The sequence below is a fragment of the Nocardiopsis xinjiangensis YIM 90004 genome (genome assembly GCF_000341145.1).
GTDB lineage: Bacteria > Actinomycetota > Actinomycetes > Streptosporangiales > Streptosporangiaceae > Nocardiopsis > Nocardiopsis xinjiangensis.
Genome location: NZ_ANBE01000024.1, coordinates 1 through 57671, shown reverse-complemented (window position 1 = coordinate 57671; position 57671 = coordinate 1). Strand labels below are relative to the sequence as shown.

The following is a 57671-nucleotide window of genomic DNA, read 5'->3' as shown; positions in this document are numbered from 1 at the left end:
TGCTCGCGCCCGACCTCGCGCGCGGGTTCATGCTGTTGCTCATCGCCATGGCCTACGCCGGGGTGTACGTCGGTGCCGGGTTCGGCACCGACGTCTCGGGGGAGGGCTTCCTCGACCGGTCCGCCTCCGTGGTGACCCATCTGCTGCTCGACAACCGCGCCTTCCCGATGTTCGCGATCCTTTTCGGGTACGGGATGGCGTGGATGGTGATCCGCCGGACCGAACGCGGTACCGACGACCGTGAGATCCGCCGCTTGCTGCGCCGCCGCGGATGGTTCCTGCTGCTCTTCGGCTTCGTGCACGCCCTGTTCGTCTTCCCCGGGGAGATCCTCACCTCCTACGGTCTGGCCGCTCTGGTCATCGGGTGGCTGCTGTTGCGCTCGAACCGGGCGATCGTGCGCGCCGCCGTGGTCTTCACGGTCTTCTACGCGGTCACCGTGCCCCTCGGCATGATCGGGACGCAGGCCGCGATGCAGGTGGAGAGCGCTGAGGCCTCTTTCGCCGTCCCCGGTTACCTCACCGCGCAGGACTGGGTGGAGCGGCTCTTCGGCCTGCCCATCGGTCCGGTGTTCCTGGCCGTGACCTACCCGCTGTTCCTCCTGGTCGTGATCGGGTTCCGGGCCGGTCGTGCCCGCATCCTCGACGATCCGCGGGCGCACCGCCCGCTGTTGGTCCGTGTCGCCGTCGCGGGCACCGCGGTGTCGGTGGCGGGGGCGCTGCCCTCCGCCCTCATGGCGCTCGGCGTCCTGGAACCCGGCGTGGTCGAGGGCGGCCTGCTGCTCGGCCTGCAAGTGCTGACCGGGGTGTTCGGCGGTGCCGGGTACGCGGCCGCGTTCACCCTGCTCGCGATCTTCCTGGAGAGCCGTAAGGGTCCTCTCACCCGGGCGATCGCCGCGATGGGGCAGCGTTCGTTGACGTTCTACATCCTGAATTCGGTGTTGGTCGCTGTGGTCCTGCAGCCCGACCTCGTGGGGCTCGGGGCCACTCTGGGCGGGTTCGGGGCCCTGGTGACGGCGGTTCTGGTCTGGGGCGTGTCCCTGGCTCTGGCCACCTGGCTGGACCGGTCCGGGCGTCCCGGGCCGTTGGATGCCCTCATGCGCAGGTGTGTGTACGCGGGCCGCACGCGCGCGGGCGGGTGAGGCCGGTGCGAACCGGTCGGGTGCCGTGCCCGCGGGCGGCACGGCACCCGGTTCCGGCGAGGGGACGTTCGTCCCCGGTTCCCGGACCCGGGGCGCGCGGAAGCCGTCTCCGGGGCACAATGGAGCATATGGCTACCCCCATGTCGTCCCCTGCAAGGACCTCCGCCAGATTCTCCCCCCGATCCGCCCTGATCGCCGTGGCCACCGCTGGTGTCCTCGCGGTCGGTACGGCCCTGGTGCCCGCACCCGCCACCGCCGCACCGCCGGCCCCGGCCGAGACCGTCATCACCGAGGACCTGCGTTCCGGTGACAGCGGTGCCCAGGTCACCGCGCTCCAGGAGCGCCTGTTCGAACTGGGTTACTGGGTCGGCGGTGTCGACGGTGAATTCGGTCTGCACACCGAGCACGCCGTGACCGCTCTCCAGAAGGCCGCCGGTATCGCCCGCGACGGCATCGTCGGCCCCGACACCCGCGAGGCGCTCGACGACGGAGCGGTGCCCTCGGCGACCACGTCCGAGGGCTCGGTCGTGGAGATCGACCTCGACAACCAGCTGCTCCTGGTCGTCTCCGACGGCGAGGTGCAGTCGACCATCCACACCTCCACCGGTTCCGGTGAGCCCTACGAGGGCGATGACGGCAGCGAGCGCATCGCCACCACGCCCACCGGCACCTACCAGGTCTTCCGTGAGGTCGACTCCTGGGACCCGGGCCCCTACGGCGCGCTGTACAAGCCCAAGTACTTCAACGGCGGCATCGCGGTGCACGGTTACCCGAGCGTGCCCGCCCAACCCGCCTCCAAGGGCTGTGCCCGGGTGAGTCTGGGCGCGATGGACTGGCTCTGGGACAGCGGACACCTGGACGTCCACACCACCGTCGTCGTGCACTGACCCGCACCGACACACAGACGCAGGACCGGCCGGGGCCGGGGGTGAGTACGCCCCCGGCCCCGGCCGTGTACGGGGGTCGGGCAGGATGGGCCCGTCGGGCGGAGCGGCCGCCCGGGGAAGAGGAGTGCCGTTGCCGTTCCGTATCGCGACCCGGCCCGGGCGGGCCGACCGGGACAACGAGGACTTCGCGGCCGCCACCGACCGCACCGCCGTCGTGCTCGACGGCGTGAGCGCGCAGCCCGGAAACGGGTGTGTGCACGGTGTGGCCTGGTACACCCGCCGGCTCGGAGGGTTGCTGCTGGCCGGGGCCGACTCCGGCGCCCCGCTGCGCACCGCCCTGGCCGAGGCGATCGGTGCGGCCTCCTCCCTGCACGCCGCCACCTGCGACCTCGCTCTGCAGGAGACCCCTTCGGCCACCGTGGTCGTGGCCCGGGTATCGGGCGCGCACCTGGAGTACTTGGTGCTCTCGGACTCGGTGCTGGTCGTGCCCGGTCGGGCGGGTGCCCGCTTGTTCGCCGAGACCCGCCTGGAGGAACTGCGCGCCGAACTGGCCCGGGTCCCTCACGAGAGCGTTCCGGACACCCCGGAACGTGATGAGGAGGAGCGCCGTCGCCGTGATGCCCTGCGCGCCCGACGCAACGTCGACGGCGGGTTCTGGACGGCCGGTGCCGACCCCCGCGCGGCAGATGCAGCCCTGGTCGGGGCGATACCGCTGGAGGGGGTGCGCGGGTGGGTGGCGATGACCGACGGGGCCTCACGCGCTGTCGACGTGTTCGGCGTCCACGACTGGTCGTCCGCGGCGGAACTGGTGCTGGATCGCGGACCGCTCGCCCTGATCGAGCAGGTCAGGGGGTCGGAGGAGGCCGATGCGGACGGGCATGTTTTCCCGCGGGGCAAGAGCAGCGACGACGCGACCGTTCTGACCTGGACCCCGGATTTTGGTCAAGACTGAAACTCGTGTTCCGGTCGGGCATTTATCGCTCTCTGACAACCTGATCCACAGGAGGCCCGTCCTAGGCAGACAGCAGGGAGGGATCACAGTCCCTCGGGCGTTTCTCCCGGTGACCGCGTCCTCGCAACGAGGTCGGGGCCGACATCGAACGTGAATTCCTCACGTTCTCCTTCCCCTTACGGGGCCGGGTTCCCGCACACCGAGGATCGTAAGCTTTCGCGGGTCGGTATCGTCCGGTAGATTTCCCACAAGGCGAACAGTCGGGGATCTTCTTCACCCCGCTCGGTCCACCCCGCTCCAGGCGATCCTCTCGCCCCAGCGCCCCCGCCCGAACACGGTCGGAGGTGCCACCGAAACCCGAAGTAGTTTCGTGAAGGGAGCTTTTCCTTTGTCCGTCACGGGCGTCCTCGAACCGACAGGACCGAACCGTTCCCTGGCCGGCGGGGCCCGCGCCGATCCCCTGCACGCACGCACCCCCGCCGAGTTCACGCGGAGCATGCGGCGCTGCCTCATCCGGATCGGCGGCCTCTCCTACCAGGAACTCGAGTACCGCAGCGGGGGCACGGTGAACGCCCGCGCCTTCCGTGAGGCGCTCGAGAGCGACCACCTGCCCCGCTACGTCATGCTGCTCGCCTTCGTCACCGCCTGTGTCGGCGAGAACGAGACCGAGTGCCAGCGCTGGATCGCCGCCTGGCGCGCCCTGCGCCACGAGACCGACGACCAGTTCTTCGCGGGCTGACCGACCGAAGGCACGAGCGGACTCAGCCCGATACGGCACGGCCCGCGTAGTCGGGGACCTCTTCCACCTCGGCGGCGAGCGAGGCGGCCACGTCCTCGGGGAACACGACCGCGCGCCCCTGCTGCCGGTCCACGTGGAGCGCCATGATCTCCTCGGTGGCCACCAGCGCACCGCCCACCCGCATCTCGTGGCACAGCCGCAGTTTCTTGCTCCCCGCTCCCACGACCCGGGTCAGGACCCGCAGATCGGCGTCCTCACGCACCTCGTCGAGGTAGCGCACGTGAGCCTCCACCGTGTACAGCGAGCGCCCGGAGGTCCTGCGGTACTCGGCGCCCATCCCCACGTGGTCCATGAGTGCGTCCGTGGCGTAACCGAAAACGAACACGTAGCCGCCCTCGGTGAGGTGGCCGTTGTAGTCGATCCACTCCGGGCGCACCCGTTCGGTCAGTGACGTACCCATACCGGCTTCTCCTCGTGCTCGGCGGCTTCTTCACGCTCGACCTCCTCCAGCGCCCGCATGATCGCGATCATGCGACGGTCGCGCTGGGCGATGAGCTCTGCTGTGGATCGGCCGTCCACGACCTCGTCGGTGCCCGCGACCATCCGGTCCCGCAGTTCCGCGGTGAGCTCGGGCGCCTCCAGACGGGTCCACGGTGCCTTGAGGGAGGGGCCGAAATGGTCGAGCATGTGCGCCATGCCTCCCTCGCCGCCGGCCAGGTGGAAGGTGGTGCACGGACCGTGGAAGGCCCAGCGCAACCCCGGACCGTCGGTCATGGCCTGGTCGATCTGGGCCACGGTCGCCTCGCCCTCGGCGACCATGTGCAGGGCCTCGCGCCAGGCGGCCTCCTGGATCCGGTTGCCGATGAACCCGGGCAGTTCCCGGTCCATGGTGATCACGGACTTGCCGGCCAGGCGGTAGAACTCCGAGGCCCAGTCCACGGCCCACCGCCGGCTCTTCTCACCGCCCACGACCTCGACCAGTGGCACGAGGTAGGGCGGATTGAAGGGGTGCCCGACCACCAGACGGCCCGGGTCGGCCGCCTTGGCCTGCATTTCGGACATGCTGTACCCGGACGTGGAGGAGCCCACCACGACACCTTCGGGAAGGGCCGCGTCGATCTCCGCCAGCAGGTCGGACTTGAGGTCCAGGCGCTCGGGCGCGCTCTCCTGGACGAAGTCGGCGTCGGCGACCGCCTCGGCCAACGTCGGGGCCACGCGCAGGTGGTCCATGGAGGCACCCTCGGCCAGGCCGAGCCTCTGCAACGCCGGCCAGGCGGAGGCCACCAGTGAGCGCAGTTTCTCCTCGGCGTCGGGGGCGGGATCCCAAGCCACCACCTGGTAACCGCGGCCCAGGAAGTGGGCGACCCAGCCCCCACCGATCACCCCGGCGCCGATACAGGCGACCGTGCGTACGGACTCGGGTGGGGTCTTGGCGTGTGTCATGTCGGGCCTCTCGTGTGCTTCGGTCGGCTCAGGCGTTCAGGCTGCGCAGGTTCAGCTGCTTGCGCGCCTCGTCCGGGGTGGCCACACGCGCGCCGAGCTGCTCGATGAGGTTCACGGCCTTCTCCGTGAGTTGGCCGTTCGTGGCCTTCACGCCCTTGCGCAGGTAGAGGTTGTCCTCCAGGCCCACACGGGCGTGGCCGCCCATGAGCACCGACTGCGCCACCCACGGCATCTGCTTGCGGCCGATGGAGAAGCTGGCCCACTGGGCGCCCTCCGGGAGCATGTTCACCATCGACTGCAGCACCGCCGGGTCGGACGGGGCGCCGTAGGGGATACCGGTGCACAGCTGGAACAGCGAGGGGTCGTCGATGAGGCCCTCGGCGTGCATCTGCTTGGCGAACCGGAGCTGGCCGGTGTCGAAGATCTCCAGCTCGGGGCGCACACCCAGCTCCTGGATCCGCTTCGCGCCGGCACGGAGCATGTCGGGGGTGGAGATGTAGACGCTGCTGCCGTCGCCGAAGTTGATGCTGCCGCAGTCGAGGGTGCAGATGTCGGGCAGGATCTGCTCGACGTGCGGGAGGCGGTCGAGCCCGTTGACCAGGTCGGTGCCCTCCTCGAACTTCAGCGGGTCCTCCTGGCCGATGACCAGGTCGCCGCCCATGCCCGCGGTCAGGTTGACGACCACGTCGACGCCGGTCTGGCGGATGCGGTCGACGACCTCGCAGTAGAGGGCGTTCTCGCGCGAGGGCGCGCCCGTCTCGGGGTCGCGCACGTGGATGTGCACCACGCTCGCCCCGGCCTCGGCCGCCTCGACCGCCGAAGCGGCGATCTGCGCGGGGGTCACCGGCACGTGTTCGCTGCGGCCCACGGTGTCACCGGCCCCGGTCAGGGCCGTGGTGAGGATGACGTTGTTGTTCATGGTGTCGCTCACGACGGGTCTCGCCTTTCTCTGCGGCGTTGGGGATCGCGCCCGGGCGGGGTCGCCGCCGGGGCTCGGTACTGAAGGGGTGCTACACGTGCTTCAGGACGTCGCGTTCGATGAGCTCGTGGAGGGTGCGTCGCATGTGGTCGACGGAACGGCCGGGCATACCGGTCATGACCTGGATGCCCATGCCGTCGATGAGCGCGGTCAGCCTCTTGGTCATCTCCTCGACGTCGAAGTCGGCGAAGACCCCGCTCCCGCGTCCCTCGGCGAGGGTGCGCGCGATGGTCTCGTGCCAACGCCGGTAGGAGTCCGCGTGGATCTCGCGCATGTTCGGATCGAGCGCCGCTGAGGTCCACACCTGCATCCAGATCGACCACTCCAGCCGCAGCCGCTCGGAGTCCGGGAGCTGGAGCTCGATCAGGTTGAGCAGGCGTTCGTGGATGTCCTCGATCTCGTGCAGCCCGGCGACCTGGCGGTCGAAGGCCTGCTTGACCGAGTAGCGCAACGCGTCCTCGAGCAGGTGGTTCAGGGTGGGGAAGTGGTAGTGGACGGCCGCGTTGGAGGTCCCGCACGCCCGCGCCACGTGGGCCACCCGTACCGAGTGGAACCCGTGCTCGGCGATGAGGGTCCACGCGGCGTCGATGATCTGCAGCCTTCGGTTGTGTTCCTTTGCTGCCAGCGGGCGGTCGGCCGGGATCGCCGGCGGGGGAGCCACCGCGGAGTCCCGTGGGGCCGCTGCCACCGTGACGGCGTCGTCGTCGCCGTTGAGAAGCCAGTTGACGGTCACACCGGCCTCGGTCGCAATGCCCGCCAGTTCCTCCGGGGCGAATCGCCGCCTGCCCGTCAGGGACTTGGACAGTTTGGTGGGGTCGATGCCGAGCCGGTCCGCGAACCCCCGTTGGGAGAACCCCGACCGGTGGATCGCCTCACGGGCCCTGTCGCGCACATCGTCGGTTGCTTCGCCGTTCACGGCAGAGAACGTAGCAGCACCGTAGCGATTATCGCAATGCGAAGATGTATGTCGCTTCGTTATCAAGCGGAGTGTTGCAGGGGGTTCTGCCGTGGCCCAACCCCTGTGGTTAGGGGGTTTCCTTCGCTCGCCGCGTCTTGTTCGATCGTTCATGATCGCAATGATGCGCTTTCTGACTGGTTGATTAGTCAGCCGCAAGCGAGTAGCACTGGTGAAGTTGTGACCCCGGCGTCGGAGGTGACGTGAATCATCCGTTGGAACATTGATCCCAAAGTCTTCTGGCCATCGCTGATCCTCGTGATCGGCTTCACCACACCGTTCGTGGTCGCCCCTGAAACGGGTGAACGTCTGCTCGGGAGCGTGCTGTCACGGCTCGAGTCGGACTTCGGTTGGGTCTACATCTGGTTCGTCCTGGGCCTGGCCGGCTTGCTGCTCTGGCTCGCCTTCAGCCGCTTCGGCAACATCAAGATGGGCAAGCCGGAGGACCGCCCCGAGTTCTCCACACCCACGTGGTTGGCCATGCTCTTCACCGCCGCCATCGGCGGTGGCCTCATGTACTGGGGCATCGTCGAATGGGCGCACTACTACACCGAGCCGCCCTACGGGATCGAGCCCCGCAGCACCGAGGCCGCGGAGTGGTCCTCGACCTACCCCCTCTTCCACTGGGGCCTGACCGCGTGGGCGGTCTTCTGCGTCCCCTCACTGGCGCTCGCCTACGCCTACCACGTGCGCAAGGTACGCCGGCTGCGGCTCAGCGAGGCCTGCCGCGGCGTGCTCGGCGACCGTGTCGACGGCTGGCTGGGCCGCCTCATCGACGTCCTCTTCGTCCTCGGCATGATCGGCGCCGCCGGTACCTCACTCGGACTGGCCGTGCCCGCCGTCTCCGAGGGCGCATCCCGCATACTCGGCATCGAGGCGAACATCGGCCTGAACACGGTGGTCATCGGACTGTGGACCGTGCTGTTCGGTGTCAGTGTCTTCTTCGGACTGCACCGCGGCCTCAAGCGGCTGGCCAACCTCAACCTGTACCTGGCCGCCACGCTGGGGCTGCTCATCCTGGTCCTGGGGCCCGCGGTGTTCATCCTGGACACCTTCACCAACAGTGTCGGCATGCTCGCGCAGAACATCGTGCGCATGAGCACCTACATGGATCCGGCCGGCGGTTCCGGCTTCGAGGAGGCCTGGACGGTCTTCTACTGGGGTTGGTGGATCTCCTACGGCCCGTTCGTCGGGATGTTCTGCGCGAAGATCTCCAGGGGACGCACCGTCCGCCAGATCATCATCGGCATGTGCGGGTTCGGCAGCCTCGGCTGCTGGCTGGCCTTCTCACTGCTCGGGAACTCCGGCATGGCCTTCGAGCTGCAGGGCAGCGCACCCATCGCCGACACCCTCGAGTCGGGGGGTGCCGTGCAGGCGATCTTCGCGACGCTCGAGGCGTTCCCGCTCAGCGGCATCATCACGGTGCTGTTCCTGGTGCTGCTGATGATCTTCCTGGCCACGACCCTGGACTCGGCGTCCTACATCATGGGTTCGGCCACGTCCAAGGACCTGCCCAACGACGTCGAGCCGTCCCGCGCCAACCGTGTGCTGTGGGCGCTGGTCCTGGCCACGGTGTCGGTGTCGGTGATGTCGGCCGGCGGCACGGACGCGTTGCAGACCCTGTCGGTCGTGACGGCGTTCCCGCTGATCGCCGTCCTGGCCGTGGTCGCGGTCTCCCTCGTGCGCTGGCTGCGCGACCACGAGCGCTACACCGCCGTGGTCGCCCCGGGTACCACGGAGGCGCGCGGCCCCACCGAGGCGGACGACCCCGGGGCCGAGAGCCCGGGGGCCACCGCCTCGGAGGACGGCGCCCCGGAGACCGTCGACCTCGAGGACGCCTCGGTACGGGACGACGACGGCCGAGGCCGGCCCCCGGCCGAACCGGTCACCTGACCCACCTCCCCCGCCGCCGGGCGGACCTCCGGAACCGGAGGGCGTCGGACGCGGTCCGGCGCCCTCCGTCGTATGTGGAAGAAGGACATCCCCACACCGCTATACATAGCAAGTATACGTCCTGTGTATAGTCAGGGCCATGTCTTCACTGGGACCCGCCTTCCTGGGGCTGCTCGAGAACCGCCCCCAGCACGGCTACGACCTCAAGCACGTCTACGACGAGCACTTCGCCACCCAACGCCCGCTCGCCTACGGGCAGGTGTACGCGACGCTGTCCCGGCTCCTCAAGAACGGCCTCGTCGAGGTCACCGCCACCGAAACCGGCGGCGGCCCCGAACGCAAGCGCTACGCCGTCACCGACGCCGGGGTCACCGACGTCGAACAGTGGCTGGGCCGCCCCGAGAGTCCCGCGCCCTATCTTCAGAGCGCCCTCTACACCAAGGTCGTGCTCGCCCTGCTCACCGGCCGTCCCGCCGAGGGGATCCTCGACGTGCAACGGGCCGAACACCTGCAGCAGATGCGCGAACTCACCCGCCGCAAGGCCGACGGCGACCTCGGCGACCAGCTGATCTGCGACCACGCGCTCTTCCACCTCGAGGCGGATCTGCGCTGGCTCGAACTGACCGCCGCACGCCTGGACGAGCTCTCCGGGGAGGTCCGCGGCCGATGACACGACCCACGCCACGTGACCGTCCCCGCCCGGAGGACACAGACGGCCCCCTGCTCACCGCCTACGGCCTCAACAAGGCCTTCGGCCTCACACAGGCCCTGAGTACGGCCTCCCTGAGCCTCGGCCGAGGGGAGATCGTCGCGCTCATGGGGCCCTCCGGTTCCGGGAAGTCGACCTTCCTGCACTGCCTCGCCGGTGTGGTCCGTCCCGATGCCGGCCGGATCGACTACGGCGGCGTCGACCTCACTCATGCGCCCGACCCCCGGCTCAGCGCCCTGCGCCGCACCGAGTTCGGGTTCCTCTTCCAGTTCGGACAGCTCGTGCCCGAACTCCCCTGCGTGGAGAACGTCGCGCTCCCGCTGCGGTTGAACGGACAGCGGAGGCGCCCAGCCGAACGCGAGGCCACACGCATGCTCGAACGGTTGGACGTGGGCGACGTGGCCCGCAAACGCCCCGGGGCATGCTCCGGGGGCCAGGGGCAGAGGGTCGCCGTCGCCAGGGCGCTGATCACCCGGCCCCGCGTGGTCTTCGCCGACGAACCCACCGGTGCCCTGGACTCGCTCAATGGTGAGAAGGTCCTGCGCCTGCTCACCGACACGGCGCGTGAGAGCGGCGCCTCCGTGGTGCTGGTGACGCACGAACCACGCGTGGCCGCCTACGCCGACCGCGAGGTCATCGTCCGTGACGGACGCACGCTCGATATCGGGGGTGGACGGTGAAGAGCTTCCGGGACACCCCGTCGCGGGAAGGGAATGCGCGCTCCCGGCCATCGTGGTGGAACGAGTTGATGATCGGGGTCCGCCTGTCCCTGACCGGGGGCAGGGAGAGCGCCGTACGTACCTGTTTGACCGCCGTCGGGGTGGGGGTGGCCACCGCGATGCTCCTTCTGGCCGCCTCGCTGCCGACGATCCTGGACGAGGTGGGGGAGCGTTCCAGCGGCCTCTCCTTCCGCCAAAGCGCGGAGTACCCACAACCTCCGCCCGCTGAGGACACCGTGCTGCTCGGCTCCGCTCTGGCCAACGCCGACCACCGGGGCACGCCCGTCACGGGGTGGGTGATCGAGCCCGAGGGGGACCAGGCACCCCTGCCTCCCGGGATCGCGGACTTCCCCGAACCCGGGGAGATGGTGGTCTCTCCGGCCCTGGCCGAACGCCTCGCCGACCCCGACAACGACCTCCTCCAACGCAGGCTCGACCATCCGGTGGTGGGCCAGATCGAGGAAGAAGGTTTGAGCGGGCCCCACGAGCTCGTCTATTACCTCGGTCAAGAGGGTATGGAGGCCGACGGCGCCGGCACCGTTCGGATGGATGCATTCGGGGGCGGCGAACCCTACCGCCCCGACACCCCCGTCATTCTGCTCCTGGGCCTGGTCGGCACCGTCGTGATGCTCATCCCCGTGGTGGTTTTCCTGAGCGCCGCCGTACGTTTCGGGGGACAGGCACGAGACCGGAGGCTGGCCGCCGTACGCCTCATGGGCGCCGACCGCGCAGCCACACGGAGGATCGCCGCCGGGGAGACCGTGGCCGGTGTTCTGCTCGGGATGCTGATCGGCGCGGGATTCTTCGTCGCGGGGCGCCCGATCGTCGAGACGCTGCCGATCGACGACGGCGTGTTCGCCTCCGACGTGGTGCCCTCACCCGTCCTGGCCGCCGGGGTGGCGGTGCTCGTCCCCCTGCTCGCCCTGTGGGTGGCCCTGCTCGCTGTGCGGGGTGTGGCCGTGGAACCGCTGGGTGTGGTGCGCCGTGCCGAGCGGCGCCGACCCCGCCTGTGGTGGCGGCTCCTCCTGCCGGTGTTCGGGGGCGCCCTGCTCTACGCGGGGCTCGGATCGTTCCTGACCGGCACCGTGGCGGTCAATTGGGCGGTCCTGGTCTCGGTCGGCCTCCTCGCCGTACTCCTCGGCACGACGGCCGTGCTCCCATGGCTGGTCGACCGGGCCGTGCGGACCCTGCCCTCGAGTCCTCTCTCCCTTCAGCTGGCGCGGAGGCGGTTGGCGTCCGGCGGCGATCGGGCCGTGAGCGGGATCGTCGTGACCGTCGCCGGGGCGATCGCGCTCCTGACCCTGTTGAACGGCGCCGAGTCCACCGACCGGGAAGGGGTGCCCGAGACCGGGGACCCGTCCGTCGGGGCGAGCGCGGGGGAGGGCCCCTATCAGCGGGTGGACCTGAGTAAGGAGCCCCGGGTGGAGGACCCCGTGGCCCTCTTCGAGGGCGAACCGGCGATCGAGGAGGCCGTCGCCGTCCGTCGCACGTACGCGATGGTCGGCGACAACGGCGGTGTGCTGGTGCGGGTCGCCGACTGCGCGTCGCTGCAGCAGCTCACGGACCTGCCCGACTGTGAACCCGGCGACGTGTTCGCCACCCCGGGGGCCGAGGTGGAACCGGGGGACGTGGCCGAGATGACGGGTACCGAACCGCCGATGCACTGGACAGTTCCCCAGTACACCGAACTGTCGTCCGGCGTGGCCGGGGCGCGCTACGGCGAGGAAACCCTCCTGGCCACACCCGAGGCCATGGCCTCAGCAGATCCGGAGGTGGTCGAAGAGATGACCGGGGCCGTCCTCCTCCGCGTGGACGAGAGTGCCCCCGAGGCCCGCGAGCAAATGCTGGCGGCCGCCGCCGAGGTGGACCCCACGGCCGGTATGGAACCCTTGGTCGCCCACGTCGGATCGCCTCTCGACACCATGAAACTCATGCTGCTCGCGGGCGCGATCGCCTGCCTGGTCATGGTCGTGGCGGGGGTGACGGTCGGGACGGTCGAACAGATCCAGGAACGCCGCAGGGTCCATGCCGTCCTCACGGCCTTCGGGGCACGGCGGAGAACCCTCGTCGGATCGGTGCTGTGGCAGACCGCGGTACCTGTCGCGCTCGGTGTCGCGACCGCGTGTGTGTTCGGTCTCGCGCTGGGCGCACTCCTGCTTGGTGCGACCGGGTTGCCGATGGCCTTCGATGTCGCCGAGATCGTGACCATCGCGGCTGCGGGCGCTGGGGCGATCGTCCTGGCGACCCTGCTCACGCTGCCCGCACTCCTGCGGACGATGCGGGCGGACGGTCTGCGCTCGGAGTGAAGCTCAGGTCTTGGGCTTCGTGAGCAGGCCGCCGCCCGGGTCGAAGGACAGGGCCGCGGTCAGGACGACCCGTGTGCCCTCGAGGGTGCAAACCTCCATGTCCACCGTGTTCCACGGGATCCGGCGCGGTCCCTTAGAGGTTGAGACGGCTGCCGAGGCCCAGGTCCTTCGCCCGGGCCAGAACCTGGTCGGCCACAGCTACGTCGAGGATCGACATGCCGAAAGGGTTGCTGACCACGACGTCGGTGTCGTTGCGCCGGCCGGGGTGGTGCCCGGTCACGATGTCGCCAAGCGAGGCGTCGACCTTCCGGGCGCGCGGCTGGGCGCTCACCCCGAGTCGCGGTTCGGCGTCCGGCCCGAGCAGGGTGCCCGCGCGGTGCATCCGGCCGAGCAGCCGACGAGGGTCGTCGCGCACCAGGTTCCAGTCGTCCACCACGACGAGGTCGGCCCCCAGCACGGCCTCCTCCGTGAGGTCGTCGAGGGAGACGTGGGCGACCAAGGCGCCGGGCGCGAGCCAGGCGGGCTCGATGTAGCCCTCGGTGACCGTGGTGACGGGGACGACGAGATCGGCCCCGGCCACGCACTCCCGGGGGCTGCCTGCGGCCTCGGTGGCGACCCGGTCGCCGCCGGGGAGCTCGGCCACGAACTCCAACATGTTCCGGGCCCGTTCCGGCACGAGGTCGTAGGCGACGACCCGGTCGAGAGTGGGCACGCTGTCGAGCAGCAGAGTCGCGTGAGCCTGCGCGAGGGTGCCGCAGCCGAGCAGAGCGAGGGTGCGCGGGGTTTCCACGGCCAGGTGCCGCGCCGCCAGCGCGGTGACCGCGGCGGTGCGCATCGCGCTGATGTAGGCGGCCTCCATGAGGGCGAGGGGGCGGGCCGTGACCGGGTCGAGGAGTAGCGTGAACCCCTGGGAACGGGGGATCCCGCGATCGGGATTGGCGAGACTCGCGTTGATCGTCTTGAGTCCGACCGTCGTCCTGCCGCTCCCGGTAAGTGCCCCCGGCATCGCCAGGCACCGGGCGTCCGCGCCCTCGGGCGTGGTCCAGCCGAGGTAGGCCTCCTCCGGCAGGATCGTCCCGCCCTCACCGTGCAGGAGCAAGGCCTCGGACACCGCACCGACGATGTCCACGCCGCNAGCGCTCGAAATCCATGGAACGGGAGTCCTCCTCGGGATTGACAGGGGAACGAGGGGTGAGAGGGAAGGACGGTCAGACCGTCACGTACCTGGCCACCTCCTGGATGCGTTCGATCAGTTCGGCCTGTCGCAGGGTGCCGTCGTTGTGAGGGGGAGCCAGATCCTCCTTGACAGTGGCCGTGACGAAGGAGTCCACTACGTTCGCGAACTGGCGGTCGGCGGCGAGGGTGATCTGCTCTCGGCGGTCCTGCCACTCCAAGCTCAGGGTCGGGCGGTGGGTGTCCGGCGGGGTGAAGACCCGATCCAGGCTCATCCTGCCCAGGCTGCCCGAGAGGCTGTAGGTGTTGCGGTAGGAGTGCTCCATGCCGAACGTGAGCTGGGCACCGACCCCCTGCGACGTGCTCAGCAGGATCTGGCCCGACGTCACGATGCCCAGGCCGACGCTGCGCCGGAACACCGCGCCCACGACGTCGAGGTCGTCCGACAGGAAGTGCAGGGCAGCCCGCACCGGGTACCCGCCGAAATCGAGGAAGGCTCCGCCGCCCACACCCTGCTGGTAGCGGATGTCGCCCTCGGGCTTGGGCGGGATCGTGAACACGCTGGAGAACCCGCGCAGCTCACCGATCGTCCCGTCGGTGAGGAGTTTGCGGACTTCACCGTGCTGGGAGTGATAGAGGAACATGTAGTTCTCCATCAGGATGAGACCGCGTTCCTTGGCCAGGTCGAGCAGGCGGGCGGTCTCGGAGAGGCTGTGCGTCATCGGCTTCTCGACCAGCACGTGCTTGCCGTTGTCCAAACACCGTTCGATCCACTCCGCGTGCAACTGCAGGGGGAGCGGGATGTAGACCGCGTCCACCTCATCGGAGTCGGTGAGGTGCTCGTAGCCCTCGACCGGACGGCCGCCGAACTTGTCGGTGAACTCTGTGGCGCGCTGCAGGTTGCGGCTGGCGATCATCGTGACGTCGATGGTCGAATGGGACGTCATTGCCGGAAGGGTACGGCGCCACGCGATGTCCGCGCACCCTACGACTCCCATGCGCAACCGCTTGGCCGTGCTGGTGGACAACATCTTCGGGACTCCGATCGGCGGAATGGAGGAGAACAACGGTTCTGGGGTGCGGGGCCTCGGCGTTCACGCAGCCCTGCTCGCGGACCTGAGTGCTGCGTAGTGTTCCAGGCACTCTTCGTAGGTTGGCAACATGCCTTTCTCTGCGGCTTCGGCCAGGGACGGCGCCGCCGCGTCCTTGTCGGACATGATCGGGGGGCCGGTCAGATGCCAGGGGATACCGATGCCGGGGTCCAGCGCGTTGATCTCGGTCATAGTCCCGGGGACGTAGGTCTCGGAGCAGAGATAGTTCATGCACGCGTCGTCGGTGAGGGCGAGGAACGCGTGCCCGAGGCCGTCGGCCAAGTACACGGCGATACCGGATTCCCCGCTCTGCCGGGTGGTATCGAACTGCCCGTAGGTGGGGGAGCCGATCCGCAGGTCGACGACGACGTCCAGGACCTCTCCCCGAACACAGGTGACCAGCTTGGCCTGGCCCGGGGGGATCATGGTGCTGTGGATGCCGCGCACAGTGTTCTTCTGGCTGACCGAGTAATTGGCCTGCCCGACGAGGAACTCGTAACCGATGACCTCGGAGAGGTCGCCGGATCGGAACGCCTCGTGGAAGGTACCTCTCCGATCGGGATATCGATCGGGGGTGATCCGGAAGGCGTTCGGAATCTCCATCGGGGTGATCTGCATATCGGTTCTCCTGGTGCGGGTTATTCAGTGAAGGCTGTGCAGGCAGGCGATCAAGCTGCGTGCCTCGATGTTGAGGTAGTGCCCGTGGCGCAGGAGATCGAAGAGCTGGCGCACCGTCATCCAGCAGTAGTTCGGCGGTACGTCGGTCGGAACGTCGTCGCCGACCTCCATGATCTGGTACCGGGTGAGTGCCTGATGGAAACGCCCACCCTCCTCGGACAGCACCTGGTCGTAGTGGACCGTGACCGAGTCCGAGGCCAGGGCGTCGCGGACGAACGGATCCAGGGTCACGGACTCGTCCGCCCCCGGGAGGAGGTGGACGGTGGGCGCCATTTCCACCTGGTCCAGTAGTCCCGGTTCCTCGTGGGCCTGTACGAGCAGGTGGAGGATGCCGTTGATCGGTCGAGCGAGGAAGAGGGCCCGTCCCTGGCCGTAGGGCTGCAGGAGCGGCTGGCTCCACTGCTGTACTTCGCGGGTAACCGACTCGACCTCGACTCCGATGATGCGGAAGTGCTGGTCGTCGGTGATCTCGTCCTGGGTGTGCCGCCACCCGGTGACGTTCTTGAGCGGTACGAGGCGGGCGCTCCAGTCACAACCGCTCTTGGCTTCGATGAACCAACTGAGGATGTCGCCGACGGTGTGCAGCGGCCGGCTCTCTGGGCCCTCTCCCCGGTAGTGATAGGAGCGGACGAGCGCTCGACGGAACGGGTCCGAGTCGACTGCCTCCGCCTCCTCCGGCAGCGCGAAGGGCATGCACGAGAGCACGGTCCGGGCGTCCATGTTGATCAAGTTGTCGGTTCGGGCCAGCGAACGGACCTGCTCCAGGCTCAGCCAGTGGTAGTCCTCGTGCAGCGGGACGTCCTCGGTGACGAGCACGACGATGTTCCTGTTGCGCTTGCACCAGAACCAAGCGCCCTGTTCCGACTGCAGGACGTCCACCAGTACCTGGCCGCGTTGTGGGCCGACGAAGTACTCCAGGTACCGGGTGCTGGTCCCGCGGTGGACTTTTGTGTAGTTGCTCCGCGTCGCCTGGACGGTGGGCGAGAGCTGGAGCATGTTCACGTTGCCCGGCTCCATCTTCGCCTGCATCAGGCAGTGCAGCACACCGTTGATCTCCTTGACCAGGATCCCCAGGACCCCGATCTCGGACTGGTTGATCACCGGCTGGGACCAGGGGGAGGCCCCGCCCCTGACCTGGAGGCCTTCGACGCTGAAGAACCGCCCGCTGGAGTGCTGGAGATTGCCTGTATCCGGGTCGAACCCCCAGGAATCCAGTTCCGAGAAGGGGACCTTCCGCACGGAGACGTGTGCATTCTCCAGACGCCGGTTCCACCATTCGTGAAAGGTGTCGATCGAGGTGTACGGGACGCTCTCTCCTGCTTCCCGTAGTAACTGCGCGATCTGTCCGTCACGCCTCATCCTGTCGCCTCCCTTCTCATGGGTCTCGGTTCCACATCAGACTCGGTCGAGCACGTCTTGGACGGCGTCGATGACGTGTTGCTGTTGGTCGTCTGTGAGTGAGGCATACATGGGCAGGGAGAAAATCTCGTTCGCCACCCGCTCGGTGACAGGGAGGGAACCCTCCTCGTAGCCCAGGTGGGCGAAGCCGGACTGGGTGTGCACCGGCCACGGGTAGCTGATGTTGAGCGAGACCCCGTGCTTCTTGAGCTCCTCCAGGATCCGGTCGCGGGCCGGGTGCCGGACGACGTACACGTAGTAGACGTGGTCGTTGCCCGGGGCGGTCACCGGGGTAACCAGGTCGGTGTCGGCGAACGCCTCGGCGTAGCGCTCACCGATCGCCCGCCGCCGCGCGAGGTAGCCGTCGAGCCGAGTCAGCTTGCGACGCAGAATCTCGGCCTGGACCTCGTCCAGCCGACTGTTGTGACCGGGGGTGGAAACGACGTAGTACTGCTCCTCCATGCCGTAGTAGCGCAGGCGCCGCAGGTTCGCCTCGGTCTCCGCGCTGTTGGTGATGACGGCCCCACCGTCCCCGTAGGCACCGAGCACCTTCGTGGGGTAGAAGGAGAATGCGGCGGCGTCGCCGCTCGTGCCGGCCAGGCGGCCGTTGTGGCGGGCACCGTGGGACTGGGCGCAGTCCTCCAGGATCACCAGGCCGTGCTTGGCCGCCAGGGCCTTCAGGTGCTCCATGTCCATGCACTGCCCATAGAGGTGTACGGGCAGGAGGCAGCGGGTGCGGTCGGTGATGGCGGCGGAAACCTGGTCGACTTCCATCAGGTAGGTGTCGGGATCGACGTCGACGAAGACCGGAGTGGCTCCGACCGAGTTGATCGCGACCACCGTTGGCGCCGCGGTGTTGGAGACCGTGATCACCTCGTCCCCCGGCCCGACGCCGAGTGCGCGGAGGCCGAGGACGATGGCGTTGGTACCGTTGTCGACGCTGACACAGTGCCGTGTGCCGTGGTAATCGGCGAACTCCCTCTCGAAGGAGTGGACGCTCTTGCCGAGCACGAGCCGGCCGGACCGGAAGACCGTGTCGACAGCGTCGAGGATGTCGGCTCGTTCCTGTTCGTACTCCGCCAGGTAACCCCAGACGTTAATGGTCATCGTGTGTAGCCTCCAGAGCGGAGCCGCTTGGGCATGGTTCGGGTGGACTTGTTCTTTGGGAGCGTCGCCGGTGGTTCAGACGATCTGAAACAGGAGATCGGTGCCGTGGGCGTCCCAGTGCTCCCGTCGGACGGAGCGCACGCTGACATCCCAGAGCTGACCATGGAAGTACCAGTGGTCCGAGAGAACTGCTTCGGTCGTGGCGAGCTTCGGGTGCCGGGATCCGAAGCCAAGGTCCTCGGGGGCGTTCTCGGTCGTGTGGAAGTAGACCTTGCGCGTACGCCACATGGCAAAAGCGAAATTCGTCGTCAGGACGTAGGAGTCTCGGACGTGCTCGGCCGGGGCNCGGGGCCCCCCGCCTGCAGGCACACTTCGGCCTGGATGTTGCCGGCGGGCGATAGATCGGACAGTGAGCTGGTTCCGACGACCCGCCCATTCTCCTGGTCGACAACGAGGAAGTTCGCCGAGACCTCGCGATTGAAAGTCTCCATGAAACGGTCCAGTGTGGGAAGCGATCTGTAACCGATTCGGAACAGAACCTCGTACGCACTGGGTGCATCGTCATCGACTGCGGGTTGCAGTCGGATGCTCTTGGACTCTGCGTGTGGAAACAGCAAAGCTCCTCTTCCCTAGGGTGGTGTGGAGGGTTTTCCAAAAAGTCGGCCCGGCTATCGATGAATACCGGCCCCGGGGAGTATGTAAGCGTTCTGGGGACTGTCGGGTCAAGGCCGGGGGCGCAGTGGGCCGGGCGCGGCCGGCGTCCGCCGGAACCTTCCCGACCACGCGTGAACGTGCGGGAGTCGATGACTGTGCGCTGCCGGTGATCCGGTCGGGGCGGCGGGGCTATCGTGTCAGCGCTGATGAGATATTTACATGTCTCGCCAGCGGGACAGGGGGCGGAGGCACTCCTGGGGTCCGCCTGGTGGTGCCGGGTCGGGGAATGCGAGAGGCTTCGTCTTTCCCGTGCCCTGGACCGCGTCCTTCTTCCGTGGCATGTGGAATGGAAGCCTTGCATCGGGGCGCGACTTAGGAAACGGTGTCTCCCTGTGGGGCGAGCGGGAGGCCGGCACGGTGCAGATCGCTTTGGTTGACTGCGGAATTTTTTCACGGCTACGCTCGCCCCGAAATGTCGGTAAACGATGATTGGCGGAACCGTGTCTGAAGGCGATGATTGTCGGAACCGTGCCTGAAGAGGGGTGTCCCACCGTGAATTTTGAAATTCGTATCGAATCAGTCGCGAACATGGCGCAAAACATGGCGACGATGATCTGCGACGAACAGCCGGACGTGCCCAAGCCGGAGTCCGTCGCCGACCTGGACTCCTTCTCCATGGTCCAGGTCCTCCTGGAGATGGAGAACACCACCGGGCTGAACCTCCTGGAGCGCTTCGAGGGCTTCAACGGGAAGTTGTTCACCGACCTCGCCGCCTTCGTGGTGCGCATTGCGGAGGAGGAGGGTGTGCTGGAGCGCCTCGACGAGGTATCTGCTGTTTACCGACCGGAAAATCTCGAACGCCACGTTGACGGCTGAGGTGGGGATGAGCGCGCGTGCGGGTGAGGGCGTTCTCGCCGCTGTCGGCGGAACGCCACTCATCGGACTCAAGCGACTCTTCCCCTGGTCCGGCGCGAACTTCTACGCCAAGCTCGAAGCGCTGAACCCGGGGGGGAGCATCAAGGACCGTTCCGCCATGGGCATGGTGCTCGGAGCCCTTCGCAGCGGTGAACTGGTGCCCGGCAGGTCCACGGTCGTCGAGTCCAGCTCTGGAAACCTGGCGGTCGGGCTCGCCCAGGTCTGTCGACTGCACGACCTCGACCTCGTCTGTGTCGTGGACCCGAAGACGACCCCCCAGAACCTGGCCATCCTCTCCGCCTACGGGGTCAGGATCGAGATGGTCGCCGAGACCGGGGACGGCAGCAAGGACTACCTTCCCGCCCGGCTCCGCCGTGTCCAAGAACTGTTCGAGGAGCTTCCGCACGCCTTCTGGCCCAACCAGTACGCCAACCTCCTCAACGCCAGAGCGCAGGAAAGCGTCCTGGACGAGGTGGTACGTGAGCTCGACGGGCGCGTCGACTATCTGTTCGTCGCGGCCGGGACCTGCGGCACTATCCACGGTTGTTCCCGCTACGCGGAGCGCCACGGCCTGGACACCCGCGTCGTCGCGGTCGATGCCGAAGGCAGCGCCCTCTTCGGGGACAAGGGCGGCAACCGCCTCATCCCCGGTCACGGGGCTGCCGTCCGTTCCGGGCTCTACTACGAGGGGATCGCCGATTCGGTGGTCCGTGTGTCCGACCAAGACTGTGTCGTGGGCTGCCGTCGCCTGATCGGGACGGAGGCCGTCCTGTGCGGCGGCTCCTCCGGCGCGGTCGTGAGTGCCGTCACCCAGTGGCTGCCCCACATGGAGGACGGCGCGAACTGCGTCCTCCTGTTACCGGACCGGGGCGAGCGCTACCTCGACACCATTTACTCCGACGCCTGGGTCCTCGAACACTTCGGTGACATCGGGCACCTGTGGAAGGAGCCGGGCGGGACGGTCGTGGGGGCGTGACCGTGCTCGGCGGGGCCCGCGGGCTCACCGGTGGCGCTCCAGCACTGCATACACGAAGGAGGAGAGCTATGCACGACACCTATCTCGTCGTGGTCAACCATGAGGAGCAGTACTCCATCTGGTCGGCGGACCGGGACGTCCCGGACGGCTGGCGAGCGGAAGGGTTCTCCGGGACGAAGGAGGAGTGTCTCGCGCACATCGAACGGGTGTGGACCGACATGAGGCCGCTGAGTCTGCGCCGGCGTATGGACGCCGAGGCCAGTTGACTCCGAACCGACGACGATCGTGACCGAGCCGAGGTGGACATGACAGTGTCTGGATCGACGCCCGCAATGACCGGGTCCCCGGAAAGGGACGCAGAACCCTCCGCGCTCCACCGACGCCTGTGGTTCCTCGAACGCCTCGCTCCCGACGCCCGGCCGTACGCCTCTTATCGGGCGCTGCGATTGCGCGGAGCGCTCGACTCCCGGGCGCTGGCGGCGGCCCTGGACGGGGCCGTCCTGGGAAGGCTGGGAGCGGGGGTCCGCTACGTCGACGAGGGCGGCCGTCCGGTGCGGGCCGAGCATGCCGGGTCCTCCGGTCTTGTGCATGTACCGACGGCCGCCGGCACGGGGCCTGAGGGATGCGTCGCGGCCCTGGTCGAGGCGCTCACACCGCCTTTGCGTACCTGTGCTCTCGCCGCCGCCTTGACCACCCTCGACGACGGGGACCACGTCCTGGTCGTGGCAGTCCACCAGAGCGCCGGGGACGAAGCCGCAGTGTCGCGGATCCTGTCGCTGATCGCCGCGCTGTACTCCGGCAGGCAGGCCCCCGATCCGGGGGGCGATCGCGTCTCCGAGGCCGATGGACGGGCCCCGTCCGCCCCCTCCTCGGAGTGGCACGAGCGCCTCGCGCGAACGCCTGCCCTGGAGATGCCCCTCCAGAGCAGACGTCCTCCGGCCTGGCGGCCTGAGGGCAGTGCCCTGCCGATCGCGGTTCCGGACGGGTTCGCGTCCGCTTTTCCTGGAGACCGCCTGGCTCCCGCCCTGGCCGGGGTGGTCCACACCGTGCTCTCTCGGCACAGTGGGCGCTGGGACGGGGTCCTCGGTCTCAGAACCGACGGGATCACGGTTCCGCTCGTGCTCGATCTGCCCAGGAGGCTCACGTTCCGCGAGGCTCTCGGGCGAGTGGAGGAGGAAGCAGAGCAAGCCCGCGGCGCCGACGCCGAGCAGCTCGCGGCGCAGGCCTCGGGGACGACGGATCTCTCTCGCGGGCCCCTGTTCGACGTCCTGGTCGAGGTGGCCGACGAGTCGACCGCCGACTTCGCCGGGCTGGAGGCCGCGGCCCTCCACGTCGCCGACCGGGCCCTGCGCTACGACGCGGTGGTCCGACTGCTGCGCGCCCCCGACGGCGGGGTGCGCGCGGAACTGGAGTATGCCTCCTTCGTCGGCGACGCCCTCGCCGAACGCCTGGCCGAGCGGGTGACGACGCTGCTCGCTCATGCGGTTCGCAACCCCGTCACCCCCATCGGGCACATGTCGGTCCTGCCTGAGAGGGAACGGCAGGAGGTCCTCGCACCGCCCCGCGGGCCCCGGGAGCAGATCCCGGACTCGACGCTGGTCGAGCTGGTCGCCGTCCAGGCGGCCCGCACCCCCGATGCGGCGGCCGTACGCCACGGGAACTCTCGGCTCACCTACGCCGGGCTTCTTGCGCGCGCTCGCCAGATCGCCGCCGGCCTGTGGGAGAACGGTGTCGGCACCGGGGACCGGGTCGGCGTGGCCCTACTGCCCGGGGCCGACCTGGTAGCCACGCTCCTGGGCACTCATCTGGCGGGCGCGGCCTACGTGCCGCTGGACCCCGACCACCCGGCCGAGCGCCTCGGACTCATCCTGGAGGACGCCTCGGTACGGGTCGTGGTCACCACCTCCGCGCTGCGCGAGCACGTCGCGGCAGCGGAAGCCGTGTACGTGGAGGACCTGTGCTTGGAGCAGGGGAGGGAGCTTCCGGAGGAGGTCGCCCCGGCGCCGGACCCGGACGCCCCGGCCTACGTCATCCACACCTCGGGCTCGACCGGTCGGCCCAAGGGGGTGGTCGTCGGCCACCGGTCGTTGACCGCCTTCCTGTGGTCCATGAGTGAGCGCCCCGGACTGGACCCGGGCGCCCTCCTGCCGGCCGTGACCACGGTCTCCTTCGACATCGCTGCGCTGGAGCTCTTCCTGCCGCTGATCACCGGCGGCTGCGTCCTGATGGCGGAGCGAGAGGAAGCCCGCGATCCCGAACGGCTCGCGGCCCTGCTCACTCGGCACGGGGTCCGGACCATGCAGGCGACGCCGACGACGTGGCGCCTCCTGCTGGACTCGGGCTGGCGGGCCCCCGAGGGATTCACCGCGCTGTGCGGGGGGGAGAAGATGCCCGCCGGACTCGCCCGAGGCATGGGCGAGCAAGGGGTGTGCCTGTGGGACCTGTACGGTCCGACCGAGACCACGATCTGGTCGTCCACAGCCGTCGTCGAGAACGGCCGTGTGCGCGACTTCGCCCCAGTCGCACACACCACGCTGTACGTCCTGGACGAGGCGATGGAACCGGTCCCCCCGGACTCGGCCGGTGAGCTCTACATCGGCGGCGCTGGCCTGGCCCACGGCTACCTGGGGCGGGCGGCGCTGACCTCCGAACGGTTCGTGCCCGATCCCTACGGACCGGTGCCGGGGGGGCGCCTCTACCGCACCGGCGACATCGCCCGCCGCAGCCCCGCCGGGGCCGTTGAGATCCTGGGCCGGGCCGACGACCAGCTCAAGATCCGCGGCCATCGGATCGAACCGGGCGAGATCGAGTACGCCCTCGCTGCGCACGAGGGTGTGGCCCAAGCGGTCGTGCGCGCGCTTGCGAGCAGGGGAGGGGACCTACGCATCGTGGCGTTCGTGCGCCCTTCGGCCCCCGGGCGGGTGCCGGACGAGGACGAGCTCAGGGCCCACTGCGCCCGCTTGCTCCCGGCGCCCATGGTCCCGTCCCGCTACACCGCTGTGGAGTCCTTCCCCACCACGCACAACGGCAAGATCGACCGTTCGGCACTGACGGAAGAGCCGAATGTGGCCACCGCGCCCGCACGGCAACCGGGGACACCGGAGGAGCGGACGGTCGCCGCCGTGCTGGCCGAGCTCCTGGAGCGCCCGGACATCGGTGCCCACGACGACTTCTTCGCCCTCGGTGGGCACTCCCTCCTGGCCACGCAGGCGGTCGGCCGCCTGCGCGAGGAGTTCGACGCCGAACTCCCGCTGGCCCTGTTCTTCGAGACCCCGACCGTGGCCGGTCTGGCCGCCCACCTGGCCGCCGCGACGGGCACGACCGTCCCGGTCCCGGTGGTCGACCGTTCGGCCCCCGTCGCGCTGTCCCCGGCCCAACGGCGGCTGTGGTTCCTGCACCAGCTCGACCCCGAAGGCTCGAGTTATCACGAAGCTTTTGCGGTCCGCCTGCCCGGGCCGCTGGACCCCGGCCGTCTCGACGCCGCGGTGAACCTGGTATCCGTACGTCACGAGGCCCTGCGGACCCGCTACGTCGAGGGCGAGGGGGGTGAACCGGCCCAGACCGTGGTGCCGCACGAACCCGTGCGCCTGGGCGGCCCCTCCGGCCTCTTGGAGAAGGTCCTGGAGAGTGAGTACGCCGAACCCTTCGACCTCGACGGGGGGCCGTTGTCCCGGATTCGGCTGGTGACCACCGCCGAGGGTGACCACGCGGTCCTGTTCGTTCTGCACCATGGGATCACCGACGACGGGTCCACGGCCGTGCTCGCGGAGGAGCTGACCGCGGCCTACGAGGGTCGCGAGCTCGACGGCACACCCCCGGGACACCTCGACTTCTGTTCCGCGCAGGACGCACGCGCCGCGGGCCCGCGCAGTGAGGACAGCAGGGCGTACTGGCGCGAACAGCTCGCCCGGGCCGTGCCCGCCGAGCTCCCGACCGACCGCCCGCGCGGGCCCCGGGTGGGCGGCCCCGCCGGTCTGGTGCACTTCGACGTGCCCGCTGTGTTGGTGGACCGTCTCGACACGGTGCGAGAGAAGCAGGGTGCTACCCCCTTCGACGTGTTTGCGGCCGGACTACTGGCCGCGTTGTACGAGGCCTCCAGCCAGGAGGACCTCACCGTCGGGGTTCCCGTCTCCGAGCGTGACCGCGAGGAGTACCGGCGCGTGGTCGGGCTGTTGGTGGAGACCGTCGCACTCAGGGTCCGCATCGGACCACTCATGCCCTTCGCCGGCCTGCTCCGCGAGGTCCACGACACGGCCGTGGCCGCGCGATCGAAGTCCGATGTCCCCTTCGACGCCGTCGTCCATGAGGCCGCACCGGAACGGGACATCTCGCGCAACCCGCTCTTCGGGATCATGCTGACGGTCCACGACCGGCGGCCCGAGGGCGTTCTGGTCCCCGATCAGAGCGGCGCCGCCAAGTTCGACCTGAGTGTGCACCTGACCGCACGAGCCGACGGCGGTTTCGACGGCGAGATCGTCTACGCCGAGGACCTCTACGACCACACCACCCTGGAGCGGCTGACCTCCGACTACGTGCGCCTCCTGCGCACCGCGGCCGGGGCACCGCACACACCGGTCGGTTCCCTGGCCGCTGCCGGTTCCACGGAGCCCACGGGGCTTTGGGACGCCGGGTCTGAGGCCGAGAGGGACGCCGTGCCGGTCCACGAGGCGGTGGCCGCACACGCTGTTGTCCCCGGGATCCCGGCGGTCGTGGAGGACGGCGCCGTCACGGACTTCTCCGACCTGGAGCGCGGAGCGAACCGGCTCGCGCACAGGCTGCGCGAGCTGGGCGTGCGCCGCGGCGATCTGGTCGTGGTACACCTTCTGCGGAGCACGGGCCTGGTCACGGCGATGCTTGCGATCTTGAAGGCGGGTGCGGCCTACGTGCCCCTGGACCCCGACCACCCCGGGCGGCTCACGCCGGCTTTGGAGGACTCGGGTGCGCGTGTGGCCGTCGCCACGGCCGGGACCGGAGACGAGCTCCCCCCGGGAGTGCACCTGCTGGACCCCGACGACCCCGGGGAGCGGCGGCGGTGTCTGGAACTGCCCGCCGTCCCGCCCGAGGTCGCCCTGGGCCCGGATGACTTGGCCTATGCCGTCTACACCTCTGGTTCCACGGGTCGGCCCAAGGCCGCCATGGTCACCCACGGAGGCCTGGCCAACTACGTCCGGTGGTCGGTCGGCACGATCGTCGACGAGCGGGGCAGTCTGCTGCACACCTCTTTGGCCTTCGACCTCGCCCTGACCTCGCTCTGGCCGCCCCTGGCCGCGGGGACGCCGGTCCGGTTGGCCGATCCTCGCGACGCCGGGGCCGACCCCCTGGTGCGGGAATTGGAGCAGGGGAGTGGCCACCCGCTGGACTTCATCAAGCTCACTCCCACCCACCTGAACCTGCTGAGCGACACCGTCGCTCCCGACACCCTCGCCTCCTCCACAGCTTGTCTGATCGTGGGCGGTGAGGAGCTTCGGGGCGAGCACGTGGCCGTGTGGTCCGATCGCGCGCCCGAGGTCCGCGTGGTCAACAGCTACGGCCCGAGTGAGACAGCGGTGGCCTGCTGCGTCCACGAGGTACGCGCGGGAGAGGCCGCACCGGGTCCGGTACCGATCGGGCGGCCCCTGCCGGGGACGGCCGTCCGGCTCTTGGACGACGCCCTGAACCGTGTACCCGTTGGGGCCGTCGGGGAGATCTGTGTCGGCGGGCACGGCGTCGGCCGGGGCTACCTCGGAGACCCGGCGCTAACCGCTGAGCGATTCGTCCCCGACCCCTACGGGGCGCCGGGCAGCCGGCTCTACCGCACCGGTGACCTGGCCCGCCGACGCACGGACGGCTCCCTCGTCTTCGTCGGACGCCGTGACCACCAAGTCAAGATCCGCGGCTACCGGGCCGAACCCGCCGAGACCGAAGCCGCGCTGAGGGCTCACCCCGGGGTGCGGACGGCTGTCGTGGCCGTGGACCGAATCGACTCCGCCACCCCGTGCTTGGTCGCGCACGTCGTGCCCGAGACCCCGCGGGTCTCCCTGACCGAGATCAGGGCCGACATCGCCCGCACGCTCCCGCCGCACCTGGTCCCCACGTCGTGGGGGACCCTGGACGCGTTGCCCCTGCTGGGCAACGGCAAGGTAGACCGCAGGTCGCTGCCGGAGCTGAGCTCCGACACGGCGGTTCCTGAGAAGTGGGAGGCACCCGCCACCCCGGCGGAACGGCTCATCGCAGAGGTCTGGTCCCAAGTTCTGGGGGCCGAACGGATCGGCCGCCATGACCGCTTCTTCGACCTCGGGGGCCAGTCCCTGCTGGCCACCCGGGTGGCCGCGCACCTGCGTGAACGGATGCCTTCACCGGTGTCGGTCCGGGACATCTTCACCGCCCAGACCGTCGCCGAGCTCGCCGATCTGCTCGCGCGGCGGGTCCGTGAACGCGTGGCGGAACTGTTCGGCGGCCCGGGTGACGGGGACGACATCTCCGAAGAGCCCTCCGACACCGTTGGCGCACCCGAGTTCGCGGCGCCTGCTCCGGACACCAGGGAGCGGCTGGTCGCCGAGACCGACCGATCCGGGCCGTTGCTGCTGTCGCGAGCCCAGGAAGCGCTGTGGTTCCTGGACCAGCTCGCTCCCGGAGGCGTCGAGTATCTGGTCGTGAATGCCCTGCGCCTGAGGGGCCCCCTGGACGCCGAGGCGCTCGGGAGAGCCCTGGAAGAGGTCGCTGCTCGACACGAGATCCTGCGCACGCGCTATGTCGCGGACGTGGACGGGAGCCCTCACCAGGTCGTCGACCCCGTACGGCCGGTCCGTCTGACCCCCGAGAACCGCGACCCCGCCGAGGTCCTGGCCGAAGAGACGCGCACCCCCATCGACCTGGAGGCGGGCCCGGTCTGGCGCGTGCGCCTGGCGCGCGAAGGTGACGAGCACGTCCTGGTCCTGACGATCCACCACATCGCCACCGACGGTTGGTCCACCGGTGTTCTGGCCGACGACCTGGCCGCCTTGTACGCGGGGCGCACCCTCGAGCCGCTCGGCGTGCAGTACGCCGACATCGCCGCCGCCGAGCACGGCCACTTGTCCGGGGAGGTTCTGGAAGGGCGCCTGGAGCACTGGCGCGACCGGCTGGCTGGACTGGAGCCGACGGAACTGCCGACCGACCGACCGCGCTCCTCGCAGCCGGATTTCGAGGGCGCGACGGTGTCCTTCGAGATCCCCGCCGACCTGGACCGGGAACTGACCATGCTAGGGCGATCACGGAGCGCAACGCCCTTCATGGTCTTCCTCGCGGGTTTCCTGGCTCTGCTGAATCGCTACAGCGGCCGCGACGACCTTTCGGTGGGTGTGCCTTTCTCCGGCCGCGAGCACCCCCGGACCGAGGAGCTCATCGGCCTGTTCGCCAATACGCTCGTGCTGCGCGTGGACGTGGAGGACACTCCGGTCTTCACCGACCTGGTGGCGCGGGTCCGGGACGTGGCTGTGGAGGCCCAGCAGTACGGGGACCTGCCGTTCGAACAGTTGGTGCGCGATCTCGCCCCCCGCCGTGACCTGTCCCGCAATCCCCTCTTCCAACTCATGTTCGCCTACCGGGAGGAGAACGAGGAGCGTTTCCATCTCGACGACCTCCAGGTCGAACCCGAACCTGTACCCTGGCGCACCTCCAAGTTCGACCTCACACTCGAACTGACCCGCCGTCCCGACGGGGGGCTGGACGGGCAGATCGAGTACGCCCGCGCCCTCTTCGACACGGCCACTGTGGAGCGTCTCGCCGAACACTTCCTGTGCTTGCTCGGCTCGGCCGCGCACGACCCGCGCACCCGGATCGGCCACCTGTCGCTGCTGAGCGGGAGCGAGCGGGCCACCCTGGACGACCACACACGCGGCGAGCACCGGCCGCGCGCCCGTACCTTCCTGCCCGACCTGGTCACCGAGTGGGCGGCCCGCTCCCCCGACGCGGCAGCGGTCGTCGCCGACGGCACCACGCTCACCTACCGCGCGTTGGATCGGCGGGCCGACAAGATCGCCCGCCTGCTGCGGGAGGAAGGCGCCGACACCGACGTCCCGGTCGGAGTGTGCCTGCCCCCCGGGAGCGAACGGGTGGCGGTCTCGCTCGGTGTCATGCGGGCCGGAGCCGCCCTGCTCCCGCTGGACCCGGAGCACCCGAAGGCCCGCCGGGATTGGCTCCTGGCCGATGCCGGGTGCCGGCTGCTGATCACCGATTCCGGGGAGTGGTCCGGCGCCCGCCGCGAGACGTGCGAGGGTGTCGCGGTCCTCGACCTCGTGCATGAGCACCGGCGTATCGAGCTCCTGCCCGAGGGCGCCCCGCAGGTGGTCTCCTCCCCCGACGCTCTGGCCTACGTCATGTACACCTCGGGCTCCACGGGTCGTCCCAAGGGGGTCGCCGTACCGCACCGGGGCATCGCCAACCGGGTCCTGTGGGCGGTGGAACGCTTTGGCCTGGGCCCCGGCGACCGGCTCGTCCACAAGACGGTGGCCACCTTCGACGCTTCCGTCTGGGAATGGCTCGCCCCCTTGGTCAGCGGGGGGACGGTCGTGGTGCCGCCGAACGGGGCCGAACGGGACCCCGCCGCGCTTGTGGCGACCATAGCCGCGTACGGGGTCACGGTGCTCCAGGGCGTGCCCTCCTTCCTGCTCACGGTGGCGGACACCCCGGGCCTGGAGGACTGCACGGACCTGCGGCTGATCTTTTCCGCGGGTGAGCCGCTGACCGGAGCGCTCGTCTCCCGGCTGACTTGCCGCACAGGTGCGGAGGTGATCAACACCTACGGGCCCACCGAGAGCTCCATCGACGTCACCTACTGGCCGCACACCCGGCAGACCCCAGCCGACGGTGTGGCTCCGATCGGCTTGCCGCTGCCCAACACGCGCGCGGTGGTCCGGGACGTCGCCGGTGGCCTGGCCCCGGTCGGCGTGCCGGGAGAACTCCACATCGCGGGGGAGGGGCTCGCCCGCGGCTACGTGGGTGAGCCGGCCCTGACCGCCGCGAGTTTCGTCCCCGACCCCTACGGCCCGCCCGGTTCGCGCGCCTACCGTACGGGCGACCTGGCCCGGTGCCGCACCGACGGGACCTTGGAGTTCCTCGGCCGCAAGGACGGCCAGGTCAAGATCCGCGGGGTCCGCGTCGAACCCGCCGGGGTGGAGGCGGTTCTGACCCGCTACCCCGGTGCGTGCGCCGCAGCAGTGGTGGCTTCTCCGGGCCCCGACGGGCTCGACCGGCTGGTCGCCCATGTCGTGCCCAAGGACGCCACCACCGAGGCGAACGATCTGCGCAGCTTCCTCGCGGCGGAGCTGCCCGACTCCCACGTGCCCTCGATCTTCGTCTTCCTGGCCAGGCTCCCCCTGACCACCAGCGGCAAGATCGACCGGGCTGCGCTCCCGGCCCCGGACACGGCCCCGAGCGGGTACACCTTCACCTCGGCCGACGACCCGACGTCCGTCCTGGTCGCCCGGGTGCTGTCGGAGGTCCTGGGCGTTGGCGGCGTGGGCCCCGACGACGACTTCTTCGAGTTGGGAGGCCACTCGCTGCTGGCGATCCGGGCGGTGAACCGGATCCGTACCGAGACGGGTATCGACCTGCCGGTGCGTGCCGTGTTCGAGGCCAGGACAGCTGAGGGGCTGGCCGGGCGCGTGCGCTCGGCCTCGCCCGAGACCGACGGCGCGATCACCCGCATGGACGAGGCCGTCCGCCATTCCCCTCAGCCGCTCTCGTCGGCCCAACGGCGCCTGTGGCTCCTGCACGAGCTCGAACCGGACGAGACCCGCTACAACGTCACCTGCGCTCTCAGGGTGCGCGGCACACTGGACACCGAAGCCTTGACGGGCGCGCTGAAGGACTTGTGCCTTCGCCATGCGATCCTGCGAACCCGGTACGTGGTCGAGGAGGGCGTGCCCTACCAGGTGGAGCACCCCGATGCTGCTCTGGAGCTCGTGCTGGGCCGGCGGCCGGAGCTGCGCGGCGATGCCGAAGGGATCCAGGCAGCGGTGACCGGCCTGGCCAAGACCGCCTTCGACCTGTCCATCGGCCCCCCGGTCGCGGCCCACCTGCTTGCCCTCGCTCCGGACGAGCACGTCTTCGTCCTGGTGATTCACCACATCGCCACCGATGGGTGGTCCGAGAACCTGCTCATGGAGGACCTCGGAAGCTTCTATGACGCCAGGGCATCGGGCAGGGCCGCTACGGCCGGGACCGAGCTCCAGTACGTGGACTTCGCTGTCCGGGAACGCGAACGCCTCGCCGGCGATGCCGCGCGCAAGGCGTTGGAGAACACCGTGGAGAGCCTGGTCGGAGCCCCGGCGCTGAACCTTACCGCGGATGGTCCCCGGGTTCCCGTGCGCGACGGGGCCGGCAGCCTCGTCACCGCACACGTGCCGGCCGACGTCGCCGGCCCGTTGGTGGAACTGGGCCGTACCGGCGGCGCCACCCCGCACATGGTTTTCCTGGGCGTGTTCTGCGCGATGCTGACTCGCTACACCAGGGAGACCGATCTGGTGGTCGGCACCCCCTCGGCCGGCCGCGGCCTGCCCGAGCTCGACGCGGTGGCCGGCTGCTTCGTCAACACCGTGGTCACCCGGGTGGACAGCACCGGTGATCCCACGCTGCCCCAGCTCATCGACCGAGTCCGGGACACGGTGCTGAGCGGCCTGGGCCAGGAGGTGCCGTTCGACGAGGTGGTGGAGGCCCTGGCGCCCGAGCGCCGGGGCGACCGCTCACCCTTGGTCGACGTGGTCTTCGAGCTCCGCGACTCCGCGCTGGGTCGGCCGAGGTTCGGCGGACTCGACGCCGAACCGATCGAACCTGCGCGCACGACGGCCAAGTTCGACCTCACGTTCAGCATGATCGCCGAGGAGGACGGCGGTTACTCCCTGGAGGCGGAGTACGCCACGGGTGTGTACTCAGAGCAGGCCGTACGCCGGATGACCGAACACTTCGTCTCCTTGGCGCGATCCGCCGCGGAACGTCCCGGAAAGCGACTCAGCGCCCTGGAGATGCTCACCGGCGAGGAACTGCAGGACCTCGTGGCCCTGTCGCGTGTCTCCGCCCTGCTCTCCGACGGGGCCGGTCCGGCTTCGGAGGCCACCACCCGGTGGCCCGAGCAGGGCTCGGCCCTGCACGAGGCCGTGGCCCAGCACGCCGCGCGGACCCCTGATGCGCCCGCGATCCTCAGCGAGGACGGCGACCTCACCTTTCGGCAACTGCATGAGAGGGCCCTGCACCTGGCGGGCAGGTTCAGGGCGGCCGGGGTCGGCCCTGAGGATCGGATCGCCGTCCTGCTCGACCGTTCGTCCGCTGCAGTGGTCTCCGTGCTGGCCGCCTTCCACTCGGGAGGTGTCTACGTCCCCCTGGGAACCGCACAGCCCCCCGAACGCCTCGCGGCCGTGTTCGAGGATCTGGCACCGGCACTCGTGGTCACCGACGCCTCCTATCGGGAACGGGTCGTAGACCCCGGCGCCCCTGTGCTGGTCGTGGACGAGGAGGGGCCCTCGGCCCCGCCCGGGGAACTGCCCGCCACGGTCCCCGACGGCCTCGCGTACATGATCTACACCTCAGGTTCGACAGGTCGGCCCAAAGCGGTCATGGTCACCCACCGGTCCTACACGCACCACATGGAAGCCATCCGATCCACGTACCACTCGAGCCCCGGAGACCGGGGCGTGCTCCTGGCCGCGCTCACCTTCGACCTCGCTATGGAACAGATCGGGCTGCCGCTCTTCGGCGGGGGGGCGATCGTGGTGGCCGACGCCGCTTTCTGGTCTCCTGAGGGCCTGCCCGACCGGTTGGAGGCCGTCGGCGCGGCGCACCACCTGCTCACCCCCTCCCACTACCGGGAGGTGATGCAGAGCGCGGGCGACCTGAGCGAGCGCCTCGTCCGGTTGCGGTCTCTGCACATCGGTGCTGATGTGGTTACCTACGCCGACGCCGAGAACTGGTTCGCTTCTGGAGCCCCGGGTCGTTTCGTCTGCGTCTACGGGCCCACCGAGGCCACGGTCGTGGCATTGGCGCACCCCGTGAACCGAGAGGAGGCGCGGACAGCCGACCCGAGCACCTCTGTGCCGATCGGCCGTCCGATCCCCGGAAGCACGGCCTATGTGCTCGACCCCGCGTTGAACCTGGTACCCGTCGGTGTTCCGGGGGAGCTCCACATCGGCGGCACTCGCGTGACCCGCGGCTACCTCGGCCGTCCGGGCCTGACTGCCGAACGCTACGTGCCCGACCCGTTCGACGGCGGGGGCGGACGGCTGTACGCGACCGGTGACCGGGCCTTGATCAGGGGCGACGGCACGGTCGAGTTCCTCGGCAGGCTCGACAGCCAGGTCAAGGTCCGGGGCTTTCGCGTCGAGGTCGGGGAGGTGGAGGCCGCCCTGAACTCGCACGGCGAGGTACGCGAGTCGGCCGTGCGCGCCTGGCCCACCGAGACCGCCGAGCACCGGCTCGTCGGCTACGTGGTCGCCCACGAGAGCCGCATGCCCTCCGTCGACGAACTGCGAAAGCACCTCGCGGAGCGGCTGCCCGACCACATGGTGCCGAGCGCCTTCATGCTGCTCGACGCGCTACCCCTGACCACCAGCCGGAAACTGGACCGGCCGGCCCTGCCGCACCCGACTCCCGAGGACTTCGAGCCCCAGAAGGCGGATGAGTTCAGGACTGAGGTGGAGGAGGCCGTGGCCGAGTGCTGGTCGGAGCTCTTGGGCGTGCCTTACGTCGGGCTGGACGAGGACTTCTTCGCCCTCGGCGGCCACTCCCTGACGGCCACACGCCTGCTGACGCTCCTCAAGGGCCTCTTCGCCCTGGACATCCCCCTGCGCCTCCTCTTCGACGAGAACACCGTGCGCGGCCAGGCCGCGGCGCTGGAACGGATCGCCGAAGCCCAGGCCGACCCCCCCGACGCCCATCTCACGTGTGGAGGACATGGTGACTGACCAGAGGAAGCCCGGATCCAGTGCGGGGGCGCAACTCCTGCGCGATCGCCTGCGACGGCGTCCCCCCGGCTCCGACAGGGGCGGGACGGTGCTGCCCAGGGTCTCCCGCAGCGGTCCGCTCGCCCTGTCTTTCGGTCAGCGGCGCCTATGGGTGCTGGATCGGTTGCGTCCGGGCGGGGCGGATTTCCTCGTACCGATCGTGCTGCGCCTGCGGGGGGACCTGGAGGGTCTGGGCATCGGCCGCGCACTGACCGAACTCGTGCGTCGGCACGAGATCTTCCGTACCCGCTACACCACGGACGACGGGGAGCCGGTGGCAGTCATCGACCCCCCGGCCGTGGTCAAGCTCCCCTGCGACGACCTGTCCGGGGACGACCCGCAGGCCCTTGACGCCCTCTTGCAGGAGGACGCCTCCCACCCGTTCGATCTGTCAGCCTCCCCCGTCCTGCGAGCGAGGCTGATCCGGCTGGCCCCGGACGAGCACGTGCTCTCGATCGTCGTGCACCACATCGCGATGGACGGGTGGTCCAGCTCCCTGCTCGTACGTGAGCTGGCTGCGCTGTGCGAGGGCCGCGAACCGGCCGAACCGCAGGTGCAGTACGCGGACTTCGCGGCCTGGCAGCGGGACCGGGCCGATCGGGCCCAGTACGACCTCGAACACTGGACGGAGCGGTTGCGTGACCTGCCGGCGCTCGACCTGCTCACCGACCACCCGAGACCGGCCGTGTGGCGTCCCGAGGGGGAGACCCTCTTTTTCCGGATCCCGGCCGACCTGGCCCGTTCGCTGGCGGACTTGGCCAACGAGCATCGGGCCACCCCTTACATGGTCTACCTAGCGGCGTTCCTCACCCTCCTGGCCAGGCACACCGGCCAGACCGACCTGGCGGTGGGAACCCCGATCGCGGGCAGGGCCCACTCCGGGGTCCAGGATCTCATCGGTCTCTTCATCAACCTCCTTGTCATCCGGGCCGACCTGTCGGGCTCGCCGTCCTTCGGCGAGTTCCTCGACCGTGTGCGCTCGGTGGCCCTGGAGGCCTACGAGCATCAGGAGGTCCCGTTCGAGCGTGTCGTGGACGCGCTCGACACGGGTCGGGATCTGTCCACGCATCCCCTGGTCGGGGTCAACTTCACCTTCCAGAACAACGAGCCCGCCCGATTCGAAGCTGGTGGGGTTACCGGTGAGCCCATCACCCTCTCCGCCCAGCAGGCCAAGTTCGACCTGTCCTGGACCCTGGAGGAGCAGCCGGACGGCACGGTCACGGGGGAAGCGACCTTCCCGCATTCCCTCTTCGGCCCTTCCACTGTCCGGACGTTCACCGACCAGTACGTGCATCTGCTCGGCGCCGTCGCCGCCGACCCCGGCACGGCGGTGGGCGAACTTCCGCTCATGGACGAGGAGCAGGACGGACGCTTGACCTCTGGGCCGGTCCGCTCCGCACCCACTGGGCCGTGCCTGCACGAGCGCTTCGCCGAACAGGCCCGGTTGCGCCCCGAGGCCGTGGCCGTGACCTACGAGGGCGTTCACCTGACCTATGGCGAGCTGGACACGCGTGCCAACCGGTTCGCCCACCGGCTCCGCGAGCTCGGGGCCGGGCGCGAGGACCTCGTGGGCATCTGCCTGCCCCGGGGACCGGAACTGACGGTCGCCCTGCTGGGGGTCCTCAAGGCGGGCGCGGCCTACCTCCCGCTCGACCCCGACCACCCGGCCGAGCGGTTCGGCTACCTTCTCGACGACGCCGGGTCCCGGATCGTGGTCACCAACGGGGAGCTGAGCGACCGGATTGCCGAGGTGGCCGGATCACTCGACCACACCGTGGTCCTGGACGAGCCCGAGGAGGCCGACCGGCTGGCCGGGATGCCCGGCGAAGCGCCGCGGGTGGGAGCCCACCCGGACGATCTGGCCTACACCATCTACACCTCGGGCTCCACCGGGCGTCCCAAAGGTGTTCAGGTGCCCCACTCCAACGTGGTCCGGCTATTGACCGCGACGGAACCGGAATACGGTTTCGGCCCCGGAGACACGTGGTTGATGGCCCATTCGTTCGCCTTCGACGTCTCCGTGTGGGAGATCTGGGGCGCGCTCTGCTACGGCGGGCGGCTCGTGGTCGTGTCCACCGAGACCACGCGCTCGCCCTGGGACCTGGCCGAGATCCTCGCCGCCGAGGGTGTCACCGTTCTCAACCAGACACCGACGGCCTTCCGGTCGCTGGTGGAGCTGGCCGAACGGGACGAGCTCACCCCCGAGCGCTTCCGGCTCCGGCTCGTGGTCTTCGGGGGGGAGGCGCTCGACCTGGCCTCCATCGAACCGTGGTGGGACCTGTTCGAAGGTACCTCCCCCCAACTGGTCAACATGTACGGGATCACCGAGACCACCGTGCACACCACCTACCGACCCGTAGGGCCGGCGGACCTGGGCGGCGACCGCAGTCCTGTCGGGTCGTCGATCGGCGACCTGTCGGTGTACATCCTCGACGAACACCTGCGGCCCGCTCCTGTGGGCGTGCCCGGGGAGATCCACGTGTCCGGACCGGGGGTGGCCCGCGGCTACCTGGGCCGACCGGCCCTGACCGCTGAACGGTTCGTCCCCGACCCTTATGGTCCGCCCGGGGCGCGCATGTACCGTTCCGGGGACAAGGCGCGCGTCCTGGCCGACGGCGACACCGGATTCCTGGGCCGTTACGACGACCAGGTGAAGATCCGCGGGTTCCGGATCGAACCGGGGGAGATCGAGTCCCGTCTGACCGATCACCCGGACGTGCGCTCCGCCACCGTGCTCGTTGACCGGGGCGAGGACGGCACGTCCCGCCTGGTCGCCTACGTGGTCCCCGAGGCGGGCAAGGGCGTGAGCGCGCCGAGCCTGCGCTCGTACCTGTCGGCCTCGCTGCCCCCCTACATGGTCCCCGCGTTCTTCGTGCCCTTGGAAGGGTTGCCGCTGACCGTCAACGGCAAGCTGGACCGGCGGGCGTTGCCCTCTCCGGAGTACTCGCGGCAGAGCACCGAGGCGTTCGAGCCGCCGAGCACCGACCAAGAGACGGAGATGGCGCGGATCTGGTCCCGGACCCTCGGGGTGGACCAGGTCGGCATGGAGGACAACTTCTTCTCGTTGGGCGGCGACTCCATCATCGCGGTGCGCCTGGTCGGCCGGATACGCGAGGCCGGATTCTCCTACTCGGTCCAGGACCTGTTCCGCTACCAGAGCATCGCCGAGCTCCTCGGCGTGGCCGAGAGCAGCAGCGGAGGGGAGAGCGCGGGAGTGGAGCCCTTTTCCCTCATCTCTGCCGAGGACCGGCAGGCTCTGCCCGAGACTGTCGTGGACGCTTACCCGCTGACGCAGACGCAGGCGGGCATGGTGTACGAACTGCTTGCACACCCGGGGCGCAATAACTACCACAATGTCACCAGTTACCTCATCCGTGACGACGAGGGGTTCGACGGCGAGGCACTGGCTGCGGCCGCCGACGCGGTGGTGGCGGCCCATGAGGCTCTGCGCACCTCGTTCGACCTGTCGCGTTCGGAACCGCTCCAGCTCGTGCACTCCCGTGCGAGCGTCGGGACGGGCCACGCGGACCTGCGCGGACTGGACGAGCAGGCCGCGCACAAGGCCATGGAGGCGTTCCGGGACGAGGAACGCGCGCGCGTCTTCGACCTGGCCACGGCCCCCCTCATCCGCATCCACTCACACCGGACCAGCGACGACCGGTGGTACCTGTCCCTGACCGAGTGCCACGCCATCCTGGACGGGTGGAGCCACAACTCGCTGGTCTCCGAACTCCTGGCTGTCTACCGCGCGGTGCGTGACGGCGGGCGGCCCATGTTGCAGGAAGGGGCCTCCGAGGTCCGTTTCGCGGACTTCGTGGCCGAGGAGCGCAGGACGCTGGAGGACCCCGCCGCGCTCCGATTCTGGTCCGAGCGCCTGGGCGGTGCCGAGCGCTTGACCTTGCCCGAGGCGTGGTCCGACCCCGAGGGCCCGGAAGACTACATCGTGCGGGTCTCCTTCCGCGACTTGGAGGCGGGCCTGAGGGACCTGGCCGCGCGGACGGGCGCCTCGCTCAAGAGCGTCCTGCTCGCCGCGCACGTGGCCGTGTGGAGCACGGTGGCGAACGGGCCCTTCCACTCCGGTCTGGTCTGCAACGGCCGCCCGGAGTTCGAGGGCGGGGACCGGATCCGTGGCATGTTCCTCAACACGGTGCCCTTCGTCTCCTCGGCCGGGGCCGGGACCTGGCGGGAGCTGGTTGGCGCGGTCTTCACCGAGGAGGTCGAGCTATGGCCGCACCGGCGATTCCCCATGCCCGAACTCCAGCGTCGGTTCGCCGGCGGAGGGCGTCTCATGGACGTGGCCTTCAACTACCTGGACTTCCACGTCCTGGACCGAACCCTGGTCGACACCGGAGAGAGCACGGACGTCAGCCTCAACGAGTTCCCCCTGTGCGCGGTTCCTCAGGGCGGCGACCTCCTCCTGGTCGGTAAGTCCCGGTGGGTGGGCCGCGACCGCGCCGAGATGCTGACCCGCATGTATCGGCGTGCCTTGGAACTCATGGTCGGGGACCCGGATGGCGACGTGCGCGCAGACCTGCTCCCCGAGCAGGAACGGCGCTCGGTCCTGCTCGGGAGGGACACCGCGCCCGTGCCCCCGCTGGAGCAGGGGCTCCACGAGCGGGTGGCCGAGCTGGCCGGGAGCACACCGGACGCCGTGGCCATGGAAGCAGTGGCCGGGGAGGCGGTCAGGGAACGCCTGACCTACCGTGAGTTGTGGGAACGGGCCGAGGACTACGCTGCCGCCCTGCGTGCTCTGGGAGTGGGTCCGGGTGACCGGGTCGGGACGTGTTTGCCCCGGACCGCCGACCTCGTGGCCGCCGTCCTGGGCACCCTGGCCGTGGGCGCCGCCTACGTCCCCCTGGACGAGCACCACCCCGTCGAGCGCGTCGCGGGGATCCTGGCCGGGTGCGGTGCGCGGGCGGTCGTCGCCGACGCCGCGACCGCCGCACTGCTCTCGGAAGACGCCTGTGCCGTTCTGGTCCCCGAGGAGGTAGGCCGACACGGAGCGGACGGAGAGGCCCCGTCCGGCCCGTACGCCCCGTTGCTGGGCGAAGCAGCCTACATCGTCCACACCTCCGGATCGACCGGCCGCCCCAAAGGCGTGGTGGTCTCCCACGGTGCCCTGGCCGACCGAGTCCGCAGTATGCGCGCCGACATGGACACCGGCCCCGGGGACGCCGTCGTCAGCGTTGTGCCGACCACCACCGACGTGTGGCAGTTGGACGTGTTCTGCGCGCTGCTGTGCGGGGCCCGGCTGGTCCTGGCCGACGCCGACGCCGGCCGCGACCCGGTCTCCACCGCCGCGCTGCTGCGCTCGTCCGGCGCGACCCTCATGCAGGCCTCGCCCACGACGTGGCGGATGCTGACCGAGGCCGGGTGGATCCCGCCCGAGGGCTTCGACGTCGTCTCGGGGGGCGAGGCCATCAACCCCGACCTCGCACACGGCATGGTGCGGAGCGGGGCCCGGGTATGGGACATGTACGGCCCTTCGGAGGCCACCGTCTTCTGCTTCGGCACCCGCTTCGGGGCCGAGACGGGTGACGACACGTGGGTGCTCGCACCCAATACGACCGCTTACGTCCTCGACGAGGAACTGCGGCCCGTGCCCTGGGGGGTGGCGGGGCAGATCGTCATCGGTGGCGCGAGCCTGGCCACCGGCTACGCGGGCGAGCCGGGCATGACGGCCGGGTCCTTCCTGCCCGACCCCTATGCCCCCGAATCCGGCAGCCGGATGTATGTCACCGGCGACCTGGGCGTACGCGAACGGGATGGTCGGCTACGCGTCCTGGGGCGCATTGACGACCAGGTGAAGATCCAGGGTTTCCGAGTCGAACCCGGAGAGGTCGAAGGGGTGCTGGCCGCGCACGAGGATGTGCGTTCCGTGGTGGTACACCCGTTCACCGACACTCTCGAACAGCGGCGGCTGGCGGCGTACGTGCTCTTCGACGGCGAGCCGGCCCCCGATGGACTGCTGCGGTATTCCGAGGAGCGCCTTCCCGTCCACATGGTCCCCACGAGCTTCGTCCCGGTGGAGGCCTTCCCGCGCTTGCCCAACGGTAAGATCGACCGCCGCTCCCTGCCGGTGCCCGGTGAAGAGGCCATGGACACGGCCAGAGCCTACGACCCGCCTCGCGAGGGCACCGAGCAACTCATCGCCGACGTCTGGTCCGAGGTCCTGGGGACCGAACGGGTCGGCCGCGATGACGATTTCTTCGCGCTCGGCGGACACTCCCTGATCGTGCTGCGCATCACCGCGTGGCTCGAACGCGAGCATGATCTCCAGCTCACCCCCCGCGACCTGTTGGAGTATCGGACGGTGGCCGAGCTCGCCCGTGTCGCCGACGGCGGGACCGAGCAACGGCGCTCGACGCTCATATGGCTCGGCGAGCAGGGGGAGCAGACCCCGCTGTTCTGTCTGCACCCCGGTGGCGGGAGTGCTCACTGGTACCGGAGCCTGGCGGAGGAGTACACGGGCCGCCGGCCGCTGGGGGCCTTCGAGTGGCCCGGCCTGTACAGCCACTCCGAGGGCACTACCGACCTGGCCGAGGTGGCCCGGCTCTACCTGAACGATCTGCGCGAGGCCCGTCCCGAGGGGCCGTACAACATCCTCGGCTGGTGCGGTTCGAGCGGTATTGCTTGGGAGATCGCCCGGCACCTGCGTGCCGAGGGCGAGCACTGCAGGCTGGTCCTCATCGACCCGATCGAGTACCCCTCTACCCGGTTCAATCCCCTGGAAGGACAGGCCGGGCGCCTGCGGCGGGCCGAACACCTCCTACGGTCCCTGCACGGTGAGGTCGAGGCCGAGGAAGGTACGGACCCGCGCGCCGAGCTCACGGAGTTGTTGCGCGGCATGGTCGACGACGGCGAGCACCCGGTCGGTCCCGGGGACCTCGACTTCGACGGCTCGTGGAGGCACCGGCTCCGCTCCTGGAGGGAGATCGTCGAGGCCCGGTTGCGCTACCGGTTCCCCGAGTACGAGGGCTCCGTGGACATCATCGTGTGCGAGGAGCTGGCCGAAGGCGAGTACGAGGCCATCGTCGGCCGCTCCTTCGAGGACTACCTCGACCACTGGCGAGGTCTGGCGCGGGGCGGGGTCCGGCACCGTCGTACCCCCGGTGACCATCAGACAGCGCTCCTCCCGCCCCATGTGGCTGCCCTGGCCACGACTCTCTCCGAGATCTTCGACAAGGAGTAATGAATGGCGAACCCTGGACGACACGTCCTGACCCTGCGGGACCTGTCCGACGACGACGTCCGGACGATCGTCGGCCGCGGTGCGGAGTTCGCGTCCGACCTGCGTGCGGCGGAGTCCCGCTTGGCCGGACGGGTCGTCGGCGTGTACTTCCGCAAGACCTCGACCCGCACCCGCACCTCCTTCAGTGCCGGGGCCATGCGGCTGGGCGCTCAGGTGGTGTCCTACGGGCCCGACGACCTGCAGACCAATACCGGGGAGACCACGCAGGACACGGCCCGCGTGCTCGGGGGCATGGTGGACGGGCTGGTCATGCGCACCGCCGGTCTGCGCGAGGAGATGGATGTCTTCTCCCGCCACTGCGGGGCTGTCGTCAACGCGATGAGCGCCGACGAACACCCCACACAGGCCCTGGCCGACCTGACCACCCTGACCGTCGAACTCGGCCGGGTTGAGGGCGTGCGCTTGCTCTACGTCGGCGAGGGCAACAACACGGCCGCCGCCCTGGCCCTGGCCCTGTCCCGGTTCCCCGGCACCGCACTGGAGCTGCGCACACCACCCGGATACGGCCTGGACCCGGGGATCCTCGCCGAGGCGCGGGAGACGGCCGCTCGCACCGGGGCCTCGGTTGCCGAGCGCCACGACATGGCCGACCTGCCTGAGCAGGTGGACGCCGTCTACACCACACGCTGGCAGACCACAGGCACGGACAAGCCGGACCCGGACTGGCGCACCGCCTTCGCCCCCTTCCGCGTGGACCGTGCGGTCATGCGCCGCTGTCCCGGAGCCGGTTTCATGCACGATCTCCCGGCGCATCGGGGCGAAGAGGTGACGGCCGAGGTCCTGGACGGACCGGACAGTATCGCCTTCGCCCAGGCCCAGCACAAGCTGCACAGCGCCATGGCCGTCCTGGAGTGGTGCCTGGGCCGATGACGCGACTTGCCCCCCCACACACGGAAAGGCCCGACGCTCCATGAAGATCCTTGTCACCGGAGGCGCCGGCTTCATCGGCTCCCACTTCGTCCGTTCCCTGAGGGGCGAGCACGTCACCGTGCTGGACCGCCTCACCTACGCCGCCGACCGGGCGAATCTGGCCGGCGTCGAGCACGACTTCGTACACGGGGACGTGTGCGATGCCCAACTGTTGGCCGAGGTCGTGCCCGGACACGACCTGGTGGTCCACTTCGCCGCCGAGTCCCATGTGGACCGTTCCATCGAGGGCTCCGCGGAGTTCGTCCACAGCAACGTCCTCGGCACCCAAACCCTCATGCAGGCGTGTCTGGACGCTGGGGTGCCCAAGGTCGTCCACGTCTCCACGGACGAGGTGTACGGCACCATCGACTCCGGTTCGTGGGACGAAGAGTCGCCCTTGCGCCCCCGTTCTCCGTACGCCGCCTCCAAGGCAGGCAGCGACATGATCGCCCTCGCCTACTGGATCACGTACGGGCTCCCGGTCTCCGTCACGCGCTGCGGCAACAACTTCGGTCCCTACCAGTTCACCGAGAAGCTGATCCCGCGCTTCGTCACCAACCTCCTCCAGGGCAAGAGCGTGCCCCTCTACGGTGACGGGGGCAACGTCCGGGACTGGGTCCACGTCGAGGACCACTGTCGGGGCATCCACACGGTGTGCGGCAGCGGGGCTCCCGGCGAGGTGTACAACATCGCCGGGGTGGAGGAACTGAGCAACGTGGATCTGACGGGCCGGATCCTGGGGGCCGTCGGAGTCGGCTGGGACCGGGTCACCCGAGTGCCGGACCGTCCCGGGCACGACCGGCGCTACTCGCTCGACGACTCCAAGCTGCGCGCTCTGGGGTACGAACCGCAGCACTCTTTCGACGACGCGCTCACGGCGACCGTCCGCTGGTACGTCGACCATCCCTCGTGGTGGAAACACAAGGTCGAGGCCTAGTAGTACTTTGTCAACCCGTGTCTGGTCGGTGCTGCTGTGCGAGCGGCTGATGGCAGGTGACACACACGCCGGTCCAGCACAGCAGCACCGCCTGGAGCTCTTGCGAGACCTGGTACGGGTTCAGAACGGCGTCAGGTGTTCTAGGCCGAGCCTTCGCGGGGGCAGAAACGCCTGAGCAGCGGCGACCAGAGTGACGTGGTGGTGCCAGCCCCGCCAGGTGCGCCCCTCGTAGTGGTCCGACCCGAGCCCGTGCTTGAGCTCGCGGTAGTCGTGCTCGATACGCCAGCGGATCTTGGCCAGGCGCACCACGTGCCGCCGACACCATCGCCGCCATCGAGGTCGCCGCTTCAGTCATCCAGCAGACCGGCCTCGTGGACGAGGATCGCGATCTGGACGCGGTTGTTGAAGCCCAGTGCGGCCAAGAGGCGGGAGGTGTGCGTCTTGACCGTGGACACGCTGAAGTGGAGCCGCTGGGCGATCTCGGCGTTCGACAGCCCCCTGGCCACGGCGAGCGCGACCTCCCGCTCGCGCTCGCTGAGCCCGGCCAGCCGGTCGAGCGCCTCTGTCCGGCGCCGGTCCTCCCCGGTTTCGGTGACGCGCGTGATCAGGCGCCGTGTCACCTCCGGAGACAGGACCGGCAGGCCGCGGGCGGCGTGCCGGACCGCGGTGATGATCTCCTCGGGAGGGGTGTCCTTGAGCAGGAACCCCGCAGCCCCCGCCCGCAGCGCGCCCAGGACGTAGTGGTCGGCGTCGAACGTGGTGAGCACGATGACCTGAGGCGGGTCGGTCCGGGCCCGCAGAGCCCGGGTCGCGGACAGTCCGTCGAGCCGGCGCATCCGAATGTCCATGAGCACGATGTCGGGCTCGTGCAGATCGATCTGGTCGATGACTTCGCTGCCGTCGTCGGCCTCCGCCACCATCCGCAGGTCCGGTGCGCCGCCGAGCATGATGCGCAGCCCGGAACGCACGAGGGGGTCGTCGTCCACGATGAGGACCCGGATCGTCTCCGGAACGGTGCTGTTCATGGCGACCACGGCAGCCGTGCGCCCACGCGCCAGCCCCCCTCGTCCGTCGGACCGTGCTCCAGGTGGCCGCGCAGCAGCGACACACGCTCGGAGAGGCCCAGGAGGCCCTGATTCGAGCTCCGGGACGCCTCGCCGTCTGTTGTGGGAGCAGGAGGTGTGTTGGTCACGTCGACGCTCAGTCCTTCCTCGGGTGAACCGGACACGGCCACACGCACCTCGGCGCCGGGCGCGTGCTTGCGTGCGTTGGTCAATGCTTCCTGGGTGATCCGGTAGGCGGCGCGTGCCACCCGGTCCGGCGGGGCCTGCGGGGTGTCGATCTCCAGGGACACCGACATCCCGGCCCGGCGGGTCTCCTCGATCAGGACGGGCAGGTCCTCCAGCGTGGGCTGGGGCAGCTCGCTGACCGGGGCACGCAGGACCCCGATGACCTCGCGCAGGTCCTGGAGGGCCTGGTGGGTGCCTTCGCGGAGCACCGTCGTGGCGCTGACCAGGTCCTCGCGGGGCATGTCCGGCCGGTAGGACAGCGCACCGGCGTGCAGGCTGAGCAGGGACAGACGGTGGCCCAGGACGTCGTGGATCTCGCGGGCCATCTCGTCCCTGGCCTGGCGCTTGGCCAGTTCGGCGCTACGGCGCGTCTCGGCCTCGGCCTGCTCGGCGCGCTCGCGCAGCGAGACCACGAGCTGTCGGCGGTGCTGCAGGTACAGGCCCCAGCCGACGGTGGCGGCCAGCAGGATCGCGTTCTGGAAGACGGTCTCGGCCACGGAGTAGCCGAGGCGTAGCTCCGGGCGCAGGAGGGCGTGGGCGAAAGAGGCGACGACACCGGAGCAGAGCAGGGCCAGGCAGACCTGGGGCGTGCGGCGCGTGCCAACGGTGAACATCGCCACCAGCATGGCGCCGACGACCATCTCCAGGTAGACCGAGAGCCCGATGAGGACCAGCGCCAGGCCGAGCGGCCATCGGCGGCGGAACCACAGCGCGATGCAGGCCAGCAGTCCGACGGCCTGGTCGAGGTTGAACAGCCAGACGGGGATGGTGCCGGCGGTGTGGGGGTCCTCCACCCGGAGCCCGGAGATCAGCACACCGTACGCGGCGGCAGCCATGAACAGCCCTGTATCGATGGCCCAGTCCCTGGGAGCGCGACGGGGCGGGTCCGTGCTGCCGGTGTGCTTCATCGCGTTCAAACTACCCGGGACGGTCTCCTCTGACCATCGGCTGTCGGGCGGAGCGGAACGAAAGTCGTGAGGGCGTCCGGGGTTCCCGTACTTTCGTGCCACCCCGGTCGCTCCCGGGACGACCATGGGCTGGTGGTCCGGCACCCACGAGCGATCCGCCGAAGCGGCGCCATCGATAGCGTCGAGCCATGATCAAATTCATTCAGACAGTAGCTTTCGTGGTCGCGGTCATGGGTGTCAGTGGAGCCATCGACCACTTGCTCGTCCAACCTTTTCTGAGCCAGGTCCTGAATTTCTTCAACCGTGTCGTGATCCCCGGAATCCCCTTCCTGGAGGGTTACGAACTCTACGCGAACCTGTTCATCGCTGTCCTGGCGGTGACGATCCTGATCGTGTCCGACCGACTCGACCCGAACCGGTCCGACAAGTAGGGCGTACGGACCTCCCGGGCGATGTTCGGGATCAGAGATATCACCACAGATAAACCCCGAAGCAACAAGGAGAAAACGCGGATTATGTCGCTCCACTCGCCGCGAAGTAGATGGAGAAAGCCATGGTAGGGCTCACCCGCTTCAGTATCGTGAACCGCGTACTGGTGGTTCTGCTCAGCGTTGTTGTCGTCGTTTTCGGGTTCGTTTCCGTCAGCGCGATGAAGGTGGAGCTCTTCCCTTCGCTGGACCCGCCCAGTGCGCACGTCTACGCCTCCTACCCCGGGTCCTCCCCCGAGGTGATGAGCCAGGAGGTCGCAGATCCGATCGAGTCGAGCCTGGAGTCCCTGGACGGTCTGGACGACCTCGCCTCCACCTCCACCCAGGGCCTGACGGTCATCGAGGCCGACTTCGAGGTGGACGCCGATGCCGAGCAGTCGATCGACGGCGTCCGGCAGCGCGTCAACGAGGCCCAGGCCGATATTCCGGCGAACACCGAGGTCGAGGTCATGGACCAGGGGGGCGGTGAGGACGACGACTTCGTGCTCACCTTGTCCGCCAGCGCCGACGAGAGCGCCGGTACGCTCTCGGCCAACCTCGACGAGCGCGTCGTGCCGGCCCTGGAGGAGATCGGGGGCGTCCGCCAGGTGGACGTCTGGGGCGACCAGAGCCAATACATCGAGATCACGCCGGACGAGGACGAACTCGAGGAGCGCGGTCTGAGCGTGGAGAGCATCACCACCGTGCTGGAGGGCAGCGGGCTCCTGCTGCCCGGAGGCGACCTCACGGTGGACGAGCAGACTCTGGCGATCACGGTCGGCAGCGACAACGCCACGCTGGAGGACCTGGAGGACCTCCACATGCTCCCCGAGCCCGACCCCGCGGACCCGGACCCCTCTTCCTCCGCCGACACCGTGGGACTCGATGCCGTGGCCGACGTCGAGTGGGCTGTACAAGAGGAAGAGTCCTACACCCGGGGCAACGGTTCCGACGCGGTCAGCCTGACCGTGTACAAGGAGCGGGCCGCCAACATCATCGAGGTCTCCCAGCAGGTGCACTCGGCCCTCCCCACCCTGGCCGAGGACCTCGGTTCCGAAGGCGAGCTGTTCGCCACCGTCGAGACAGCGCCCTTCATCGAGGACTCCATCGACGGCCTCATGAACGAGGGCCTCATCGGCCTGGTCGCCGTCATCGCGCTCATCATGCTGTTCCTGATGTCGGTGCGCACGACTCTGGTCACACTGGTCTCGATCCCCCTCTCCTTGCTGACCGGCCTCGTCGTGCTCTGGCTGACCGGGAACACGCTCAATATTCTCACCCTCGCCGGGCTCACGGCGGCGATCGGCCGCGTGGTGGACGACTCCATCGTGGTCCTGGAGAACATCAAGCGACATCTGTCCTACGGCGGGGAACGGTTGAGCTCCATCATCACGGCTGTGCGTGAGGTGGCCAGCGCGGTCGTCTCCTCCACGCTGGCCACGGCGGCGGTGTTCCTGCCACTAGCATTCATCGGCGGTGAGCTGGGGCTGCTCTTCCAGCCGTTCGGTATCGCGATGTCGGTGGCCCTGCTGGCCTCCCTCGTCGTCGCCTTCGCTGTCATCCCGCTCCTGGCCCACTGGTTCCTCAAGGACGAAGCCGTGCCCGAGGAGGAACGTGTGGAGGCCGTCCGGCGGGCCCAGGAGCGCGAGCGCAAGAGCTGGGTACAGCGCGCCTACCTGCCCATCATCAAGGGGGCGGTCCACCGCGAGAACCGCGGATGGCGGACCTGGCGCCGTTGGGGCATCCTCACCACGGCGTTCGTGATCTTCATTGCCAGCATCGTCCTGGGTACGGGGCTGCGGTTCGTCTTCCTGGAGGACAGCGGACAGAACCAGCTCAGCATCCAGCAGGAACTCCCGCCTGGTACAGCGCTGGAAGTCACGGACGAGGCCGCGCGCGAGGTCGAGGATCTGCTCGACGACGTCGACGACGTCGTCTCCTACGAGGCCACGGTCGGCAGCGACGGCGCCACTACCGCGTCCCACTCCGCCAACTTCTGGGTGACCGTCGACCCCGAGAGCGACGTGGCCGAGGTACGTGGCGACATTCAGGAGCAGTTGGACGGTCTGGACGAAGCGGGGACCCTGACGGTCGGGACTATGTTCCAGTCGGGTGAGTCCAGCGGCAACCGGGTCGAGGTGGAGTTGCGCTCCGACGACGCCGATGACCTGGAGGAGGCCGCCGCCGACGTCGCCGCCATGATGGGAGATGTCGATCATGCCGGCGACGTGTCCAACGAGTTGGACACGGTTGTCTCGGGCATCGAGGTGACGCCCGTCCCCGCGCGCGCCGCCGAGAACGGCTTCGACGACGAACAGCTCTCCTGGGCCGTCGAGAGCGCCATGAACGGCATGGACCTGGGCCAGATCATGCTTGGCGGGACCGAGCGCGACATCATGATCGACCTGGGCGACGCGCCGGCTGACCTCGGTGAACTGCGCGACCTCGAACTGGAGGGCGAGCGAGGCACGGTCCGCTTGGGGGAGTTGGCCGACGTCGAGCAGGTCGAGCGCCCGGCCGCCGTGACACATACCGAGGGAGAGCGCAGCTCCCGGGTGGGGGTCGAGGGGTCCACGATGGACCTTCCGCTCATCTCGGACGAGGTGACCGCCGAGATGGAGAAGCTCGAACTGCCTGACGGTGTGTCCTACACGGTTGTGGGGGACGCGGAGACGCAGGAGGAGGCCCAGAGCGATCTGGGGATCGTGCTGCTCGCCTCGATCGCCATCGTGTTCGTCATCATGGTCGCCACGCTTCGGAGCCTGGCCCAGCCGTTGATCCTCATGGTGTCCGTGCCGCTGGCGGTGACCGGCTCCGTGGTCGGCTTGGTCGTGACCGACACCGCAATGAGTATGTCCGCGGGTATCGGAATGCTCATGCTGGTCGGCATCGTGGTCACCAACGCGATCATGCTCATCGATCTCATCAACCAGTACCGGGCCGAGGGGATGACGCTGGCCGAGGCGGTCATCGAGGGAACGCGGCACAGGCTGCGGCCGATCCTCATGACCTCCCTGGCGACGATGGGCGCTCTGGTCCCGATGGCCATCGGTCTGGGCAGTGGGAGCGTGTTCATCGCCCAGGCTCTGTCGATCGTGGTCATCGGTGGCCTGACGAGCTCGGCCCTGTTGACGCTCATCGTGGTCCCGACCCTCTACATGATGTTGGAGGAGACCAAACAGAGCTGGCGCGAGCGTCGGATTCGCAGGTCCCGCGAACGAGAGTTCAAGCGCGCGGGCACGGCCGCCGACCCCGCCCCGCAGGAGAGCGATTCGGTGGAGTCTGACCGACCCGGTGGCGGGCACGCCGCCGGCGACCAGCACGAGACCGGGGGCCAAGAGGAGAATTGACCCCCGCGCACGAAGGAGGGGCCGGTCACGCGATCGCGTGACCGGCCCCTCCTTCGTGCGCGTACGGGAGAGACCAGCGGGATCTCGCCAGGGTCGCCGACGTCACCACTGCGATGCCGGCGTAGCGGCTGCTCAGGAAGGAACGGAGCTCTTCCGCCGCCACGGCTGGAGCGCCGTAGGCCGGGGGGAGGGGCAGAGCTCACTCATGGAGGTTCTCAGGTGCTCGCGGCCGCCCGGGAAGTGGGACGCCGGCTCCTCGATCCCGCCCGGAGGTTCGTGAACTCCTGCTGGACATCGGACGGGTCGATGCGGGCTGGCGCCGGGTTCGGCATGCGTGGCAGGCGTCCCGGATTCAGTGGGACGTGGCCTCCTTGCCGAGGAGTCGGGGCCGGCTCCAACTTCTCGGCGACGCTGTCGGGCAGCGGCCGTTGGTGGACGTCCTTCCAGCACGGGGTGTCCTGACGCCGGGCCGACCGGTAATGCAGGACCAGGAGCTCCTCGGCCCCGTCCACGGTGCTGGTGACGCGCTCGTTGCAGGCCGCGGTGTTAGCCGGGGACCAGTTGCTGTCGGGGAAGTGGCGCACGGTATCGGAGGCCGCCTCTCCGACACCGATCATCGACACCTGGGCCGACTCGACCAGAGCGACATCGATGCGGCCGCCGAAGGCGTCCTCCGAGTGGCTGGGCCCCATCCAACCGGCCGTACCGCCGTCTCCGATCACCAAGGGGCTGATCATGGAATCCTCCAGAGGACAGAGGAGTGGGGGACCCCGCCGCGGAGCGCGAGCGGGGCGGGGTCAGACGTTCATGAGAGCTCGAACAGGACAGAATCGGCGGGGGTGTGCACGGTACGAGTGTTGTGGAGCTTCCAACCGCCCTCCTCGAAGACCCCCTCCCACTCCTGCAGGGTGGGCAGGTAGACACCCATGAAGTCGTGCGCCGTCTCGAACGCGAGGGTGAAGACCGGCTTCTCCTGGTCCGGGACGCCGCTGGTCCGGGCAGTGTCCCCCAGTAGGAAGCGCTTGACGTTGGGGAAGGCCTCTCGCAGCTTGCGCAGTGAGGCGATGCACTGTTCCCGGGGCCAGAAGTCGTGGCCCATCATGAAGCAGGTGAGTAGCTCGACCTTCTCGAACTCGGGGTCGGGGGCGAGGTCGCGGACATCGGCCTCGGCGAAGGTGAAGCGGTCGCCGACGCCCTGGGCCGCCAGATGGTCGGACGCCGCTTCGATGGTGTCGGGGGCGAGGTCGATCCCGACACCGGTGGCTTCGGGGCGGAACGAGGCGATCTGGGCGAGCCGTCCGCCGCTACCGCAGCCCAGGTCCGCCACGTGCGAGAACTCGAAGTCCAAGCCGTGCATGGCCTCCCAGAACACCGGGTCGAACGAGTTCTGATTGATGTCCCGGCACGCGAAGCCGATGGCGGCCGCGTCACGCCGGTAGAAGTCGCCGACGCGGTTGGCGTTGCGCATGACCCGGGGCATGTCGGAGAAGAGCCCGGCGCTGCCGATCGTGAGCCAGTGGAAGAACGCCTTGTGCCGGTAGACCTCATCCAGTTCGGGGCCGGTGTGGAAGAGATCCGTGTCGGTCTCGTCGCGGATGCACACGCCTCCGGCTGCCAGGGCGGTGAACAGGGCCCGGGTCGCGGGAAGGTGGAGGTCGTGCCGGGCGGCGAAGTCCGGGGCAGAGACCCGTTCCTGCTCGCGCAGGGCGTCGAGAGCCCCGACCTCCCACGCGGATGCGATCGCGAAGCCCGCGACCGTCGCGTTGAAGAGCCCCGCCGATCCGCTGCCGGAGGGGAGCGGTCGAGGCGATCTCACATCTGACATGGTTCCTTGCCTTTCTGCTGGAGCGCGATTCCGAACGGCATGGTGGTCGGGAAGGCGGGAATGTCGTACGGCCGGTTCACACGGTTCTGACGTCGGGCACGTAGAGGATCCACTGGCCCCCGGCCTCACGGAATTCCTGCTCCTTGGCCATGATCTCCTCGGCGTGGTTCCAGGCGAAGAGGAGCGCGTAGTCGGGGTAGGGAGAGGAGAATGCCGATGCCTCCCGGACCGGGATGTGCACGCCCGGCGTGAGCCGACCCTGCTTGGCGGGGGTGCTGTCGCACACGAACTCGACGAGGTCGGGGCCGATGCCGCACAGGTTGGTCACTGTGGCGCTCTTGGCGGTCGCGCCGTAGCCGACCACGCGCTTGCCCTCCTTCTTGAGCCGGCGCAGGAGGGAGACCAGGTCGTCACGGATGGTCAGCACGCGGCTGCCGAAGCCACGCAGGGTGTCCAGGGTGTGCAGGTCGCGTTCGTGCTCCTGCTCCTGAAGCTCGGTGACGGCCGGCGCCGGGGTGCGGCTCCCCGCGCGGGCGAGGGTGTAACGCACCTCGCCGCCGTGGACCGCAAGGTGCTCGACGTCGACGAGCTCCAAGCCGTGCCGGGCGGCCATCGCCGCGACCGACTGGGCACTGAACAGGAAGAAGTGCTCGTCGTAGATCTGGTCGAAGGAAGTCTTGTCGACGATGTCGCCGAGGTAGGGGTCCTCGAACACGAACACGCCGTTCGGGGACAGCAGCGCGGCGATCCCGTCCAGGATGGACCCGATGTAGGGGATGTGGCAGATCGTGTTTGCGGAGTAGATGACGTCGGCGGGGCCATCGGCCTCCAGGATCTCCTTGGCCGTGGACTCCTCGAAGAAGGACTTCCTGACCCGGATCCCCTGCTCGGCGGCGGCGTCGGCGACGCTGCCCGAGGGCTCGATGCCCAGGTGGCGCAGCCCTGACTGGGCGATGGCGCGGAGCATGACGCCGTCGTTGCAGCCGATTTCGACGATGAAGGGGTCGTCACCAGTGAGTTCGGTCCCCATGAACCGTTTCGCGAGCCCCTCGAAGTGCTCGCGCATGAAGGCCGACCCGGAGGAAAAGTAGGGGTAGCCCTCGTTGAACATGCGGTCCCGGGGGACCTCCTCCATGAGCTGCACCATGGAGCACGACTCGCACATTCCAACAGTGAGTCGGTAGAAGAACTCTTCGGAGTGGTCGGAGTCCGGAAGCAGGAAAGCATCGGAAAGCGGCTGGCGGTCGAAATCGAAGAATTCTGTAACAGGGCTCTGGCAAACTCGGCAAGATGATTTTGCGGTCATTGCTCCAACCGGTTCTCTTCTTTTTGTTCCATGGGCACGGGTGTCCGGTGTCTCGGGTCCCCGGCTGTACGCAAGACGCGACGCACCCGTGATACCGGAAGTCCGCCCTAACTTCAGAGGGGATGTCCGGGGCGACGCTACATCATTCCCCCTGAGGTGCCCAGGCTGATTTTCGTGGGTCGGTGCCCAGGATCCCTTTTCCGGGGCCGGCGGCTTGTCGGAGGATTTTTCGGAATGGAGGTGGGCACGCCTCCCGCAGGCGTGTTCACGGCTGGAGCCCGACGACTTTCGCCGGATGTGGCGCACGTGCGGGTGTGCTGTCCCGCCAGCGGGACGGCGCACCCGCACGTGCGCGCTGACGTGAGGGGCATCGGGTCTGGGTAAATCGAATCGGGACGCACTGCGTTGTTCCTGGCGCGGGAATCATGCACTATGTCCGTATGACTCGGACCAGTCGTCGGCCGCCCACTTCGGGAGCGGTCGGGAAAATCCCTGTCCGACTACGGCCCCCGCGATATCGGATCGAGCGGAGAGCGCTCTACTGGTGGGCACTCCAGGCTCTTCTCGTGTCGGTTCTTCTGCTGGCCCTCCTGTGGGCCGTACCCGTTTTCTGGGAAGGAGTCAGATCCTGGAGCGAACCGGTGTTCTGGGTTGTTGCTGTCGGGAGCGCGCCGACCGTTATCGTCATGCCGTTGAGTCGTTATCTGGTCCACCGGTGGGAATTTACCGATAAGGCTGCTTATTCGCTCACCGGATGGCTGGTCAGAGAATGGCGCATCGCTCCGGTGTCGAGAATCCAGGGGGTGAATACGGTGCGAGGTCCCCTCCAGCGGCTCTTCGGGCTGGCGACGCTCCGGGTCACCACGGCTTCCGAGGAGGGCACCGTCGTCGTCCCTGGAGTGGATGCGGACATCGCCACCGAGGCGGCGCGTGCACTCACAGAGATCACATGGAGTACTCCCGGTGATGCCACATGAGCAGTATGTCACCACCAGGGGCTGCCGAGGAGATCCGCTCCGACAGTGGACGTGGCCCCGGGCCGCAGTCCCACGCGGAGACCGACGACGTGCCCTGGTCCCGGCTCGACCTGCGGGTCGTGTGGGTCAACCTGTTCGGCCTTCTGGTCTCCCTGGTACCGACAGTCGTGGCGCGGGTCTTTTTCGGGGTGGACGCCGACTCCGGATCCTTCGGGCTCTGGCCCGCACTGATCATCAGCTCCATCGGAGTCACGGGGACCGTGCTCGGCCTGAACCGCTGGTGGAAGACGTGGTACCGGATCACCGACGACCGGGTGGAGCTGATCACGGGCCGGGTCGTGCGCACTTACAGGTACGTTCCCCGGGAACGGATCCGCACAGTGGAGACCGGCGCGCGTCTGAGGCACCGTATCGCCCGCCTGCGGATCCTGGAGGTGGGCTCCGGCGAGAAGGGGAGCGCCTTCAAACTCGACGCCATCCAGGCCGACGAGGCCGAGCGGCTGCGCCGTGAGCTGATGGGCGCCCACGCCGAGGAGGACGAGGGCACCGACGGCCCGGAGCCGATCGCTGTCCTGCGCCGGCACTGGATCCTCTACAACGCGACCAGTATGTGGGCAGCGGCCATAGGGGCGCTGCTTCTGTTCAGCGCCTTCTGGACCTTCCAGGTTTTCGCTGTGGACCTGCGCGACGTGTTCCGCGGCCTGTGGGACTGGGACGCGCTCGGCACCCTTGGCTCGGTTCTGGTCGGCGGACTTTGCCTCCACCTCATCGGCACCGTGTTCCTCACCATCGGCTTCTTCAAGGACCGATGGGGCTTCCGGCTGGAGCGGGTCCGCACCGATGACGGTACGGTCCTGCGGACCAGGGAAGGGCTCCTGCGTACCCGCGAGGTCAACCGCGAGGACCGCCGCCTGCGCGGCATGAGTGTGAGCCAACCGCTGCTCGGCCGCTGGATGGGAACCACGGAGACCGAGGTCGTCTCCACGGGGCTGGCCGCCTGGACCCCGGGGACCGACCCGCCGAGCATCGTCCTGCCCAAGACCTCGGGCAAGGAGGCGCGGCGCGTGGCCGGGCTGATCCTCCAGGACGGGATCTGCCCCTTGGAAGCACCGCTGACCCCGCACCCCCGGGCGGCCTTGTACCGACGGTTCGGATGGGCCGCGGTCGTGTCCGTGATCGCGGCTGCCGCCGTGAAGGCGTGGCCGGTGGAGGAACACTGGATGACGGTTGTCGCCGTGGCGTCACCGTTGTTCTTCCTCCTTGCGGCGATCGCCTACCGCTCCCTGGGACACACGAGGGTGGGCCCCTACGTGGTGACACGGTGGGGACTGTGGTCCCGTACGACCGTTGCGCTCCAGACCCGGGCCGTGGCCGGTTGGCGGTTCCGCCAGTCCCTCGCCCAGCGGTTGTTCGGCCTGATGTCCGTCGGGGTCCTGACCGCCGCCGGGGCGCGTCACTACAAGGCGCCCGACATGGCGGTCGGCGATGCCCCCTGGTTCGCGGGGCAGACGACCCCGGAGCTGCTCGCCGACTTCCTCGTCGAGGACACCACCCACCGATCAGCCAAGCGGGAGATGCGGAAGTAATGCGATACACGGAGATTGCGGACGACTTCTCGGCGAGCCGGATGGGGCTCGGCTGTAGCTCGATGTCCCACGGCTACGGGGAGGACGACAGGGACCCCGAGGAATCGGTCCGCGTCATCCACCGGGCTCTCGACCTCGGGATCAACCTGTTCGACAGTGCCGACGTCTACGGCCCGTTCAGCAATGAACTCCTGCTCGGCCGGGCGTTGGGCTCCTGCCCCGGGAAGGGGCAGGTCGCGACCAAGTGCGGGCTCATCGCCCGGGAGGACGGCACGTTCCGGCGCGATGGCCGGCCCGAACACCTGCGCAGGGCCTGTGAGGGCTCGCTTCGGCGACTCGGCACCGAGGTGATCGACCTCTATCAGTTGCACCGCGTGGACCCCGAGGTCCCCCTGGCCGAGACCTGGGGGGCCCTGGGCGAGCTCGTGCAGGAGGGCAAGGTGCGCGGGCTTGGGATCTCCCACGCCACCCGCGAGGAGATCGAACGGGTGCACGCGATCCACCCCATTACCGCGATCCAGTACGAACTGTCGGTGTGGGAACGGCGCAGCCGGGACGCCCTCCTGCCCTGGTGCGAGCGCAATGGGGTGGGTTTCCTGGCCTTCGCTCCGCTGGGCCGGGGATTCCTGTCCGGCCGGGTCAACGAGGGCGATCTGATCGAGGGGGACTCGCGCCGGCGCGACCCCCGTTTCGAGGAACCGGCCATGCGCGTCAACCGGGCGATCGTCCACGGCCTGGAAAAGGTGGCCGAACGGCACGGTGCGACGCCCGCCCAGGTGGCCGTGGCTTGGGTCCTCGCACAGAGCGATTCGGTCGTGCCGATACCTGGGACCCGGAGGATGCGCTGGCTGGAGGAGAACCACGGGGCGGTGCGCCTCACCCTCACCGCGAACGACTTGAAGGATCTGGAGGGCCTTCCGGACGCGGAGGGCGAGATGCGCTGGGACGAGGAACGCGCTGGGAGAACGGGCACGGAGGCCCGTCCCACCGACGACAGGAGCAGACGATGGGCATGATCTTTCCGCACACCACGTCGCGCAGGCTCATTTTCCGTCCGGCCTCGGTGGCCGATCACAAGGGGTTCTTCGACACCCTGCTGCGCCAGGGGTTCGAGAGCTTCCGCCCCGCCGACCTGCCCACACGGTCGCTGCTGCGGAGCCTGGACACGGTGTTCGTCGTCATCCACCGGTCCACCGGCGACGAGCTCGGTTTTAGCGCTCTCTACGGCCACGACCAGGCCGGGCACATGCGCTGTGGGCTCTACCTGGACAAGGACCGCCTGCACCTCGGAGTGGGTTCGGAAGCGGTCTTCCTGACGGTCAACTACGCCTTCGCCATGTTCCGTGTCGACCGACTCATCACCCAGACCACGGAGGCGAGCTCGGCCTCCTTCGGGCTCTCCTTCAGCCAGTCGGACAAGGACGGGGTTCTGAGCGACCACCTCTACTTCCGAGGGCGTCCCTGGGACCTGCACACCTTCCACATCGACCGCGCGGACTGGGAGGCCCTCATCGATACAGATCTGGCCGGTGTACTGCCCACTTCCATGAACTGGCGCGAAGCACCCTCCGAGCCCCCCGAGACCGAGCCGGGCGTACTTTCGCGGGCCGCGCCCAAGCCATCGGAGGCCGCCCGGGCCGAGACCCCGGAAAGCGAGCCCTCCGACGACGGGTAGTCCCACACGTCCCTCTCCGGCGGTTGAGGCGCCGGGCCCCAGCCGAACGAACGAACCATCAGGAGGAAACGTGTCGGAGCCACGGCTCATCACCGTTCTCGGGGCCTCGGGGCTCCTGGGTACAGCCATTGTCCGCGAACTGGCACAGCGGCCGGTGCGGCTGCGGCTCGCCAGCAGGAATCCACCCAAGGTGCCCGAGGACCGCCGAGCGCACGTCGAGACGTGTACGGGCGACCTCACCGAACCCGGCGCGGTGGCCCGGGCGGTCGACGGAGCCGACGTGGTGATCCACCTCGTCGTCCATTCGGTGGGCGAGAGCACCTGGCGGGTCATCACGGAGGACAACAAGGCCGAGCGGGTCAACGTCGGCCTGGTGCACGACGTGCTGGAGGCCATCCGGAAGCAGCGACCCGAGCAGCCCCCCGTCCTGCTCTTCGCGGGGTCGATGTCCCAGTTGGTGCGTGACCCCTCCGCCGAGGAGGACGTCCCGATCACCATCTACGACCGGCACAAGGACGCGGCCTGGCAGGCGATCGAACAGGCCAACGAGGAGGGGCTCGTTCGGGGGAGTTCGCTCCAGTTGGCCACCCTCTACTCGCAGGGGCCGGACCAGGGTGTGGAGGACCGGAGCGTGGTGGCGCTGATGATCCGCCAGGCGCTCGCTGGCCGCCCCATCACTATGTGGTTCGACGGTGCCCCCAAGCGCGACCTGCTGTGCGTGGACGACGCGGCCAAGGCATTCACCGCAGCGCTGGACCGGATCGACCGGACGGCGGGGCGGTACTGGCTGATCGGCCGGGGCGAGGAGACCACGATCGGCGAACTGTTCACGAAGATCTCGGAGACGGTCTCGGAGTACACGGGCAGTCCGCCGGTCCCGGTGGTCCCGGTGCCCGCGGCCGACTACGCGGTCGTCACCGACAGGATGGACTTCGTCCTGGACCCGGGCCCGTTCGAGGAAGTCACCGGCTGGTCCTCGCGAGTGCCCCTGGAACAGGGGCTGAAGGGCGCGGTCGTGACGCTCGCGGAGTCCGAAAACGGGCGGGGGTACTGATGCGGGTCGTATTGGTGGCAGGGGCGGAGAAGACCGTCTTCCAGTACTTGGCGCCCCTGGCGTGGGCGCTGCGGACCGCCGGACACGAGGTCCGCGTGGCCGCGCAGCCCAGGCTCGCGGAGGTGATCACCCAGGCCGGCCTGACCGCCGTGCCTGTGGGGCGGGACCTCGAACACTGGCGAATCACCGCGCACCGCCCCGAGCAGCTGGAGGAGATTCGCGAGGGCGTCATGGTGCCCTACGACGCTTTCGACGCTCCGGACCGGGCCACTTGGGAATATCTGCGGGACGGGTACGCCGAGGCCGCTCGCGGAGGGCATCGGGTCAACAACGTCCCCATCGTCTCCGATCTGGTGGAGTTCGCGTGCCAGTGGCAGCCGGACCTGGTGCTGTGGGATCCGATGATCTACGCCGGGGCGATCGCGGCCGAGGCCTGTGGTGCTGCGCATGGTCGGGTTCTGTTCTGTGTG

37 protein-coding genes and 2 pseudogenes (1 of these 39 running past the window's edge) are annotated in these 57671 nt (G+C 69.1%); 23 read left to right on the top strand and 16 right to left on the bottom strand.

Annotated elements, in window-relative coordinates; genetic code table 11:
• The 4 genes from D473_RS0112200 to D473_RS0112185 all read left to right on the top strand — a co-directional run.
• Window positions 1–1139, top strand: partial view of a DUF418 domain-containing protein gene (locus D473_RS0112200; protein WP_026126878.1) — the 3' portion only. It extends 37 nt beyond the left edge of the window; 1139 of the gene's 1176 nt are visible here — the last part of the coding sequence; its start codon lies beyond the left edge, outside the window; it ends in the stop codon at window positions 1137–1139.
• Between the two features lie 140 nt (window positions 1140–1279).
• Window positions 1280–2026, top strand: a complete 747-nt coding sequence (locus D473_RS0112195) for a L,D-transpeptidase family protein (RefSeq protein ID WP_017609351.1) — start codon at window positions 1280–1282, stop codon at window positions 2024–2026.
• Between the two features lie 130 nt (window positions 2027–2156).
• Window positions 2157–2978, top strand: coding sequence for a protein phosphatase 2C domain-containing protein (locus D473_RS0112190; protein ID WP_026126877.1), 822 nt, complete (start codon window positions 2157–2159; stop codon window positions 2976–2978).
• Between the two features lie 388 nt (window positions 2979–3366).
• Window positions 3367–3717, top strand: coding sequence for a hypothetical protein (locus tag D473_RS0112185; RefSeq protein WP_017609349.1), 351 nt, complete (start codon window positions 3367–3369; stop codon window positions 3715–3717).
• A gap of 22 nt (window positions 3718–3739) precedes the next feature.
• On the opposite strand, the gene D473_RS0112180 is transcribed toward D473_RS0112185, so the two are convergent.
• The 4 genes from D473_RS0112180 to D473_RS0112165 all read right to left on the bottom strand — a co-directional run bounded on the left by D473_RS0112180 (window position 3740) and on the right by D473_RS0112165 (window position 7055).
• Entirely contained in the window at window positions 3740–4177 is a 438-nt protein-coding gene (locus D473_RS0112180) for a thioesterase family protein (RefSeq protein ID WP_017609348.1), read from the bottom strand.
• On the bottom strand, window positions 4162–5160 hold the full coding sequence (locus D473_RS0112175; protein WP_017609347.1) for a 3-hydroxyacyl-CoA dehydrogenase NAD-binding domain-containing protein: 999 nt from the start codon (window positions 5158–5160) through the stop codon (window positions 4162–4164). The genes D473_RS0112180 and D473_RS0112175 overlap by 16 nt, the downstream gene beginning before the upstream one ends.
• Window positions 5161–5188: 28 nt before the next feature.
• Window positions 5189–6091, bottom strand: a complete 903-nt coding sequence (locus tag D473_RS0112170; protein ID WP_017609346.1) for a BKACE family enzyme — start codon at window positions 6089–6091, stop codon at window positions 5189–5191.
• Between the two features lie 79 nt (window positions 6092–6170).
• Window positions 6171–7055: a TetR/AcrR family transcriptional regulator gene (locus D473_RS0112165; protein ID WP_017609345.1), complete on the bottom strand. Its 885-nt coding sequence runs from the start codon at window positions 7053–7055 to the stop codon at window positions 6171–6173.
• 246 nt (window positions 7056–7301) lie between these two features.
• Here D473_RS0112165 and D473_RS0112160 point away from each other — a divergent pair, with 246 nt between their 5' ends.
• From D473_RS0112160 to D473_RS0112145, 4 genes are all read left to right on the top strand, one after another.
• Window positions 7302–8987, top strand: a complete 1686-nt coding sequence (locus tag D473_RS0112160; RefSeq protein WP_338044148.1) for a BCCT family transporter — start codon at window positions 7302–7304, stop codon at window positions 8985–8987.
• 139 nt (window positions 8988–9126) lie between these two features.
• Window positions 9127–9657: a PadR family transcriptional regulator gene (locus D473_RS0112155; protein ID WP_017609343.1), complete on the top strand. Its 531-nt coding sequence runs from the start codon at window positions 9127–9129 to the stop codon at window positions 9655–9657.
• Window positions 9654–10376, top strand: coding sequence for an ABC transporter ATP-binding protein (locus tag D473_RS0112150; RefSeq protein WP_017609342.1), 723 nt, complete (start codon window positions 9654–9656; stop codon window positions 10374–10376). Before D473_RS0112155 ends, D473_RS0112150 begins: the two co-directional genes overlap by 4 nt.
• 68 nt (window positions 10377–10444) lie before the next feature.
• Window positions 10445–12721: an FtsX-like permease family protein gene (locus D473_RS0112145; protein ID WP_017609341.1), complete on the top strand. Its 2277-nt coding sequence runs from the start codon at window positions 10445–10447 to the stop codon at window positions 12719–12721.
• A 133-nt stretch (window positions 12722–12854) separates the two neighbouring features.
• Here D473_RS0112145 and D473_RS0112135 read toward each other — a convergent pair whose 3' ends face one another.
• The 6 genes from D473_RS0112135 to D473_RS0112110 form a co-directional block, all read right to left on the bottom strand.
• On the bottom strand, window positions 12855–13850 hold the full coding sequence (locus tag D473_RS0112135) for an ornithine cyclodeaminase family protein (protein WP_017609339.1): 996 nt from the start codon (window positions 13848–13850) through the stop codon (window positions 12855–12857).
• Between the two features lie 79 nt (window positions 13851–13929).
• Window positions 13930–14892: a Gfo/Idh/MocA family protein gene (locus D473_RS0112130; RefSeq protein ID WP_088177556.1), complete on the bottom strand. Its 963-nt coding sequence runs from the start codon at window positions 14890–14892 to the stop codon at window positions 13930–13932.
• Between the two features lie 96 nt (window positions 14893–14988).
• Complete coding sequence (locus D473_RS0112125) at window positions 14989–15603, bottom strand: dTDP-4-dehydrorhamnose 3,5-epimerase family protein (RefSeq protein WP_017609337.1); 615 nt, start codon at window positions 15601–15603, stop codon at window positions 14989–14991.
• Between the two features lie 24 nt (window positions 15604–15627).
• A complete protein-coding gene (locus tag D473_RS0112120) occupies window positions 15628–17022 on the bottom strand; it encodes an NDP-hexose 2,3-dehydratase family protein (RefSeq protein WP_017609336.1) in 1395 nt (464 codons plus the stop codon).
• 36 nt (window positions 17023–17058) lie between these two features.
• Entirely contained in the window at window positions 17059–18168 is a 1110-nt protein-coding gene (locus D473_RS0112115; protein ID WP_017609335.1) for a DegT/DnrJ/EryC1/StrS family aminotransferase, read from the bottom strand.
• A gap of 75 nt (window positions 18169–18243) precedes the next feature.
• Window positions 18244–18456, bottom strand: coding sequence for a hypothetical protein (locus D473_RS0112110; protein WP_017609334.1), 213 nt, complete (start codon window positions 18454–18456; stop codon window positions 18244–18246).
• 954 nt (window positions 18457–19410) lie between these two features.
• On the opposite strand from D473_RS0112110, the gene D473_RS24750 reads away from it, so the two are divergent.
• From D473_RS24750 to rfbB, 7 genes are all read left to right on the top strand, one after another.
• Window positions 19411–19698: a hypothetical protein gene (locus tag D473_RS24750; protein ID WP_152436822.1), complete on the top strand. Its 288-nt coding sequence runs from the start codon at window positions 19411–19413 to the stop codon at window positions 19696–19698.
• Window positions 19699–19705: 7 nt separating this feature from the next.
• Window positions 19706–20713 (top strand): 2,3-diaminopropionate biosynthesis protein SbnA, encoded by a 1008-nt coding sequence (gene sbnA / locus D473_RS0112100; RefSeq protein WP_017609332.1) that lies wholly within the window; start codon window positions 19706–19708, stop codon window positions 20711–20713.
• A 68-nt stretch (window positions 20714–20781) separates the two neighbouring features.
• Window positions 20782–20979 (top strand): MbtH family protein, encoded by a 198-nt coding sequence (locus tag D473_RS0112095; RefSeq protein ID WP_017609331.1) that lies wholly within the window; start codon window positions 20782–20784, stop codon window positions 20977–20979.
• 39 nt (window positions 20980–21018) lie between these two features.
• Entirely contained in the window at window positions 21019–33627 is a 12609-nt protein-coding gene (locus tag D473_RS0112090; RefSeq protein ID WP_152436821.1) for a non-ribosomal peptide synthetase, read from the top strand.
• Window positions 33617–40858 carry a non-ribosomal peptide synthetase gene (locus tag D473_RS0112085; protein WP_026126873.1) on the top strand — a complete coding sequence of 2414 codons (7242 nt, stop codon included), beginning with the start codon at window positions 33617–33619 and terminating at the stop codon, window positions 40856–40858. The genes D473_RS0112090 and D473_RS0112085 overlap by 11 nt, the downstream gene beginning before the upstream one ends.
• A 3-nt stretch (window positions 40859–40861) precedes the next feature.
• Complete coding sequence (locus D473_RS0112080) at window positions 40862–41788, top strand: ornithine carbamoyltransferase (RefSeq protein ID WP_017609329.1); 927 nt, start codon at window positions 40862–40864, stop codon at window positions 41786–41788.
• Window positions 41789–41828: 40 nt separating this feature from the next.
• Complete coding sequence (rfbB, locus tag D473_RS0112075; RefSeq protein ID WP_017609328.1) at window positions 41829–42764, top strand: dTDP-glucose 4,6-dehydratase; 936 nt, start codon at window positions 41829–41831, stop codon at window positions 42762–42764.
• Between the two features lie 120 nt (window positions 42765–42884).
• Here the strand turns inward: rfbB and D473_RS0112070 are convergent.
• From D473_RS0112070 to D473_RS0112060, 3 genes and pseudogenes are all read right to left on the bottom strand, one after another.
• Window positions 42885–43073: pseudogene (locus tag D473_RS0112070) on the bottom strand (transposase); the annotation flags it as partial.
• Window positions 43074–43111: 38 nt separating this feature from the next.
• Window positions 43112–43789, bottom strand: a complete 678-nt coding sequence (locus D473_RS0112065; RefSeq protein ID WP_033353278.1) for a response regulator — start codon at window positions 43787–43789, stop codon at window positions 43112–43114.
• Window positions 43786–44961, bottom strand: a complete 1176-nt coding sequence (locus D473_RS0112060; RefSeq protein ID WP_017609325.1) for a sensor histidine kinase — start codon at window positions 44959–44961, stop codon at window positions 43786–43788. Before D473_RS0112060 ends, D473_RS0112065 begins: the two co-directional genes overlap by 4 nt.
• Before the next feature lie 188 nt (window positions 44962–45149).
• On the opposite strand from D473_RS0112060, the gene D473_RS0112055 reads away from it, so the two are divergent.
• Both D473_RS0112055 and D473_RS0112050 read left to right on the top strand, forming a co-directional pair.
• Window positions 45150–45392: a hypothetical protein gene (locus tag D473_RS0112055; protein WP_241474772.1), complete on the top strand. Its 243-nt coding sequence runs from the start codon at window positions 45150–45152 to the stop codon at window positions 45390–45392.
• A gap of 122 nt (window positions 45393–45514) precedes the next feature.
• Entirely contained in the window at window positions 45515–48778 is a 3264-nt protein-coding gene (locus D473_RS0112050; protein ID WP_017609323.1) for an efflux RND transporter permease subunit, read from the top strand.
• A 215-nt stretch (window positions 48779–48993) separates the two neighbouring features.
• Here the strand turns inward: D473_RS0112050 and D473_RS26065 are convergent, their stop codons facing one another.
• The 3 genes from D473_RS26065 to D473_RS0112035 form a co-directional block, all read right to left on the bottom strand.
• The gene (locus tag D473_RS26065; protein WP_017609322.1) at window positions 48994–49515 is read right to left on the bottom strand and encodes a tryptophan 7-halogenase; all 522 of its coding nucleotides are present in this window, start codon (window positions 49513–49515) and stop codon (window positions 48994–48996) included.
• Between the two features lie 68 nt (window positions 49516–49583).
• A complete protein-coding gene (locus tag D473_RS0112040; protein ID WP_033353265.1) occupies window positions 49584–50603 on the bottom strand; it encodes an SAM-dependent methyltransferase in 1020 nt (339 codons plus the stop codon).
• A gap of 76 nt (window positions 50604–50679) precedes the next feature.
• Window positions 50680–51909, bottom strand: coding sequence for a class I SAM-dependent methyltransferase (locus tag D473_RS0112035; protein WP_026126872.1), 1230 nt, complete (start codon window positions 51907–51909; stop codon window positions 50680–50682).
• A gap of 566 nt (window positions 51910–52475) precedes the next feature.
• Here D473_RS0112035 and D473_RS26590 point away from each other — a divergent pair.
• The 6 genes and pseudogenes from D473_RS26590 to D473_RS0112010 form a co-directional block, all read left to right on the top strand.
• Window positions 52476–52886: a PH domain-containing protein gene (locus D473_RS26590; RefSeq protein WP_241474771.1), complete on the top strand. Its 411-nt coding sequence runs from the start codon at window positions 52476–52478 to the stop codon at window positions 52884–52886.
• Window positions 52883–54472 carry a PH domain-containing protein gene (locus tag D473_RS24745; RefSeq protein WP_083917985.1) on the top strand — a complete coding sequence of 530 codons (1590 nt, stop codon included), beginning with the start codon at window positions 52883–52885 and terminating at the stop codon, window positions 54470–54472. The genes D473_RS26590 and D473_RS24745 overlap by 4 nt, the downstream gene beginning before the upstream one ends.
• The gene (locus D473_RS0112025) at window positions 54472–55488 is read left to right on the top strand and encodes an aldo/keto reductase (RefSeq protein ID WP_051043044.1); all 1017 of its coding nucleotides are present in this window, start codon (window positions 54472–54474) and stop codon (window positions 55486–55488) included. The genes D473_RS24745 and D473_RS0112025 overlap by 1 nt, the downstream gene beginning before the upstream one ends.
• Window positions 55485–56147 carry a GNAT family N-acetyltransferase gene (locus D473_RS26060; RefSeq protein ID WP_161626423.1) on the top strand — a complete coding sequence of 221 codons (663 nt, stop codon included), beginning with the start codon at window positions 55485–55487 and terminating at the stop codon, window positions 56145–56147. Before D473_RS0112025 ends, D473_RS26060 begins: the two co-directional genes overlap by 4 nt.
• A 70-nt stretch (window positions 56148–56217) precedes the next feature.
• Entirely contained in the window at window positions 56218–57201 is a 984-nt protein-coding gene (locus tag D473_RS0112015) for an NAD-dependent epimerase/dehydratase family protein (protein ID WP_017609316.1), read from the top strand.
• Window positions 57201–57671, top strand: a pseudogene (locus tag D473_RS0112010) (glycosyl transferase); the annotation flags it as partial. The gene D473_RS0112015 and the pseudogene D473_RS0112010, both read left to right, overlap by 1 nt.

Bases quoted from the DNA above. Each gene is read 5' to 3' on its own strand.
- D473_RS0112195 (WP_017609351.1), top strand. From the start codon at position 1,280: ATGTCGTCCCCTGCAAGGACCTCCGCCAGATTCTCCCCCCGATCCGCC.
- D473_RS0112180 (WP_017609348.1), bottom strand. From the start codon at position 4,177: ATGGGTACGTCACTGACCGAACGGGTGCGCCCGGAGTGGATCGACTAC.
- D473_RS0112175 (WP_017609347.1), bottom strand. From the start codon at position 5,160: ATGACACACGCCAAGACCCCACCCGAGTCCGTACGCACGGTCGCCTGT.
- D473_RS0112155 (WP_017609343.1), top strand. From the start codon at position 9,127: ATGTCTTCACTGGGACCCGCCTTCCTGGGGCTGCTCGAGAACCGCCCC.
- D473_RS0112150 (WP_017609342.1), top strand. From the start codon at position 9,654: ATGACACGACCCACGCCACGTGACCGTCCCCGCCCGGAGGACACAGAC.
- D473_RS0112145 (WP_017609341.1), top strand. From the start codon at position 10,445: ATGATCGGGGTCCGCCTGTCCCTGACCGGGGGCAGGGAGAGCGCCGTA.
- D473_RS0112130 (WP_088177556.1), bottom strand. From the start codon at position 14,892: ATGGGAGTCGTAGGGTGCGCGGACATCGCGTGGCGCCGTACCCTTCCG.
- D473_RS0112125 (WP_017609337.1), bottom strand. From the start codon at position 15,603: ATGCAGATCACCCCGATGGAGATTCCGAACGCCTTCCGGATCACCCCC.
- D473_RS0112120 (WP_017609336.1), bottom strand. From the start codon at position 17,022: ATGAGGCGTGACGGACAGATCGCGCAGTTACTACGGGAAGCAGGAGAG.
- D473_RS0112115 (WP_017609335.1), bottom strand. From the start codon at position 18,168: ATGACCATTAACGTCTGGGGTTACCTGGCGGAGTACGAACAGGAACGA.
- D473_RS0112110 (WP_017609334.1), bottom strand. From the start codon at position 18,456: ATGTGGCGTACGCGCAAGGTCTACTTCCACACGACCGAGAACGCCCCC.
- D473_RS24750 (WP_152436822.1), top strand. From the start codon at position 19,411: ATGGCGCAAAACATGGCGACGATGATCTGCGACGAACAGCCGGACGTG.
- sbnA (WP_017609332.1), top strand. From the start codon at position 19,706: ATGAGCGCGCGTGCGGGTGAGGGCGTTCTCGCCGCTGTCGGCGGAACG.
- D473_RS0112095 (WP_017609331.1), top strand. From the start codon at position 20,782: ATGCACGACACCTATCTCGTCGTGGTCAACCATGAGGAGCAGTACTCC.
- D473_RS0112090 (WP_152436821.1), top strand. From the start codon at position 21,019: ATGACAGTGTCTGGATCGACGCCCGCAATGACCGGGTCCCCGGAAAGG.
- D473_RS0112085 (WP_026126873.1), top strand. From the start codon at position 33,617: ATGGTGACTGACCAGAGGAAGCCCGGATCCAGTGCGGGGGCGCAACTC.
- D473_RS0112080 (WP_017609329.1), top strand. From the start codon at position 40,862: ATGGCGAACCCTGGACGACACGTCCTGACCCTGCGGGACCTGTCCGAC.
- rfbB (WP_017609328.1), top strand. From the start codon at position 41,829: ATGAAGATCCTTGTCACCGGAGGCGCCGGCTTCATCGGCTCCCACTTC.
- D473_RS0112065 (WP_033353278.1), bottom strand. From the start codon at position 43,789: ATGAACAGCACCGTTCCGGAGACGATCCGGGTCCTCATCGTGGACGAC.
- D473_RS0112060 (WP_017609325.1), bottom strand. From the start codon at position 44,961: ATGAAGCACACCGGCAGCACGGACCCGCCCCGTCGCGCTCCCAGGGAC.
- D473_RS0112055 (WP_241474772.1), top strand. From the start codon at position 45,150: ATGATCAAATTCATTCAGACAGTAGCTTTCGTGGTCGCGGTCATGGGT.
- D473_RS0112050 (WP_017609323.1), top strand. From the start codon at position 45,515: ATGGTAGGGCTCACCCGCTTCAGTATCGTGAACCGCGTACTGGTGGTT.
- D473_RS26065 (WP_017609322.1), bottom strand. From the start codon at position 49,515: ATGATCAGCCCCTTGGTGATCGGAGACGGCGGTACGGCCGGTTGGATG.
- D473_RS0112040 (WP_033353265.1), bottom strand. From the start codon at position 50,603: ATGTCAGATGTGAGATCGCCTCGACCGCTCCCCTCCGGCAGCGGATCG.
- D473_RS0112035 (WP_026126872.1), bottom strand. From the start codon at position 51,909: ATGACCGCAAAATCATCTTGCCGAGTTTGCCAGAGCCCTGTTACAGAA.
- D473_RS24745 (WP_083917985.1), top strand. From the start codon at position 52,883: ATGAGCAGTATGTCACCACCAGGGGCTGCCGAGGAGATCCGCTCCGAC.
- D473_RS0112025 (WP_051043044.1), top strand. From the start codon at position 54,472: ATGCGATACACGGAGATTGCGGACGACTTCTCGGCGAGCCGGATGGGG.
- D473_RS26060 (WP_161626423.1), top strand. From the start codon at position 55,485: ATGATCTTTCCGCACACCACGTCGCGCAGGCTCATTTTCCGTCCGGCC.